The organism is Fictibacillus macauensis ZFHKF-1, assembly GCF_000269865.1.
Taxonomy (GTDB): domain Bacteria; phylum Bacillota; class Bacilli; order Bacillales; family Fictibacillaceae; genus Fictibacillus_C; species Fictibacillus_C macauensis.
The window spans coordinates 114,090-170,940 of record NZ_AKKV01000030.1 but is presented as its reverse complement, the minus strand read 5'-3'; the positions used below and the strand labels follow the sequence as shown (position 1 = coordinate 170,940).

Annotated in this window: 63 protein-coding genes and 1 riboswitch (2 of these 64 only partly in view); of the genes, 42 read left to right on the top strand and 21 right to left on the bottom strand. The window is 39.7% G+C overall.

All coding sequences use genetic code 11. The features are described 5' to 3' along the window. Window positions 1-857, bottom strand: partial view of a methyl-accepting chemotaxis protein gene (locus A374_RS14065; protein WP_007202894.1) — the 5' end (the start) only. It extends 1,195 nt beyond the left edge of the window; the window shows 857 of its 2,052 coding nt (coding positions 1-857); its start codon is at window positions 855-857; its stop codon lies beyond the left edge, outside the window. A 151-nt stretch (window positions 858-1,008) separates the two neighbouring features. On the opposite strand from A374_RS14065, the gene A374_RS14060 reads away from it, so the two are divergent. Together A374_RS14060 and A374_RS14055 are read left to right on the top strand one after the other, a co-directional pair. After that, window positions 1,009-2,193, top strand: a complete 1,185-nt coding sequence (locus A374_RS14060) for an L-lactate MFS transporter (protein ID WP_007202893.1) — start codon at window positions 1,009-1,011, stop codon at window positions 2,191-2,193. Window positions 2,194-2,270: 77 nt separating this feature from the next. Next, window positions 2,271-3,092 (top strand): class I SAM-dependent methyltransferase, encoded by an 822-nt coding sequence (locus A374_RS14055; RefSeq protein WP_007202892.1) that lies wholly within the window; start codon window positions 2,271-2,273, stop codon window positions 3,090-3,092. 55 nt (window positions 3,093-3,147) lie between these two features. Here A374_RS14055 and A374_RS14050 read toward each other — a convergent pair whose 3' ends face one another. After that, window positions 3,148-3,510, bottom strand: a complete 363-nt coding sequence (locus tag A374_RS14050) for a DUF4288 domain-containing protein (protein ID WP_007202891.1) — start codon at window positions 3,508-3,510, stop codon at window positions 3,148-3,150. Between the two features lie 25 nt (window positions 3,511-3,535). Next, a complete protein-coding gene (locus tag A374_RS14045) occupies window positions 3,536-4,528 on the bottom strand; it encodes a Gfo/Idh/MocA family protein (RefSeq protein ID WP_007202890.1) in 993 nt (330 codons plus the stop codon). 187 nt (window positions 4,529-4,715) lie between these two features. On the opposite strand from A374_RS14045, the gene A374_RS14040 reads away from it, so the two are divergent. The 11 genes from A374_RS14040 to A374_RS13990 all read left to right on the top strand — a co-directional run bounded on the left by A374_RS14040 (window position 4,716) and on the right by A374_RS13990 (window position 14,893). Next, on the top strand, window positions 4,716-5,186 hold the full coding sequence (locus tag A374_RS14040) for a DUF6932 family protein (protein WP_007202889.1): 471 nt from the start codon (window positions 4,716-4,718) through the stop codon (window positions 5,184-5,186). Beyond that, a complete protein-coding gene (locus A374_RS14035; protein WP_007202888.1) occupies window positions 5,183-6,241 on the top strand; it encodes a hypothetical protein in 1,059 nt (352 codons plus the stop codon). The genes A374_RS14040 and A374_RS14035 overlap by 4 nt, the downstream gene beginning before the upstream one ends. 81 nt (window positions 6,242-6,322) lie before the next feature. Beyond that, the gene (locus tag A374_RS14030; RefSeq protein WP_007202887.1) at window positions 6,323-6,535 is read left to right on the top strand and encodes a hypothetical protein; all 213 of its coding nucleotides are present in this window, start codon (window positions 6,323-6,325) and stop codon (window positions 6,533-6,535) included. A 106-nt stretch (window positions 6,536-6,641) separates the two neighbouring features. Next, a riboswitch (Lysine riboswitch) is annotated at window positions 6,642-6,833 on the top strand. Between the two features lie 92 nt (window positions 6,834-6,925). Then, window positions 6,926-8,398 (top strand): amino acid permease, encoded by a 1,473-nt coding sequence (locus A374_RS14025; protein WP_007202886.1) that lies wholly within the window; start codon window positions 6,926-6,928, stop codon window positions 8,396-8,398. 161 nt (window positions 8,399-8,559) lie between these two features. Continuing rightward, window positions 8,560-9,243, top strand: a complete 684-nt coding sequence (locus tag A374_RS14020) for a response regulator transcription factor (RefSeq protein ID WP_007202885.1) — start codon at window positions 8,560-8,562, stop codon at window positions 9,241-9,243. Continuing rightward, window positions 9,219-10,643, top strand: coding sequence for a sensor histidine kinase (locus A374_RS14015; RefSeq protein WP_007202884.1), 1,425 nt, complete (start codon window positions 9,219-9,221; stop codon window positions 10,641-10,643). Before A374_RS14020 ends, A374_RS14015 begins: the two co-directional genes overlap by 25 nt. Window positions 10,644-10,728: 85 nt before the next feature. Continuing rightward, on the top strand, window positions 10,729-11,523 hold the full coding sequence (locus A374_RS14010) for a DUF3919 family protein (protein WP_007202883.1): 795 nt from the start codon (window positions 10,729-10,731) through the stop codon (window positions 11,521-11,523). Further along, entirely contained in the window at window positions 11,520-12,527 is a 1,008-nt protein-coding gene (locus A374_RS14005; protein ID WP_007202882.1) for an extracellular solute-binding protein, read from the top strand. Before A374_RS14010 ends, A374_RS14005 begins: the two co-directional genes overlap by 4 nt. 31 nt (window positions 12,528-12,558) lie before the next feature. Continuing rightward, the gene (gene uhpT, locus A374_RS14000) at window positions 12,559-13,965 is read left to right on the top strand and encodes a hexose-6-phosphate:phosphate antiporter UhpT (protein ID WP_007202881.1); all 1,407 of its coding nucleotides are present in this window, start codon (window positions 12,559-12,561) and stop codon (window positions 13,963-13,965) included. 200 nt (window positions 13,966-14,165) lie between these two features. Then, complete coding sequence (locus tag A374_RS13995) at window positions 14,166-14,594, top strand: hypothetical protein (protein ID WP_007202880.1); 429 nt, start codon at window positions 14,166-14,168, stop codon at window positions 14,592-14,594. Next, entirely contained in the window at window positions 14,582-14,893 is a 312-nt protein-coding gene (locus tag A374_RS13990) for a YxcD family protein (RefSeq protein WP_007202879.1), read from the top strand. Before A374_RS13995 ends, A374_RS13990 begins: the two co-directional genes overlap by 13 nt. A 566-nt stretch (window positions 14,894-15,459) precedes the next feature. Here A374_RS13990 and A374_RS13980 read toward each other — a convergent pair. Beyond that, on the bottom strand, window positions 15,460-15,930 hold the full coding sequence (locus tag A374_RS13980) for a PaaI family thioesterase (RefSeq protein WP_007202878.1): 471 nt from the start codon (window positions 15,928-15,930) through the stop codon (window positions 15,460-15,462). Between the two features lie 192 nt (window positions 15,931-16,122). Here A374_RS13980 and A374_RS13975 point away from each other — a divergent pair, with 192 nt between their 5' ends. From A374_RS13975 to A374_RS13955, 5 genes are read left to right on the top strand one after another with little or no spacing between them, the layout of a single operon-like run. Further along, window positions 16,123-16,512, top strand: coding sequence for a GntR family transcriptional regulator (locus tag A374_RS13975; protein ID WP_007202877.1), 390 nt, complete (start codon window positions 16,123-16,125; stop codon window positions 16,510-16,512). A gap of 1 nt (window position 16,513) precedes the next feature. Beyond that, window positions 16,514-17,404 carry an ABC transporter ATP-binding protein gene (locus A374_RS13970; RefSeq protein WP_007202876.1) on the top strand — a complete coding sequence of 297 codons (891 nt, stop codon included), beginning with the start codon at window positions 16,514-16,516 and terminating at the stop codon, window positions 17,402-17,404. Beyond that, complete coding sequence (locus A374_RS13965) at window positions 17,391-18,098, top strand: hypothetical protein (RefSeq protein ID WP_007202875.1); 708 nt, start codon at window positions 17,391-17,393, stop codon at window positions 18,096-18,098. The genes A374_RS13970 and A374_RS13965 overlap by 14 nt, the downstream gene beginning before the upstream one ends. Further along, the gene (locus tag A374_RS13960; protein WP_007202874.1) at window positions 18,095-18,820 is read left to right on the top strand and encodes a hypothetical protein; all 726 of its coding nucleotides are present in this window, start codon (window positions 18,095-18,097) and stop codon (window positions 18,818-18,820) included. Before A374_RS13965 ends, A374_RS13960 begins: the two co-directional genes overlap by 4 nt. Continuing rightward, window positions 18,804-19,433 carry a class I SAM-dependent methyltransferase gene (locus A374_RS13955; protein WP_007202873.1) on the top strand — a complete coding sequence of 210 codons (630 nt, stop codon included), beginning with the start codon at window positions 18,804-18,806 and terminating at the stop codon, window positions 19,431-19,433. Before A374_RS13960 ends, A374_RS13955 begins: the two co-directional genes overlap by 17 nt. Before the next feature lie 47 nt (window positions 19,434-19,480). On the opposite strand, the gene A374_RS13950 is transcribed toward A374_RS13955, so the two are convergent. The 3 genes from A374_RS13950 to A374_RS13940 form a co-directional block, all read right to left on the bottom strand. Continuing rightward, window positions 19,481-20,995 (bottom strand): NCS1 family nucleobase:cation symporter-1, encoded by a 1,515-nt coding sequence (locus tag A374_RS13950; RefSeq protein WP_007202872.1) that lies wholly within the window; start codon window positions 20,993-20,995, stop codon window positions 19,481-19,483. A 336-nt stretch (window positions 20,996-21,331) separates the two neighbouring features. Further along, on the bottom strand, window positions 21,332-22,789 hold the full coding sequence (locus tag A374_RS13945; protein WP_007202871.1) for a sodium:solute symporter family protein: 1,458 nt from the start codon (window positions 22,787-22,789) through the stop codon (window positions 21,332-21,334). Beyond that, window positions 22,790-22,990, bottom strand: coding sequence for a DUF3311 domain-containing protein (locus tag A374_RS13940; protein ID WP_007202870.1), 201 nt, complete (start codon window positions 22,988-22,990; stop codon window positions 22,790-22,792). It abuts the gene before it with no gap. A 255-nt stretch (window positions 22,991-23,245) separates the two neighbouring features. Between A374_RS13940 and deoR the strand changes: the two genes are divergently transcribed. From deoR to A374_RS13910, 6 genes are all read left to right on the top strand, one after another. Next, the gene (gene deoR / locus A374_RS13935; protein WP_040340609.1) at window positions 23,246-24,190 is read left to right on the top strand and encodes a DNA-binding transcriptional repressor DeoR; all 945 of its coding nucleotides are present in this window, start codon (window positions 23,246-23,248) and stop codon (window positions 24,188-24,190) included. A gap of 126 nt (window positions 24,191-24,316) precedes the next feature. Next, window positions 24,317-24,994 (top strand): deoxyribose-phosphate aldolase, encoded by a 678-nt coding sequence (gene deoC, locus A374_RS13930; RefSeq protein WP_007202868.1) that lies wholly within the window; start codon window positions 24,317-24,319, stop codon window positions 24,992-24,994. After that, window positions 24,981-25,421 carry a cytidine deaminase gene (locus tag A374_RS13925; protein WP_420794950.1) on the top strand — a complete coding sequence of 147 codons (441 nt, stop codon included), beginning with the start codon at window positions 24,981-24,983 and terminating at the stop codon, window positions 25,419-25,421. Before deoC ends, A374_RS13925 begins: the two co-directional genes overlap by 14 nt. 36 nt (window positions 25,422-25,457) lie before the next feature. Continuing rightward, window positions 25,458-26,636 carry a NupC/NupG family nucleoside CNT transporter gene (locus A374_RS13920; protein ID WP_007202866.1) on the top strand — a complete coding sequence of 393 codons (1,179 nt, stop codon included), beginning with the start codon at window positions 25,458-25,460 and terminating at the stop codon, window positions 26,634-26,636. Window positions 26,637-26,750: 114 nt separating this feature from the next. Then, complete coding sequence (locus tag A374_RS13915; RefSeq protein WP_007202865.1) at window positions 26,751-27,380, top strand: AmiS/UreI family transporter; 630 nt, start codon at window positions 26,751-26,753, stop codon at window positions 27,378-27,380. Window positions 27,381-27,421: 41 nt separating this feature from the next. After that, window positions 27,422-28,120 (top strand): 23S rRNA pseudouridine(2604) synthase RluF, encoded by a 699-nt coding sequence (locus A374_RS13910; RefSeq protein WP_007202864.1) that lies wholly within the window; start codon window positions 27,422-27,424, stop codon window positions 28,118-28,120. A 126-nt stretch (window positions 28,121-28,246) separates the two neighbouring features. Here the strand turns inward: A374_RS13910 and A374_RS13905 are convergent, their stop codons facing one another. Together A374_RS13905 and A374_RS13900 are read right to left on the bottom strand one after the other, a co-directional pair. Next, window positions 28,247-29,149 carry a tyrosinase family protein gene (locus A374_RS13905; RefSeq protein WP_007202863.1) on the bottom strand — a complete coding sequence of 301 codons (903 nt, stop codon included), beginning with the start codon at window positions 29,147-29,149 and terminating at the stop codon, window positions 28,247-28,249. 137 nt (window positions 29,150-29,286) lie between these two features. Continuing rightward, entirely contained in the window at window positions 29,287-30,288 is a 1,002-nt protein-coding gene (locus tag A374_RS13900; protein WP_007202862.1) for an N-acetylglucosaminidase, read from the bottom strand. A gap of 170 nt (window positions 30,289-30,458) precedes the next feature. Between A374_RS13900 and A374_RS13895 the strand changes: the two genes are divergently transcribed. Further along, window positions 30,459-32,018: a long-chain-fatty-acid--CoA ligase gene (locus tag A374_RS13895; protein WP_007202861.1), complete on the top strand. Its 1,560-nt coding sequence runs from the start codon at window positions 30,459-30,461 to the stop codon at window positions 32,016-32,018. Between the two features lie 25 nt (window positions 32,019-32,043). On the opposite strand, the gene A374_RS13890 is transcribed toward A374_RS13895, so the two are convergent. The 5 genes from A374_RS13890 to A374_RS13870 all read right to left on the bottom strand — a co-directional run bounded on the left by A374_RS13890 (window position 32,044) and on the right by A374_RS13870 (window position 36,008). Continuing rightward, complete coding sequence (locus A374_RS13890) at window positions 32,044-32,526, bottom strand: CBS domain-containing protein (protein ID WP_007202860.1); 483 nt, start codon at window positions 32,524-32,526, stop codon at window positions 32,044-32,046. Between the two features lie 73 nt (window positions 32,527-32,599). Further along, window positions 32,600-33,145, bottom strand: a complete 546-nt coding sequence (locus tag A374_RS13885; protein WP_007202859.1) for a hypothetical protein — start codon at window positions 33,143-33,145, stop codon at window positions 32,600-32,602. A gap of 10 nt (window positions 33,146-33,155) precedes the next feature. Then, window positions 33,156-33,683, bottom strand: a complete 528-nt coding sequence (locus A374_RS13880) for an NAD(P)H-dependent oxidoreductase (RefSeq protein WP_007202858.1) — start codon at window positions 33,681-33,683, stop codon at window positions 33,156-33,158. 31 nt (window positions 33,684-33,714) lie between these two features. After that, window positions 33,715-35,328 (bottom strand): DHA2 family efflux MFS transporter permease subunit, encoded by a 1,614-nt coding sequence (locus A374_RS13875; protein WP_007202857.1) that lies wholly within the window; start codon window positions 35,326-35,328, stop codon window positions 33,715-33,717. Between the two features lie 44 nt (window positions 35,329-35,372). After that, window positions 35,373-36,008 carry a biotin/lipoyl-containing protein gene (locus tag A374_RS13870; protein ID WP_007202856.1) on the bottom strand — a complete coding sequence of 212 codons (636 nt, stop codon included), beginning with the start codon at window positions 36,006-36,008 and terminating at the stop codon, window positions 35,373-35,375. Window positions 36,009-36,239: 231 nt separating this feature from the next. On the opposite strand from A374_RS13870, the gene A374_RS13865 reads away from it, so the two are divergent. The 5 genes from A374_RS13865 to A374_RS13845 all read left to right on the top strand — a co-directional run bounded on the left by A374_RS13865 (window position 36,240) and on the right by A374_RS13845 (window position 40,028). After that, window positions 36,240-36,689 carry a MarR family winged helix-turn-helix transcriptional regulator gene (locus tag A374_RS13865; RefSeq protein WP_007202855.1) on the top strand — a complete coding sequence of 150 codons (450 nt, stop codon included), beginning with the start codon at window positions 36,240-36,242 and terminating at the stop codon, window positions 36,687-36,689. A 37-nt stretch (window positions 36,690-36,726) separates the two neighbouring features. Next, the gene (locus A374_RS13860; RefSeq protein WP_007202854.1) at window positions 36,727-37,146 is read left to right on the top strand and encodes a MarR family winged helix-turn-helix transcriptional regulator; all 420 of its coding nucleotides are present in this window, start codon (window positions 36,727-36,729) and stop codon (window positions 37,144-37,146) included. A gap of 102 nt (window positions 37,147-37,248) precedes the next feature. Continuing rightward, window positions 37,249-37,962: a CDP-diacylglycerol--serine O-phosphatidyltransferase gene (gene pssA / locus A374_RS13855; protein WP_007202853.1), complete on the top strand. Its 714-nt coding sequence runs from the start codon at window positions 37,249-37,251 to the stop codon at window positions 37,960-37,962. Between the two features lie 183 nt (window positions 37,963-38,145). Then, window positions 38,146-39,321: a class I SAM-dependent rRNA methyltransferase gene (locus A374_RS13850; protein ID WP_007202852.1), complete on the top strand. Its 1,176-nt coding sequence runs from the start codon at window positions 38,146-38,148 to the stop codon at window positions 39,319-39,321. 128 nt (window positions 39,322-39,449) lie between these two features. Then, the gene (locus A374_RS13845; protein ID WP_007202851.1) at window positions 39,450-40,028 is read left to right on the top strand and encodes an undecaprenyl-diphosphatase; all 579 of its coding nucleotides are present in this window, start codon (window positions 39,450-39,452) and stop codon (window positions 40,026-40,028) included. 56 nt (window positions 40,029-40,084) lie between these two features. Here A374_RS13845 and crcB (A374_RS13840) read toward each other — a convergent pair whose 3' ends face one another. After that, entirely contained in the window at window positions 40,085-40,447 is a 363-nt protein-coding gene (gene crcB / locus A374_RS13840) for a fluoride efflux transporter CrcB (protein ID WP_007202850.1), read from the bottom strand. Beyond that, the gene (gene crcB / locus A374_RS13835) at window positions 40,444-40,836 is read right to left on the bottom strand and encodes a fluoride efflux transporter CrcB (RefSeq protein ID WP_007202849.1); all 393 of its coding nucleotides are present in this window, start codon (window positions 40,834-40,836) and stop codon (window positions 40,444-40,446) included. Before crcB (A374_RS13835) ends, crcB (A374_RS13840) begins: the two co-directional genes overlap by 4 nt. Before the next feature lie 158 nt (window positions 40,837-40,994). Between crcB (A374_RS13835) and A374_RS13830 the strand changes: the two genes are divergently transcribed. The 4 genes from A374_RS13830 to A374_RS13815 all read left to right on the top strand — a co-directional run bounded on the left by A374_RS13830 (window position 40,995) and on the right by A374_RS13815 (window position 45,425). Continuing rightward, window positions 40,995-43,352: an FdhF/YdeP family oxidoreductase gene (locus A374_RS13830; protein ID WP_007202848.1), complete on the top strand. Its 2,358-nt coding sequence runs from the start codon at window positions 40,995-40,997 to the stop codon at window positions 43,350-43,352. A 14-nt stretch (window positions 43,353-43,366) separates the two neighbouring features. Next, a complete protein-coding gene (fdhD, locus tag A374_RS13825; RefSeq protein WP_007202847.1) occupies window positions 43,367-44,164 on the top strand; it encodes a formate dehydrogenase accessory sulfurtransferase FdhD in 798 nt (265 codons plus the stop codon). Window positions 44,165-44,237: 73 nt separating this feature from the next. Further along, window positions 44,238-45,170: an aldo/keto reductase gene (locus A374_RS13820; RefSeq protein ID WP_007202846.1), complete on the top strand. Its 933-nt coding sequence runs from the start codon at window positions 44,238-44,240 to the stop codon at window positions 45,168-45,170. A gap of 24 nt (window positions 45,171-45,194) precedes the next feature. Then, the gene (locus tag A374_RS13815) at window positions 45,195-45,425 is read left to right on the top strand and encodes an excisionase family DNA-binding protein (RefSeq protein ID WP_007202845.1); all 231 of its coding nucleotides are present in this window, start codon (window positions 45,195-45,197) and stop codon (window positions 45,423-45,425) included. 255 nt (window positions 45,426-45,680) lie between these two features. Here the strand turns inward: A374_RS13815 and A374_RS13810 are convergent, their stop codons facing one another. The 3 genes from A374_RS13810 to cidR form a co-directional block, all read right to left on the bottom strand. After that, window positions 45,681-46,055, bottom strand: coding sequence for a hypothetical protein (locus tag A374_RS13810; protein ID WP_007202844.1), 375 nt, complete (start codon window positions 46,053-46,055; stop codon window positions 45,681-45,683). Beyond that, entirely contained in the window at window positions 46,052-46,588 is a 537-nt protein-coding gene (locus A374_RS13805; protein WP_156793225.1) for an acyl-CoA thioesterase, read from the bottom strand. Before A374_RS13805 ends, A374_RS13810 begins: the two co-directional genes overlap by 4 nt. A gap of 280 nt (window positions 46,589-46,868) precedes the next feature. Further along, window positions 46,869-47,753 (bottom strand): cidABC operon transcriptional activator CidR, encoded by an 885-nt coding sequence (cidR, locus tag A374_RS13800; protein WP_007202842.1) that lies wholly within the window; start codon window positions 47,751-47,753, stop codon window positions 46,869-46,871. A 177-nt stretch (window positions 47,754-47,930) separates the two neighbouring features. Here cidR and A374_RS13795 point away from each other — a divergent pair, with 177 nt between their 5' ends. The 7 genes from A374_RS13795 (at window position 47,931) to A374_RS19580 (ending at window position 53,953) form a co-directional block, all read left to right on the top strand. Beyond that, complete coding sequence (locus tag A374_RS13795) at window positions 47,931-49,277, top strand: FAD-binding oxidoreductase (protein WP_007202841.1); 1,347 nt, start codon at window positions 47,931-47,933, stop codon at window positions 49,275-49,277. A 196-nt stretch (window positions 49,278-49,473) separates the two neighbouring features. After that, complete coding sequence (locus A374_RS13790; RefSeq protein WP_007202840.1) at window positions 49,474-49,953, top strand: DinB family protein; 480 nt, start codon at window positions 49,474-49,476, stop codon at window positions 49,951-49,953. Between the two features lie 22 nt (window positions 49,954-49,975). Continuing rightward, window positions 49,976-51,037, top strand: coding sequence for an SDR family oxidoreductase (locus A374_RS13785; RefSeq protein WP_007202839.1), 1,062 nt, complete (start codon window positions 49,976-49,978; stop codon window positions 51,035-51,037). A gap of 10 nt (window positions 51,038-51,047) precedes the next feature. Beyond that, window positions 51,048-52,583, top strand: a complete 1,536-nt coding sequence (locus A374_RS13780; RefSeq protein ID WP_007202838.1) for an aldehyde dehydrogenase family protein — start codon at window positions 51,048-51,050, stop codon at window positions 52,581-52,583. 17 nt (window positions 52,584-52,600) lie between these two features. Then, window positions 52,601-52,969, top strand: a complete 369-nt coding sequence (locus A374_RS13775) for an SCP2 sterol-binding domain-containing protein (protein WP_007202837.1) — start codon at window positions 52,601-52,603, stop codon at window positions 52,967-52,969. A 5-nt stretch (window positions 52,970-52,974) separates the two neighbouring features. After that, window positions 52,975-53,526: a M15 family metallopeptidase gene (locus tag A374_RS13770; protein ID WP_007202836.1), complete on the top strand. Its 552-nt coding sequence runs from the start codon at window positions 52,975-52,977 to the stop codon at window positions 53,524-53,526. Then, window positions 53,519-53,953: an SRPBCC domain-containing protein gene (locus A374_RS19580; RefSeq protein ID WP_007202835.1), complete on the top strand. Its 435-nt coding sequence runs from the start codon at window positions 53,519-53,521 to the stop codon at window positions 53,951-53,953. Before A374_RS13770 ends, A374_RS19580 begins: the two co-directional genes overlap by 8 nt. Here A374_RS19580 and gpmA read toward each other — a convergent pair. Both gpmA and A374_RS13755 read right to left on the bottom strand, forming a co-directional pair. After that, on the bottom strand, window positions 53,950-54,717 hold the full coding sequence (gpmA, locus tag A374_RS13760; protein WP_007202834.1) for a 2,3-diphosphoglycerate-dependent phosphoglycerate mutase: 768 nt from the start codon (window positions 54,715-54,717) through the stop codon (window positions 53,950-53,952). The two genes, A374_RS19580 and gpmA, sit on opposite strands and share 4 nt — an antisense overlap. Window positions 54,718-54,856: 139 nt before the next feature. Further along, window positions 54,857-55,501 (bottom strand): SDR family oxidoreductase, encoded by a 645-nt coding sequence (locus A374_RS13755; protein WP_007202833.1) that lies wholly within the window; start codon window positions 55,499-55,501, stop codon window positions 54,857-54,859. 161 nt (window positions 55,502-55,662) lie between these two features. Between A374_RS13755 and A374_RS13750 the strand changes: the two genes are divergently transcribed. Then, a protein-coding gene (locus A374_RS13750; protein WP_007202832.1) for a YceG family protein crosses the window boundary here: on the top strand, window positions 55,663-56,851 show its 5' portion. 437 nt of this gene lie beyond the right edge of the window; 1,189 of the gene's 1,626 nt are visible here — the first part of the coding sequence; it begins with the start codon at window positions 55,663-55,665; the stop codon falls past the right edge of the window.

The window sequence follows — 56,851 nt, the reverse complement described above, 5'->3', positions numbered from 1 at the left end:
ATAACCCAGCCGGTATCGCTCATTTTTTTGTAATACACGCGCTTTAATAAGGCTCCTTCAGTGAAAGAGGCAGATCCTTGATTGTGTCGCAACATATCTTTACCAACTTGCAGAAGTGAGGTATTTTCATCGTTAAGAATCGATGTTTTTATGATTTTCGTAGGATTCGTATTTGTTAAGTAGTTTCCATGACGATCCAAGACGAAAGCGCGTCCAGAATACCCAACGTTAATTTTTGAAATGAACCGCTGTAAATAGCGTAAGTCAATATCACTTGTAGTAACACCGAGAAAGCGGTGCTTGTTATTATAGAATGGAACTGAAATAGTGACCATAGGCACGTGCCCAGCTACATCATCGATATAAGGCTTAGTATAAATATAGGCTTGCTTCGTTTGCTTTCCATTTTTATACCAATCAAACTGAGTATAGGCTACTTTTTCATTCATATAGGCGTTAGTGTAATGAATGGCTCCTTGACTTCTAGAAGCATAGAAACCGAAGTTTTTAACGTTGTTCTTATACGCATAAGGCTCAAAAAAGATACCGCTTCCAAATGTCGTTGGGTTGGCTTTTAAGCCGTTGATTATGCGTTGTTTATAATCTTGTTTTGTAAGGATAGTAGCATCATCTTCAATGGTCCTTGCTACTATTTGAGGTAGCTTAGCATGGCCGACGAGCTCTGCTTGCTGTTGATTTAAAATACTATCAAGCTGATGATTCATTTTCTTTTCTACTTCTGAATTAATCAGTGATTTCGAATAAAAATAACTACTAACCGTCACGGCAATGAACAGTAAAAGAATGATGGGGATAAATGTTAAAATAGTTCGCCGTCGAAGGCTTTTAAACTGCATACAATTTGCCTCGCTCTCTCATTCAATAGGATACGTTAAATATCGTCCATTCCTAATATTTGTTAACGATATTTTTATAAAGAGCTGAATGTGAAGTAGAGGAATAGTAAGAAACCATACACCTTAGAAGAACAGAAAAGAGGAGATTCATGTGAAGCGATTACGTGTAATTCTTGGTACGATTATTGTCCAAATGGGTCTTGGTACGATTTATACGTGGAGTTTATTTAATCAGCCGCTTGTCAATGCATACGGCTGGAAGTTGAATGAGGTGGCCTTAACCTTTTCCATTACAAGTTTTGCCCTAGCGATTGCTACGTTGTTTGCCGGAAAGCTGCAAGAAAAATGGGGGATACGGCGCTTAGTGATCACGGCGGGCTTTGTACTCGGGATAGGATTACTTTTAAGCTCACAAGCTTCCTCACTCTGGCTGTTATATGGATTAGCTGGCGTCATCGTTGGTTTTGCAGATGGGACAGCCTATATTACATCATTATCGAATCTAATAAAATGGTTTCCGCGCCGTAAAGGACTGATTTCAGGTATTTCTGTAGGCGCTTACGGAACAGGTAGCCTTATATTTAAATACATTAATAATTACTTCATTCAAGTTGTGGGTGTATCGCATGCTTTTTACTATTGGGGAGGTATTGTCATGTTCCTCGTTATTGGCGGGGCCTTACTGCTCTCTGAGGCAAAAGGTAGTGAGGACTATGATAATCAAGAACAGTCACAAAAAAATTATTCAGTAAAAGAAATGCTACAAACAAAACAAGCATACTTATTATTTATTATCTTTTTTACCGCGTGTATGAGTGGCTTGTACTTAATAGGAATTGTGAAAGATATAGGTGTAAATCTTGCTCACTTAAATTTAGAAACCGCTGCTAATGCAGTAGCTCTTGTTGCAATCTTTAATACAATTGGACGCATTGTGCTAGGGGCGCTATCTGATCAAGTAGGTCGCTTAAAAGTAATCGCAGCGGCATTATTTGTAACAGCAACAGCAGTTACGATAATAAGTACGCTACCTCTAACGAAAGGGATATTCTTTGTTGTGGTAGCAGCAATTGCTTTTTGTTTCGGTGGCAATATTACAATCTTTCCTGCGCTCGTCGCTGACTTTTTTGGTTTAAAAAATCAAAGTAAAAACTATGGAATGATCTATCAAGGGTTTGGCTTAGGAGCATTAGCTGCTTCAAGTGTGGCTGTTCTACTCGGAGGGTTTGCGCCTACCTTTACGCTTATTGCATGCTTGAATGGGGTGTCGTTCATTATTGTATTGTTTATAAAGTCACCGCAAGCACACAATAATTCCCTTCCTCAGTCTCCTTAAATAGCCATTTCTGTTCTTTCCTTTCGGCTTGAAAACCGATACAGTGAAGGAAGCGGATTAGTAAAGGAGAGAATGAGATGAGTTATGTCCTAAGATGGCAAGAGGCAATGGTAGATCATACAGGTAACATGCCAAAGCGAATGATCGATGATGGCGCTGAAGAAGCGTTTTGGAAAACTCATTTACAAAAAAGAAAGCAAACAGAGCCGGATCCTTATGCACATGATGTTTATAGAGGAATTGCAAAATTAGTCCATAAGGAAGATACAGTATTGGAAATCGGTCCAGGTTGGGGGAATTATACGTTTTCCTTAGCGCGTGATGTAGAGCATGTGACTTGTGTGGATAGTGCCGAAGCCATTATACAATCGTTAGAAAAGCGTGCAGAGCAAGAAGGATATTATAACATGTCCTTTCTCCATAAAAAGTGGGAAGAGGCAACGCTGGTTCCACAACACGATGTGGTCTTTGGCTTTAATTGTTACTATCGAATGTTTCAGATTACAGAAGCACTTTTAAAAATGAACCGAACGGCTAAAAGGCTAGCGATTGTTGGCATGAACACAGGGCCAGAGAAACCACACTATATGGAACTCCATCGTCGTGGATTTACTATTTCATTACGTAAACGAGATTACATCGATCTTTTAAATATTTTATTTGAGTTAGGAATTCGAGCCAATTGTACGCTCATTCCGTTACAAAGTACGAAACTATACGGATCTTTCGATGAGGCTTTGAACGACAATGTGACGAAAATCGTTTCTCTTGATCATACGAAATTGGACGAGGTAGCAGACGTTCTCCGTTCACATTTAGTCGAAGAAAATGGAGGCTATCGGTACACCTATCACTTTCATGCTGCTTTATTGCATTGGACTCCGGTCAAAGGAATATAAAAAAGAACGACGTTTAAGCCGTACTTACGCGGCTTAAACGTCGTTCGTATTTTTATTACATAAAGCGTTGTACTAAGGTGTTTGGGCTTTCTTCATGAGAGGTGAGAATCATTCGGGAAAACACTTCTGTTCCAGAAGCAAGCTGATGACTGGACAGCTCATAACAATCTATCATGCGAATGAACTGCCATGAAACACGTTCACCATAACTATTCTGATACGTATGTTCCTTATCTTTTCCTAATGCCTGTGCCATGTGTACTGCTTCTTCACGAGAGCTAGCAAAAAGAATAATATGACTTTCTTCATACGTTTTTGTAAAAGGATCATAGTGTTCGTCCACGTGATGTGGTTCTCCATCATGAACGGCTTCAAATAATAAAGCCGCTGTGTACCAGCTCTTTGTTTCCTTTGCCATGTACAAGCCCCCTTAAAAGAATCGCTTATTGTAAGTGTGAAAGGATGGTATCGCAGAGTGCCATCGTACGCACATTATCTTGACCACTTGCAACAGGCGTTTGTCCTGTCTCACAGCAGTGCATAAAATGTACCATTTCCCCAACAAAGCCACGTAAGTACAAGTCACGATATGCTCCGGACATTGGTGTCATAGAAGGTGTATAAACCGTATCTGCTTCTTTTAATGATTTCCAAGGTAAATCATCGAACGTTTGTGATTTGTGAACCGTAAGACTTGTTACTTCATCTGCGTAGGCAAAGCCGTCATCAAAGGTTACGAGAACGTTTTCACTTTCTCTTGACCAAGCTGTCATGCCGGAGAAATAGAGGCTCCCAACAATGCCGTTTTCACATTTAATAGAAATGCTTTGAGAAATAAATTCGTTATCATTGTTGCGAAATCCTGTTACTTGCGCTGCTTCTCCAAATAAAAAACGAACAAGATCCACAATATGAATGGCTGCAAATTTCATAAATTGCTCTTCGTCTTTACAAAATGGCGTGCTGTTAACAGCAAATCGTGCTGTAAAGGAACGAGCTTTTCCTAATGATTCACCATCAATGAGTTCTTTTAATTGTGTGTAAATAGGCGCAAAACGCTTCATGAAACCAACCATGAGAACAACGCCAGCTTTTTCTGCCGCTTCAGCAAGCATAGCAGCTTCTTTTTCACTCATGCCAAGCGGTTTCTCAACATATACATTCTTGCCAGCTGCAATACAATCAAGAACAAGAGAAGGGTGGTCATCCGGTTGCGCAATGACAACAACACCGTCGCATTCTTCGTTTTCGAGCATGCTTTTATAGTCGTCATAAGGCGTTCCCGTACTTCCGAAGCGCGTTAGTGCACTTTGAGATCGTTCTTTGCTACGTGTAGCAATGGCAACGATTTCAGCACCGGCTTCAACAACAGCAGGGTAAATGTTCGTCGTGGCATGAAAGCCTGCACCAATAAAGCATAATTTTGTTTTTTTCATAAAGCAATCGTCTCCTAGTTTTTACTTAAAAATCTTTATCAAAATAGCATACTACGTTTCGCTTGTCTAATTTAACCTCTATAGGTTGCGCGGTTTTTAAGAAGACTATGTAAGAGCAGAAGACTCTTCATAATAAGAATCATTCTTTCATATTTATAAAGTGATGGGTGAACTACGGAGGTGGAGAATGAAAAAGACGTTAACCTTCAACAAACGAGGAAATTTGACGCCTGGAAAGCATTTTCTAACATGGGATGAACTTATGCGGGCCTTTGGCACGAATGCACATCGAAAAACGTTACTTGCTGGAATGAAGCGGGGACTGCAAATTTTAAAGAAAGCTGGGTGTAAGAGAGTGTATATAGATGGCAGTTTCGTTACACTTAAGAAGGTACCTGGTGATTATGATCTTGTCTGGGATGAACGCCACGTCAATACACATGTATTACAACAACTAGAACCTTTATTTTACGGTAAATTCCGTGATACGACCTTACAGAGAAAAAAATACCTTGGAGAATATTTTCCGGCAATGATGATTGCAATTGATCGGGTAATTGATGGTAAGAATCCTTGTTTTCTAGATATGTTTCAGACGGAAAGATACACTGATTATCCTAAAGGAATTGTATCATTAGATCTACAGGAGCTGCTATGATTACGAATGATCGAGAACGTTCAATGAGCTATAAACGATTGGAAAGCCTATTATGGCAGAAGGAACAATTAAAAACGTATGCGCTTTGTGAGACGGAAAAACAGGAGTATCATGCCATTTACGATGAATTCATCCGACGCATTCAGGAGGAACAAGCGCTCTATGATGAATATCATTCTTCAGCGCAGAAAATTATGATTGAAGCGATTGCGCTTGAGCCGGTTATTTCAGATATTCCGACTTTACTCCAAGCTCTTACAATAGAAAGTATTCAAAATAAACAAGAAGCACTAGACTTTAGAACGTGTAATGAGAGCACATTCCGAAAGAGAGTAGCAGACTCCAAGCTTTCGATTGCACCTACTATCCTACAATTATTCAAAAAGAATCTGCGTAGTGAGCTGGAGATACTGCAAAATCAAGGTGTATCTCTTGCCTTTTATGAGCACAAACTCCCTTTGTATTCTGATGGAGAATATAGTACATTATGCAGTTTGTATTTAATGCATAAGTTTACTTCCTTTTTAACGCCTAAGAGCAATGAACCTGTACCGATGCGTCTTCATAAAGGATACTTGCGATGGATCAGTGAACAAGTAGGAAAAACGGTAGACGTAAAAAGGAACATTGGTAGCATAGTAACTGAGGATGACATACGCCAATCTTCAAATGAGCTATTGAAAATGTGCGTAAAAACCGGCATATATGTAGTGCCTATTGAGGGAGCGGAAAAGTATGTTTTTTCTTATTTTCGAGAAAATGGAAAAATAATGCTTTGCTTGTCTCCAAATTATCCCCTTCACTTTACCTTACTATGTGCGCTTTGGTGTATTAGGCATCACGAGGAGCATTCTGAGCTGATTGTATACAAACATATACCAAGAGAAGCGCTTGTATTTGCCAAGAGCGTCCGTGCTTCAAGTAAACAGAAAGCAATGCTGCATAGAGAACGTTTGCTTACTGCTTTTTTTGAAGTGGCTAATTTAACAGCGTTAACAGAGGACGCGCACTTTTCAATAATGGCTGCTTTATTAGCAGAAGAGAAATTGATTTAAAATTATGAAAAAACACTTGTATATCCCTGCCTTTTTTTGTATGTTTAGTTCATAATATAGTGAAAAAAGGCAGGAATTCGAATGAAAGAATGGACTGAACCTCGCGCTCTTTATGAACGATGTGAGGAGATGAGAAGAGCGGTTTTACATGAGTATCACGTATTGCTAGCTGCATGCCCTCATCTGGATCAGGAAAGTGTTGATACTGTTCATAAGAAGGTGATGAATGAATGGAGGCTGTATGCGGAACTTCTAAAAGAAGCAGAGCATCACTCAAACCATCTAGAGAAATAAAGGGATAACCCAAAAGATGGTATGAAATAAGAGTTGAATATTCATACCGTTCACTTTATAATTGGTACAAGCTTTACAACTACATATACAAAATCCTCATCACATCCGATGAGGTAGAGGTCGCAACTTTTAAGAGTAGAACAGACGAGATGCAGAGAACATCAAAGACTCAGCTTGAAAGGAAAAGTTGCCGAAGTTTGTGTTTTACTCTGAAAGCATAAGCTGGGACTGTATCCGAATAGGAACAGAACTGTCACGCATAGCAGGATACTGGTATGCGAGTTGTGCTATCTTACGGGAGGTTTGATGCGGATTCTATTAGAATAGCTGTCACACTTTTGACGGCTTTTTTAGTACCCGCTCCTTCCTAAACAAAAAGGAGTCTTTTTTATGCAGAAAATCGAAAAAAGTTCAAACAGACATTCCGCCACGTCACAAGAAGCACCAACAGAGCTTAAAAGAGGCTTGAAATCTCGACATTTAACGATGATTTCTTTGGGAGGTACGATTGGAACCGGGTTGTTTTTAGCAAGTGGTGGTTCTATTCATAATGCCGGTCCAGGTGGAGCACTGCTTTCTTACGCTGTCATTGGAATTATGGTCTTTTTCTTAATGACAAGCTTGGCAGAGATGGCATCCTTTATGCCAGTTGCGGGCTCCTTTAGTACGTATGCTACGAAATTCGTCGATCCATCGCTCGGATTTGCGCTTGGTTGGAATTATTGGTATAACTGGGCGATTACAATTGCGGCTGAACTAGCAGCGGTTACATTAATTATGAAATTTTGGTTTCCGAATACACCCTCGTTCATATGGAGCGCTCTTTTCCTAGCTATTATGTTTTTTCTTAACTATTTATCTGTTAAAGGATTTGGAGAAGCGGAATATTGGTTCTCTTTAATAAAAGTAGTCACAGTTATTGTTTTTCTTGTATTAGGAACACTTATGATCATTGGTATTCTTGGTGACCAAGCGCCAGTTGGTTTTAAAAACTTTACAATTGGCGATGCGCCATTTCATGGTGGGTTCTTTGCAACACTTGGCGTGTTTATGGCAGCTGGATTTTCATTTCAGGGAACAGAGCTACTTGGTGTTGCTGCTGGTGAAACGGAAAACCCACGAAAAAACATTCCAATTGCCATTCGCAGTGTATTTTGGCGTATTCTCTTATTTTACATTTTAGCGATTTTTGTTATTAGTTTAATTATTCCATATACAGATAGTCGATTAGCAAGTGATGCTATTACAGTAAGTCCTTTTACGCTCGTTTTTGATCGAGCGGGAATTGCTTTTGCAGCTTCAGTGATGAATGCCATTATTTTAACGGCAGTTCTGTCTGCAGGAAACTCGGGAATGTATGCTTCGACGAGAATGTTATGGAATATGGCGCGAGAAGGGCAAGCGCCGAAGTTTTTAGGTAAGCTCGATCGTCGGGGTGTGCCTGTTGCTGCCTTGATCGTAACAACAGCTGTGGGCGCTTTAGCATTTTTTGCTTCTTTATTTGGAGATGGCAAAGTATACACATGGTTGTTAAATGCATCGGGTATGTCAGGCTTTATTGCTTGGCTAGGTATTGCAATTAGCCATTACCGTTTCCGACGTGCCTATGTAGCACAGGGACGAGACCTACGGCAGTTGCCTTATCGATCAAAATTCTTTCCATTTGGCCCACTGTTTGCTTTTGCGCTATGTGTGTTTGTCGTTCTTGGTCAGAATTACAATGCCTTTTTAGGTGAACACATTGCTTGGGGAGATGTTCTCATTTCCTACATTGGTCTACCGGTGTTTATTCTTGTGTGGTTAATCTATAAGTTTGTAAAGAAAACAAAGGTAGTGCCGTTGCAAAAATGTGATTTCGAATAAGATTAAATCACTTAGGTAACGAGGCAGAAGTGCGAACACCGCATTTCTGCCTCGTTTTTTTATGTTAGTAGAAAAAGATAGTGAACAAATATGAATTTGTAGTTTCGCACATGCTATAGTATAGACGAAGCTTGGTGTATAGGAAGGAAGAGACGTAACGTATGAAAGTATTAGTAATCGACGATGAAGAAAGCATCTCGCATTTAATTCAATTACAATTGGAACTGGAAGGATATGAAGTAAGTACGGCAATGAATGGAAAGCAGGCACTTCAGGAAGTCAAAAAACAACCTGATGCTGTCATTCTTGATCTAATGTTGCCAGATATGTCAGGCTATGAACTTTTACCAAAGCTTCGCGCAGAAAATCCAGATTTACCGGTACTCATGTTAACTGCTAAAAACCAAACAAATGATAAAATTATCGGGTTACAGCTCGGTGCCGATGATTATATGACGAAACCGTTTAATAGTACAGAATTGTTATTGCGCATTCGCAATTTATTAAAACGTTCAAGTGCTGAATTGACAATGAAAAGTAGCGATACACTGGAAGCAGGAGGCATTCGTATTGTTCTTCACGAACGAAAAGTGTGGGTAAACGACGAGGAAGTTATGATGACATTTCGAGAATTTGATCTCTTATGTCTTTTACTCAAGTATCCAAGTCGCGTGTTTACGAGAGATGAGTTATTAGAAGCTGTTTGGGGATTTGAATTTATCGGTCACACACGAGCAGTAGATATTATGATTCAACGCCTTCGAAAAAAGCTGGGTACGTACAGTCAAGGCATTGTTAGCATTTATGGGGTGGGCTATAAGTGGGAAGAGAGCAACGTGAAATGAGTTTAAGGCGAACCATTACGTATAAATTTCTAGTCCTACTCATTCCAGCGCTCTTAGTTGTTTATGGTGGAATGTATATTTTTCTTCAACGAACAATGTATGATAATGCGGTGGAAACATCTCAACGTTTAAGTGTAGAGGCACAGACTTACGCGATGAGTTATTTGCAAAAGAGAGAGGGCGCTCATCGCTTATATGAAAATGCGTCTCTCGTCGCGTCGTATTTAGCAAAACGGTACGATACACGTGTGCAATTATTTAAAAATCAAAAAGAATTACTAACAGATACGGAAAAGGGAACTCTTCCGTACATTGAAGGAGATTTAAAAAAAGCGTTAGCGGGCAAGAAAGCCTATGTATTTAAATCAAATAACCCTTTTCCGACATTGCTATTTTCAAGTCCAATCTATTATAAGGATCAGGTAGTAGGGGTGATCCGATTTGTTACACCATTAAAAGAAGAAAGCGTACTGTTACGCAATTTAACAGCCGCTTTTATTGGTTTATTTATTTTAATTGTCGTTATCGCGATGGTTTGGATTCAGCGTGTTGCTAAAATTATTTGTGAGCCCATTGAACAGTTGCGCGCAATGTCTCACTATATGACGAAAGGAAATTATAATGTATCCATGCCGGTCGTTGGCTATGAAGAAATCAGACAGCTTGCCGTTGATTTTAAAACGATGGCGCGTTCTATTCAGTTTCATATTGAGCAACTTCAAGATGAAAAAACAAAGCAACGTGAATTTGCCAATAAAATTACTCATGAATTGAAAACACCAATCACTGCCATTATGGGATATGTAGAGCTAATTCCTAAGTTATCCAAAGAACAACAACTAGAATGTTTTACGTATGTACAAACAGAGAGTAAGCGGTTATTACAACTCATCCACGAAGTGCTCGCCTCCTCTCGTTATGATCGCAATCATTTTCAAGTCGTGCCTTCCATGATGAATGTTGCTCCATTGCTTAAAGACGCCTTAAATGTGATGAGCTTAAAGTTTCAACAACAACATCTTACAGTGAATATGCATGTTTCCGATGTTTTCGTGCTTGCTGATTATGATAAGACAAAGCAAGTGCTACTAAATGTTCTTGATAATATCGTTAAATACAGTGATGCCCTTCATGTTGATATTACACAGCAGATGGAAGAGAACTATGTAGCTATTCATATAGAAGATGACGGAATAGGGATGGACCCGGTCATCCTGCAACAATGGCATGATCGCGGTAAGAGTAGACGATTACGCTCAGCGTTAGGCAATGGGCTTGGCTTACTGATTTGTGAAGAAATTATGAGTAAACAGGGTGGGAAATTTAGTATTTCTGAAAATAAACAAGGTGGAATGACCGTTTCTTTACGATTTGCTATTCATGTAGCGTCCCTTGCATGAAAGCGCTTTTAAAATGATACATTTATGAAACATTTACTTTGAATTTGTGAAACATTTTTTCTTTACATTTGGAGGTATGAACAACATGAATCATTGGCTGTCACGTGCTAGTGTTCTTTTAATGATCATCCTTGGTTTTAGTATTGGCTTAGCCATCATTCATAATAGTTACTTTAATCATATCGAAACGATTGATGATCGAAAAGAAGTCGTGACCCGAACAGGAGAATCGATACCCACGATGATTACCTTTCATCATCGAGCGTGGGGAACGGTCACGATTCGTGATGAGCTTCACTTGCAAAGGATTGCCGCCTCTTTTAGTCAAATTAGCGAGCGTGGCACGCTGAGGAAAAAAGTGAAGGTAATAAAAGGTGATTTTCATGGGACGATTACGTATTTAAACGGCTCTGTGAAAGCGTTCTCCTTAGGTGACCGTGTTGTTGTAGATCATTATCTCTATAGAGATGATAACGTAATGGCAATTGCGGCATCTTTAAAGGCAGCTTTACTTAGCTTATGTTATACACCAAAGAAAATCGCTTCCTTCGTAAAGCATGCCCAATCGGTAACAGAGCATAAAGAACATATTAGACTGTTACCAAGCAATAAAGTAGATGAGTTAAGTACAGAGATTCACAACGCGACGCTGATCGAGGATTATGATCAAATAACGAGGCTCATGTTGAAATACAAAAAACCACAAGCTATTTATCATATTTCCTTTCATGGTAAAAAGGGACGGAAGCGAACAGATGTGTTAAGTTTGTCGCTCTATCCGGAATTTGTCATTGCTCAATACTTAGGAGATGATAACGGAAATGTGGTGTATTTACGCCGCTCTCTTGATCGTTTGAATGTAAAGGGGGCGCAATTATGAAGCGGATTTTCTTTGTTCTTCTCCTATTTTTAGGAGGGACAGAAGACTTTAATGTTCGGCAACTCCATGAGTTATTAGATATGGAAGTTCCGAACTTAACGAATCATCATGTTGTCGCCTATATTGCAGCTCGTGAAGAAGTTGGAGAATCATTGCTTTCCTCGTTTTGTAAACGGACAGGTTGCACGTATGAATTTGTTCGATTACCAACAGAAGAGTTGGTGCGAAAAGTTCGTGAAGAACGTCATCATCCTAAAGCGGACATTGTCATTGGCGGCCCGTTAGATGCGCATCAACTACTAAAGAAAGAAGAACTATCGATGCCAGTAATGATGAAAGATGAATCCTTTACATCACAGACAAGTAGTAGTGATCCAGATCATTATTGGTACGGATATGAGCTTGAACAGTTGGCAATTGCTGTGAATGAAACCTCGTGGAAAAAAGCGTTCGGTAATGCTCCATTACCGAAAACATGGGAAGACTTACTTGATAAGCGTCTGAAAGGAAAGATTGTCCTACCAAACCCGCATATTTCAGGAACAGGGGTTCAAATTTTGCAAGCGATTGCGAAAGATATGGGCGGCAAAGATGGTGTGAACTATCTGAAACATTTTTTAAATAATGTTGGCTATTGGACTGCAAATGGTTATAGCCCAGCAGAATTTGTGGCAAGTGGTGAGTATTTAGTTGGCATTAATTTTTTAGGCGATCAAAAAATGCTACGTGAACGCCAGTTTCCAATGAAAAGTAATGTCATTAATAAAAACATGTATTCTGTGAATGCCATTTCGAAATTAAGAGATGCCCCACATGGAGCCGTTGGCGATTTGTTTTTAGCCTATTGCTTATCAAAGCCTGCTACAGAAATTTTAGGAAAAGTTTCGTTTGGGATTCCAGTCAGTCATCGCAGTCAACAACAGTTGTTACGCTCAATCAAAAGCGGATCGACACAGCATTATAAGCAAGTATTGCAGGCATACAATCACTATCGTAAGCCCTAAGACTTAGCAACAAGAATAAGGGGGAACAATCATGGGGTTTTTCAGCATTAATCGTATAAAAAATGCAAACATTCCAATTGAAATTCAACGTAAACAATGGTTAAAACAGTTTTTGAAAGCGTTCTTAGTTGTCTTTATTGCCTATATGGCAATGTACTTAATTCGTAATAACTTTAAGGCTGCTCAGCCATTATTGAAAAGCCAACTTGGCTTTTCAACGAGTGATTTAGGTTATATCGGCTTTGGATTCTCAGTCACCTACGGAATTGGGAAAACGCTTCTAGGTTACTTTATTGATGGAAAAAATTCAAAACGTATTATTTCTGTCTTACTTATTTTATCAGCAGTGATGGTATTAGCGATTGGTCTTGCTTTAAGTGCAGGTGGAGCACCAATTGGATTATTATTAGCTCTTTGGGGGTTAAGTGGTTTATTCCAAGCACCGGGAGGACCTTCGTCTTATTCAACAATTACACGGTGGACACCTGAAAAGCAACGTGGTCGTTATTTAGGATTTTGGAACTGGTCACATAACATCGGTGGAGCAGTAGCTGGTGGATTTGCTTTATGGGGCGCCAATTTATTCTTTAACGGTAACGTAGTCGGAATGTTTGTTTTCCCGGCGATCATTGCCTTAATTATCGGGGTTGTAACACTATTTATCGGAAAAGATGATCCAGAAGAACTTGGTTGGAATCGTAGTGAGGAAATTTTCGGTGAGCCGATTGCCGATGAAAATATTGAAACAGAAACAATGAGCAAGTGGAAAATTTTCACAACCTATGTGTTGAAAAATCCTTGGATTTGGTTGCTTTGTATTTCTAACGTATTCGTTTATGTCGTTCGCATTGGTATTGATAACTGGGCACCACTTTATGTATCAGAACATCTTCACTTTAGTGCAGAAAGTGCTGTTAATACGATTTTCTATTTTGAAATTGGCGCACTATTTGGAAGTTTATGTTGGGGCTTACTCTCTGATTTCTTAAAAGGTCGACGTGCACTCGTATCTGTACTGTGCCTCGTTTTAACAGCTGTTGCTGTATTAGGTTATCGTTACGGAACAAGCGAGTTAATGATTTACGTTTCCTTGTTCGCTCTAGGTGCATTAATCTTTGGTCCACAACTATTAATTGGTGTATCGATTGTTGGATTTGCACCGAAGAAAGCAACAACCGTTACAAACGGTATGGCTGGAACATTTGGTTATTTATTCGGAGATTCAATGGCGAAAGTAGGACTTGCGCAAATCGCTGATCCGAAAACACAAGGTTTAACAATTGGTGGTATCACATTACACGGTTGGACAGATACATTTATCGTCTTTAATGCAGCTCTCGTGCTAGGAATTATCTTCCTATCCATCGTAGCTATTGGTGAGGAAAAGAAAATTCGTCGCCTGCGCAAAAAACAAGAGCAAATTCATTCCGCTGTGTAAGCTAAATGAGCGAAGCAAAGTACTTCACATGAGGTGCTTTGCTTTTTTTTGCATTGAAACATGAGGATTCGGTACACTAGTACTAGATCCAATCTACGAAGTTTATAAAAAAATCTGCTATTTTTTGAAACCTTTTGTGAAAGCTTTCGTATAGGAGGGTATAGAGAACAAAAGGAAATTCATTTAGAAAGGAAAATATCATGTTAAAGAAAATTATTGCAGCGTCAATTGTATTTACGTTTTTACTTGGACCGGTTACGAGTATCGTTTTTCATGATACGAACCATGTTGCAAGTGCAAAAGGATATCGTTCGGGTGTTAAAGGCTTTAAGAATGGTGGTAGCAATAATGGACCATCGCAATTTAAGCAACAGCAAAAATCAAACAAAGGCTTCTTTTCGAAACGAAGTAATACGAAATCAAAACGAGGCGGTTTCTTTAGAGGCTTACTTCTAGGTGGGGTTGCCGGCTTTTTATTCGGAGGTTTATTAAGTAGCTTAGGACCTCTTGGCTCCATTCTCGGCTTACTCGTGAATGTTCTGGCGATCGTTGTCATTATTTCCTTAATTATGCGCCTCGTTTCTATGTTTAAAAACCGTAGAAGGACCGATGATCAATGGAGACGATAAGACTGTACGAACAGGATTTGATTAACGCGGTATGTTTGCATATTGCTCAAAAAAAATCCTTAGCACCACAAGATGTCGAAGTAGAGTTAATGTATGACGATGATTATGGATTTTCAGCTGAAGTGCATACGATGGGTCGCAAACAGGTGTTAATTGAAGCAAATTTAATTGAAGCACTGCGTTTTTACCTCGGCACAGAAACCGATATTGATCCAATGTCAGCAGGATTGTCACTATTGCTAGATGATGAGGCTGGTATTGTCGTAGACGTTACGCAAAGACATAGCAGTAGAATGTAACAGAAAAGAGGCAGGGACATAAACATCCCTAACTCAATAAAAATGGCTTGATCATCGGTGTCGGTGATCAAGCCATTTTTTTGTGTCGCTCATTCGTTTATTTTTAGATTGTCTTGTGTACGTAAGCAGCCGGCAAGAAGAGGGCAATCTCTTCGATAATCGTCAAATACAGTGAAGGGAGCAGAAGCCCTAGTTCGCGCGCAGGAGCCCCTGGTTCGCGCGCAGGCAAGGTTGATTCGCGCGCAGAAGCCCCGAGTTCGCGCGCAGACAAGGTTGATTCGCGCGCAGAAGCCCCGAATCACGCACAAACTAGACAAATCACCTCTAACAACGTATGCAAGGGATGAAAACAAGAGCAAATTAAGAGCTAATCTCGTAAATGTGCTCAAAAATGAGAAGAAATCGCGTGCAATCTCTTCAATAATCATCAAAAGAGTGAAGGGCACAAGAGCCCCCGGTTCGCGCGCAGACAAGGTTGATTCGCGCGCAGGTAAGTTCGATTCGCGCGCAAGAGCCACCGTATGCATCACAAAACAGAGGAAGTCTTGTCCCCCAAGTCCTTTTCCTTATTGCTTTTGAAGGAAACTAGCAGGCATAACGGCAGCTGTAACGGTTCCTTTCGCACAAAGTAATTCATTCGCAAATACTTCCGTATGCACAATCCACTTTTTTGGATGCACTTCTTCGATCGTACCAACGGCGCGTAACGGGATCCCGTGAGGCGTTGGTTTCATAAAATCAACATGTAAATTAGCTGTGACAAAGCGAGGAGGCTCGGCGCCATCTCCTGGTTCATGACCGTTTTTGCGATGCAAAGCCAGCGCGGCCGATCCTGTTCCATGACAATCAATTAGAGAAGCGATTAACCCACCATAAACAAATCCTGGTACCGCCATCTCAGCTTCTTTCGGCGTATAAATTGTTTCCGTATGCTCATTTTGCCAATACGTCTTGAATTGATGACCGTGCGTATTTAGACGACCACAGCCATAACACCATGAATAATCTTCAGGATAAAGATCTTGAATTGCAATCATAAAAAGCCTCCTTATTCCGTGCATTCTCTTAGAAACAATTCCACATACATGATGAGAATCCTTTAATCAGTTTCCATGCCTATCTCAACCTAGGCTATTAGACTTTTTAGAAATAATTGACAAGTGATAGTAACATAAGGTACATTACACATATAATGCACTATAGTAGTATAGGGCGAAGGAGTTTTATAAATGATTCTTAATAATGACAGTATCATACCGATTTATTTGCAGCTGGCTGAGTGGTTAGAGAGTCAGATTATTAACAATACCATCGCTGCAGACGAAAAAATGTACTCACAATATCAATTAGCTGAAATGTTTACTGTAAACCCGGCAACTGCTGCTAAAAGTTTAACTATACTCGCCGAGGAAAATGTGCTCTATAAAAAAAGGGGACTTGGTATGTTCGTATCGCCTGAAGGAAAAGAAATCGTTCTGCATAAACGAATAAAAAAGAAGCTTCAACCGCTAGTGGGGGAGTTAGCGAGTGAAGCCGTTCATCTCAACATTGCGGAAGAAGATTTGATTGCGATGATTGTACACATGTATAGAAATGTCAAGGAAACGGAGGAGTTATAACATGCACGCTATAAAGTGCCATTCGCTAAGTAAAAAGTACGGACGTAAACGGGCGTTGGATTCTATTACTTTTAGTAGCAGTGAACCGAAAATAATTGGCATCATTGGAAGAAATGGAGCGGGGAAATCGACACTCTTACAATTAATCGCTGGTTATATTCGTCCGACGAGTGGAGAAGTTACAGTGTTCGCTCAAAACCCATACAACTCACTTTTTGTTTCTGCTAACAGTATGTATGCTAGCGATGAGATGCGCTTTTCTCCGAAGTTTACACTACAAGAAACGTTAGCGAAAATGGCTGCATTTTATGCGAATTGGCAAGCGGAACGAGCTTTGAAGTTAATGACGTATTTTCAATTAGAACAAGAAAGCTATTATCATCATTTGTCAGTCGGTATGAAAAGCATCTTTCGAATGATTGTCGTGCTATGTGCGCGTTGTCCCTTAACAATTTTAGATGAACCAACAACGGGGATGGATGTGGCGGTACGTAAGGATTTCTATCGTTTGCTTCTAAAAGAGTATATCGATGATCCTCGTACAATTTTATTATCAAGTCATCTTCTATCAGAAATAGAAGAACTCGTTGAGGATATTGTTCTTATTCATGAAGGCAAGAAAGTATTGCATCTTCCTATGGAGGAGTTAAGAGAATACGCAATCGGTGTAAGTGGACCGACTGCTCAAATACAGTCTGTGGTAGCGGAACACGATTGGCTTATGAAAAAAGAAATTACACCTGGTGTGACGTATGGTGTAGTAAAGCAAAGTGACATTTCATTAGAAATGTTCCAAGCAAAGGGGCTCGTAGCTGAAAAAGTAGCAGTTGATGATCTTTGTATTTACTTAACAGATGGGGATAGAGGGGGAATAAATCGTGTCTTTTCATGAACCTTCTTTGTGGGGAGTTATTAAACAACAGTGGCTGTATAAGATGCGTGCCTATCGGCAAGTTTTTACGTCGTTTATTTTTATTCAACTATTATTTTTATTATTTGCAACACAGCCTTTTGGAAGTAGCGATACTATGAATATATATTCAGTTCTTACAATGTTAGTCGTGTTGCTTATATGGCAAGGAATAGCGGCTTTTCTCCTTACGACTAAAGGCTATCGATATGATGATGTGACATTTATATGCAATGCAACGACAAGTACCATCGCTAATGCATTGTTTCTTCTTACAACAGCTGTCTTTGCAGCTAGTATGATGTTTTTTGTCAGCCGTGCTCTAGTAGTCATTCTTTTATTTAATGAAGTAGACGCATTGTATGTTCAGGATATAAATATGCAACAAATGATGATTGAGGGTTTTGTGCAAATGCTGTATTTCTTAGTGGTGGGAAGTATAGGATATTTAATTGGTATGCTCGTACAATGGCACAAAAAAGCTGTGTTTTCTATTGTTTTGTTAGTGATTATTGGATATGTACTCATGGGGAATTCCTACATTGCAAATTTCGTTAAGCTGTTTACAGAGGAAACGTCACTCGTTATTTTTACTTTGAAGGCGCTCGTTGTATCATGTGCGTGTTATTCTATTAGTTATTTTATTTCCCGAGAAGTAGAGGTGGATGGTTCATGATTGTTGCGTTGCTATGGATTTTATTTCTTATTCTTATTGTTTTTTATCTTCTTTTTGCTTTCTCAAAAAGATTAAAGGATAAATTAACAGGCAAGAACGGTGCACGCATTCTCATCGGCTATGTTGTCCTTTTACTTTTAATAACGATCAGCTCTTTTGGCATAGACAATGAATCTCTTCAACGAAAACCATTGGCTACGGTTGATGAGATGAAACAACATGAAAAGGAACAACTAGCACTCTATCAAGCATTAGAAAATGGAAATTTCCCCTCGGGACTTGGACATACTTTATTTCTTAAGAAATCATGGATCTTCCCAATTCATGAAAAAAAGATAGTGTTTGCTTTTGATTCTGATCACAATGGAGATCAGGCGCTTACTAATGTGTATGTCGAACGAAAACCAGGAACCGCTGGGAAAATTGAAATACAGTACTATCATGGCCGAAGTTTTCAAGAAGGCTTTGATTATACACATACTATTATGTCGCCAATTGTTCAGCATGATGGTCAGCGTATAATCGTTACTGATCAGAACAAAACAGCTAAGCTTGGAGCACTGAATGAGGTAGTTGCATCAAGATTTTTGCAGAACATGGGTGACACGGAACATGAAGTAGAATTAACAAGCCACGGCATTTCCTTTTTGTATGTAAAAGTGCCTAAAGGTGTGAAGGTATCGGAGGAAAAGGGAGAGGTTTCATTTGTCACGAAGCCATAAACAAGAAATGAAGGATCAAGAGTATGAAATGTTGTTGCACATTGAAACGAGTGAGGTCCAACATGTATATGAAGCAACTTCGCACTATCATCGCTATGAACCTACGTCTTATGGTGGGCTTCATCTTCTCCTTACGCATTATGAGTGGGGGAGGATTCCAGGTCGGCTTGTAGATTTTGGGTGTGGAAAAGGGCGCGTAAGCTTTTATTGGCATTATATGTTGCAACGAGACGCCATTGGCATTGAGCGACAACCTCGGTTCTTTCAAGAGGCGCAACACAATTTGAAACAGTATGAACAGAACTTTCCGGATGCTAAGGGGAAACTAACCTTTATAGAAGACGATGCGACACGCTACCCTATTGATGAGACTGATACGATTTTTTACTTTTTTCATCCGTTCTCACTACCTATTTTCATGAAAGTAATTGAAAACATTTTACAATCGCTTGAAACCTTTCCACGTCGCATTGTACTAATCTTATATTATGCGCACGAGGACTATCATTTTTTTCTACAGCAACAAACGATGTTTCAAGTGGAACAAGTGATTGAGATTCCATCGTTATACGAAAACAATTCGTATGAAGCATTTACAATCTATTCGTTATAAAAAAGAAAAGTTGCCTCCCTTTACTAGTGGAAGCAACTTTTTTTCACTTATTTAGCGATGAATTCAGGAGGTTGTGTATCTGTTCCGGTGGAAAAGTGGGTGATTTTTTCATATTCACCACTGCGCAAAATGCTGTGATCATTGCGCATGAAGTACGTATACGTAAACAGCGCTATGAATAGCCCGAATGTCCAAGCATTATCCCAAAGAAAGCGGGCTCCTGGAATAATCAGTCCGAGCAATGGAATGGCTACACCGATTAATAAGGCGTAAATACCGTTTTTGTTATAGCCAGAGGAATATGAATAACGACCCTTGGGATCATACAATTCTTGTAACGCCATCTGCTTTTTACGGACGAGCCAATAATCTGCAATGGCGATCCCGTCAATTGGACCAAGAAGTGCACCATACGTACCGAGCCAGCCAAAAATGTAGTTGCCGAAGTTTGACATAATATACCATGGTTGCATGAGAATTGCGAAAACCCCGGTAATAAGTGCGCCTAATCCAAAGGTAATGCGTTTTGGATAAAGATTTTCGATGGCGCGAGCGGGTGCAACAATATTGGCTCCAACATTGATGGTCAACGAAGCAATGGCGATGATAATCGTACCTAAGAAAATCACATAAGGTGGGAATTTAGCAAGAAGTTGAACAGGATCCCATAAGGCGGTGCCAAAAATAACGACCGTCGCAGAAGTAACAGCAATCCCGATAAAGGAGAAAATACTCATGGTGAGTGGAAGAGAAAAGCTTTGTGCAATCATTTGCGAGCGTTGATTTTTTGCATAACGACAAAAATCTGGAATGTTTAAGGCGAGTGTTGCCCAAAAGGCAATAACGCCTGTTAAAGCTGGGAAAAATATTTTTAAGAAAGAGCCCGTAGTTGTAAATTTTGATGGTGTTGATAGAATAGGCCCAAAACCACCTGCAGAGGTAAAAGCCCAGATGAGGAGTACGATGGCTGCAATTCCAACAATAGGGGCAGCAAGTAAGCTTAATACTTTAATCGCTTGTGGACCTTTATAGGCAACACCTACATTTAAGGCCCAGAACAGGGCGAAAATGATGGCTGTATGACCTGTTAAGTTAGCCCACGTTGAAAAGGAAGCTGATAGAAGGACATCAATGGCTGTCGTGCCAATCCATGTATTAATACCAAACCAACCAGCAGCTACAATGGCTCGTGCCATTGAGGGAATGTGTGCACCCTTGGAACCGAACCATAACCTGGCGAAGACTGGATAGGGAATACCAAATTTCGTACCTGCATGAGAATTGAGTAAGATAGGTATTAAGACAATGACGTTTCCTAAAAAAATAGTCCCGATTGCTTGCCACCAATTCATGCCAAGTGAGATCATGCCACTAGCCATTGTATAGGCAGGAATACATAAGCACATGCCAATCCAAAGCGTAGCAAAATTCAAGCCACTCCACGTATGTTCTTTCAATGTTGTTGGTCGCAAATCATCGTTCCAAAGCTCACTACTGCGCATTGATTCCGTTGCCTCTGATGTTAAGGTAACAATTCCTTGCTGTTCTACTTGTGATTTCATGTCGCGCTCCCCTTTCGATTAAGAAATGACGAACCGAAACAAGCTTAAATCCCCCCTTTGTTTATGAAATTATTTCCCTTTTCGCCGTTCTTCCATAAAAACCCTGCTTCGTGATAAAAACTTTTATATAACAGGAAAAGGACTTGGGACACAATAGTTCCTCTGTTTTGTAGTGCATGATTCGCTCTCTTTTCGATCTCCTGCGCGCGACCCGAGTACTTCTGCGAAACTTGAACGCAAGACAATCTAAAATCAAAAAATGGCTTCAGCATCAAAAAACGATGATGAAGCCATTTTTAGGAGTTAGGGCTGTTTATGTCCCAGTCTCTTTCTTTATTATTTTTGGAATAAAAACTGCTTAATTGCATTCGTCCCCGCCCGTTTAGAGAAGAAGGGATTTAAAAGAAGAAGAATGACGATATTGGATACAAGGCCCCAAAAGCCTTCATTAATGCCAAATGATTTGCCTGCAAAATACATGGAGAACGTAACAATGACACCGACCACTAAGCCTGCGATGGTCGCTTCACGTGTTTGTTTTTTCCAAAACAAACTAAACACAATCGCCGGGAAAATTTGTACCATGCCAGCCACACCGAGCAATTGTAAAGAAACGAGTGCTGTCGGAAAGAAAATTCCAAACAATAAAGCTAAGCCAATGACAACAAACACCATGCAACGCGTAATCATTGTTAAGCGTGCACCGTTAACAGACGGGTTAATAAGGTCGCGGTAAATGTTATTAGCAAATAAATTAGAAGCACCAACGGCCATAATTGAACACGGAATGAGAGAAGCAAGAGCAATGGTTGCATAAGCCAATCCTTGTGCGACGCCACCATAAGACATATGAATCAGTTCTAATAGCGCAAAGCGAGGGTTTGTACCTTTTGGTAAAACCATATACGCAATAAAGCCTAAGAAAATAACGAGTGTTAAAATAATGTTATATAAGGGCAAAAACATCGCATTTTTACGAATCGCATTTGCACTTTTGGCAGTGAATACCCCAGTAGCGGCATGAGCCCACATGAAAAGTGCAAGCGCAGAAACAATAGCTGATGTAATAAACCAAGGAAAAGCCTTTGGTCCACTGCTAGGAATTGTAAGTAGTTGTGGCGCTTCTTTTGTAATATGAGAAATCATCGGATTCCAGCCGTTAAAGTGAATCATCGGTAACGAAACAATCATGAATAACATAATTGCCCAAACAAGAATATCTTTAATGATTGCTGTATACGTTGGTCCTTTAATGCCGCTGAAAAACGTATAGAGACCAACCAGTAAAAAAGAAACAATGACAATGACTTGTACGTTAATGTAGCCTTTCCCAGCAACTTGTAGCGTATCTTGGAGCCCGCTTAGCTGCAAACAAATATAGGGAATAAGCATTAGAACACCAACAATCGCAATTAATGCAGATAATAACTTTGAGTCAAAGCGACCGCGTGCATAGTCAGCTAAGGTGGTAAATCGATATTCTTTTGCTACGGCCCACAGTTTTGGTAAAAAGAAATAAGATATAAAATAGGCAAGAATAGAGTATGGAATAGCAAAGAATATAAGGCTTCCACTCGTATAAGCTGAACTTGTTAAGCCAAGAAACGTATAGGCAGTATATAAGTCGGCACCGACAAGGAACCAGACGAGGAGTCCTCCGAAGTTTCTACCGCCAACCGACCATTCTTCTACAGAGCTTCGGACTTTTTTATCTCGCCCTGACATAAAGCCAATAACGACAATAATTGCTACAAGTATAAATGTAATGAAAAGAGCGATCAATTGATCATTCATCTAGTCAATACTCCCTTCTGCTTTTTGAAGCGCATAAATTCCCCACGTACATAATGGTGTAAGAAAGATCCACAGTACGAGCCAAAAATGAAAAAACGGCAATCCTACTATAATCGGATGAATGGAATTAACAAAGGGAAGGGCAATTAATTGAGAAATAATAGGTAGTGCAATAAGTATAATGAGCAATACTTTTCTCATCTATTACTTTCCTCCTTTTATGTTTTTGTGCGTTAAAGCATGTCATTTATCATATCAGTAAGAACTGTGACAAACAAGCTATAAACGAAACAAAAGTAGAAAAAATCTTTTGAAATGGCAAGGATGGTTAGAATAGGGAATTAGGGAAGAGACGTGGGTCGCTCATCGATTGTAGTAAGTCTTTTTACATATGTTCAAACGTAGTGAAATTTTGTTAATATAAGAGAAGGAATATGAGAAACGGCGGTGACCCTTTTGGAGGAAGAAAAATTAAAAAAGGTGATTGAGGCAGCAAAACTGTATTATTTGCTCGACTATAACCAAAGTCAGATTGCGGTCAAGCTCGGTGTTTCGAGACCGACCGTTTCAAGGCTTCTCCAACAAGCGAAAAGCGAAGGCATTGTACAAATTAAAATTATGGATCCCTCGAATGGAAGCGAGCAGCTGGAAAAAGAACTTGAGGAAAAGTTTTCATTGAAAAAAGCAATTGTAGCCACTGTTCCACAATATGATCAGCAGTTTATAAAAAAAGAATTAGGTGAAAAAACGGCTCACTATTTATATAAGATTGTAAAAGACGGCGATGTCATTGGCATAACATGGGGAACAACGTTATATAACGTGGCGTGTGAATTGAAACAGAAGTTTGTAAAAAACGTAAAAGTCGTGCAGTTAAAGGGTGGCATTAGTCATTCAGAAACAAATACGTACCATTCGGACATTCTTGACCTATTTGGAAGAGCCTTTCAAACGGTACCCATTCATTTGCCTTTACCGGTTATTGTGGATCATATTGTTGTGAAACAAGCAATGGAAGCTGACCGGCATATTAAACGGATTCTTGATACTGGGAAGGAAGCAAACATTGCGTTGTTTACAATTGGACCTGTTAAAGCGGATTCTCTTTTGTTTCAGCTTGGTTATTTTTCTGATGAAGATATGAAGGAAATTGAGGCGAAAGCAGTAGGCGATATTTGTTCACGATTTATTGATGAAGATGGAAATGTTTTAAATGCCAATCTTAATGATCGCACGCTTGGAATCGATTTAGCAGAACTAAAAAAGAAAGAATTCGCTATTTTAGTAGCAGGAGGTCAACAAAAAATTGACGGTATATATGGGGCGTTAAAAGGTGGATATGCCAATGTCCTTGTGACTGATCAATATACCGCACGATTTCTCATAGATAAAAAACACTAGAATATTTTACAATTGTGCGCTTTCGTGTTTACATTTGTTCAGATGACTGCTATAGTGATATTGTATCATCTGATCATTACATGAAAGCGTTTTTATTATTTCTTATAATGGAAAGGATTGACGGTTATGTCAAACAAAGATCTAGTTAGTATGATTGATCATACCCTTTTGAAACCAGAAGCAACGGCTGAGCAAGTGGAGACGTTAGCGCTGGAGGCAAAAGAATATAAATTTGCATCCGTTTGTGTAAACCCAACGTGGGTTAAAAAAGCGGCTGACATTTTAAAAGATACACCTGAAGTAAAAGTATGCACAGTAATTGGTTTCCCATTAGGTGCATCTACACCAGAAGTGAAAGCATTTGAAACAATCAATGCGATTGAAAATGGTGCAGATGAAGTCGATATGGTTATTAACATTGGTGCATTGAAAAGCAAGCAATTTGATCTTGTAGAGCAAGATATTGCTGCTGTTATCAACGCTGCTAAAGGTAAAGCATTAACGAAAGTGATTATTGAAACATGCCTACTAACAGATGAAGAAAAAGTTAAGGCTTGTGAGCTTTCTGTGAAAGCAGGAGCAGATTATGTAAAAACATCTACTGGATTCTCTACAGGTGGCGCAACGGTTGAAGATGTAGCTCTTATGAGAAAAACAGTTGGACCAGATCTTGGTGTGAAAGCATCCGGTGGCGTACGTAGCCTTGAAGATGCACAAAACGTAGTAAAAGCAGGAGCGACTCGTATTGGAGCAAGCTCAGGTGTTGCTATCGCAAAAGGTCAGACGTCTAATTCCTCTTACTAAAAAATTCAATTTGAATGGAGAATACATGATGGAAACAAAATGGCTCATTGAACAAGCAGTAAAAGCCCGCCAAAAGGCGTATGTTCCCTATTCAAAATTTCAAGTTGGTGCAGCATTGTTAACCGAGAATGATCTTCTTTTTCTCGGTTGCAATGTTGAAAATGCTTCGTATGGCTTAACCAACTGTGCTGAACGCACCGCAATTTTTAAAGCGGTTTCAGAAGGTGAACAGACTATAAAAGCAATGGCAATTGTTGGAGATACAGAAGGACCTATTTCGCCTTGTGGTGCATGTCGCCAAGTCATTGCTGAGTTTTGTAATGAACAAACAAAAATCTATTTGGCTAACCTTAATGGCGATGTACAAGAAACAACGATTAACGAGCTATTGCCTGGTTATTTTTCATCAAAAGATTTACATCAATAAGTTTTTTTTCAAATATAACTTCTGGGAGAATTCATGATGACTTACTTAATTTCAATTATTGGACTTTTGGTTGTATTCGTACTAGCACTGATTGCTAGCAATAATCGCAAAGGCATTAAAGTGAAACCAATTATCCTTATGGTCGTTATTCAAGCCATCTTAGGGTATGTTCTTTTGAATACGAAGGTTGGAGAAACTATTATTCGCTCCATCGCTAATGTCTTTAATAAGCTGCTCGAATATGCTGCTTCAGGTGTTGGCTTTGTATTTGGAGACGTAATAAACAATGGAGGATATTCCTTCTTCTTAAAAGTATTAATGCCAATCGTATTTATTTCTGTACTTATTGGAATTTTACAATACATTAAAGTACTACCATTCTTTATGCGAATTATTGGGTTCCTACTCAGCAAAGTAAACGGTATGGGTAGACTTGAATCATACAATGCGATTGCTTCACTTATGGTTGGGCAGTCTGAAGTATTCATTACTGTGAAAAAGCAATTAGGAAAATTGCCGAAACATCGTTTATACACACTATGTGCTTCAGCTATGTCGACGGTTTCTATGTCAATTGTTGGTGCTTACATGACAATGATTGAACCAAAGTACGTTGTTACAGCGCTCGTGCTTAACTTATTTGGTGGCTTTATTATTGCCTCCATTATTAATCCATATGAAGTAGATCCAAAAGAAGATATTATTGAAGTACAAGCAGGAGAAAAACAATCGTTCTTCGAAATGCTTGGCGAATACATTTTGGATGGTTTTAAAGTAGCAGTAATTGTTGGTGCAATGCTTATTGGTTTCGTAGCGCTTATGGCGTGTATCGATAACGTATTTGATCTTGTGTTCGGCGTAACATTCCAACACATTCTAGGGTATATCTTTGCACCAGTTGCATTCCTTATGGGTGTTCCTTGGAACGAAGCAGTACAAGCAGGTGGCATTATGGCAACGAAGCTTGTGACAAACGAATTTGTTGCCATGCAGGAGCTTACTAAGATTCATACGTTTACACCGAAAACACTTGGAATTATTTCTGTGTTTGTTGTATCCTTTGCGAACTTCTCATCCATCGGGATCATTGCTGGTGCCGTTAAAGGGTTAAACGAAGAAAAAGGAAACACGGTAGCTCGTTTTGGTCTAAAGCTTCTTTACGGAGCAACATTAGTAAGTGTTCTATCTGCTATTATCGTAAGTTTAATTCTGTAATAGCTTCTAATAATGAGGGCATAATCCCTTTCTGCAGGTGCAGGAAGGGATTTGTTTTTTTTACGTTTGGAAAGAATAGTTGTGAGGTGAATAAATCGCTACTAGCGATTCGTTATGGGTGATGTCGGTTTATTTTTATCAGGTGCGGCCTTATTTATAAATAGCTTTGTTCTTCTTGGCAAGGTAGATGGTAAAAGCGCCGGGTACTTTAACTTATTTGTTGGTGTGCTTCAAATTGTTATTCCGTTTTATTTAATTGTGATTTCCGATCAAGAGCATTGGACACTTTTTCAGTTAGCCTCCATTTTTTTGTTTGGCTTAACGTACTTATTTGTAGGTGTAACCAATCTATTCTCATTGAAGGCAAGTGGACTTGGCTATTACTCGCTATGGGTAGCCATCATTGCCCTTCTATATACAATCGTTTCTTACGTGCAATTTCATAGCCTAGTTAGTGCGCTAACTTGGTTAGCTTGGGCGTATTTATGGTTTCTTTTCTTTTTAACAGGTGGCTTAAATAAGAAAATCGATCAGTATGTTGGCAAAGTTGCTTTTGTTCAGTCTTGGATTACATTGACTTTTCCAGCTCTTTTATCGTTAGCAGGGCTATGGAAGCAACCCTTTATTGAACGTATTTGGCTTGGTGTTATGTTAATTGGGTTTGCGTTTTTTATCGTTCTAACAATCCAAGAATGGAAACGTGCACGACGTACAGAGCTTAAAGCAATGTCGGCCGCATCATAAGAGTTCTCCTTCCTAGTGTTAAAGAAGAAAGGGAATGGTGCATGAATATTTTTAAATTTATAAGTGAAAACGGTAATCTGTCACGGCGCGAAGCGAAGCGATTGCTTGAGGATGGGAAGCTTACGTGTAATGGTGAGCGTTGCACATCAAAAACAGAGCTAACTGAGGGCGATGTTCTTCTCATTAATGGTAAGCCGTTAGAGAAAAAGGGAGAGCCTATTTATTTAATGTTTAACAAGCCAATTGGTGTGACAACGACGGCCGCAAAGCATATTGAAGGTAACATCATAGATTATATTGGCTATCCGGAGCGGGTATTTCCAATCGGACGGTTAGACAAAGCCTCTCAAGGATTAATTCTTTTAACGAATGATGGTCAATTTTCTAATAGAATCAGTCATAGCGATTATGAACATGAAAAGGAATACATTGTAACACTTAATAAACCGTTTACTTCTTGGTTTGTTGAACAAATGGCTCAAGGCGTTCAACTTCCGGAAGTGAAAACAAAACCGTGTGTCGTAGAAGCAATTGATTCGGAAACTTTTCGCATCGTTTTAACACAAGGATTAAACAGACAAATACGACGCATGTCACGTGCGCTCGGTTATACCGTCACTTCTCTTAAACGGATTCGTATTATGAGTCTCTCATTAGATACGCTCCCAATCGGAGAGTATAGGGCGATTTCCGAGCAAGAACTTCTTTGTTTAAAAGAGGAGCTTGGCGCACATGATTAGCTAAAAAAATAAGGCAACTTTCCGACCATCTTGGTTGGAAAGTTGCCTTTTTATGGTTAAGAGACACAGAGGGAACCTTCATAAGGGCCTCTATAGGAGAGGGGATTAAAGTCGATAGCGGGGGGTCTATCGGGAAAGGGAAGATGTTTTTTTGGGAGAGTTTGAAATTGAACTAGCTTCGTAAACATAACCTAATGCACGATAATTATTCACATCAGAAGGAGTTTGCGCGTTCCAAGGATACATAGGATCATGATAATTTTGGCCGTATGGTCCATTTTCTTGGGGAAGGTATGGACTTGTTGGGTATAAATCTTGCCACATCGCCCAAATACGATCTACATTTGCGTGGTGAAGAAAAAATACAGGATCATTCGGCGCAATAGGCACAAAGCCCATTTGCCCACCAACCCATAGATGAACAAGATTATGAAGCTGCGGTCCGTCTGGAAAGCCTTCTAGTGTATTACGGAAACTATTTCGGCTATCCATGTTATATGGTGGGCGATCGTAGACGGGAATAGTTAAGGCATTTCTTACCTGAGTTTCGGTTGGTAACCTTAAACCGTCTTGACCAAAATCTCTCCGTAATCCGCCCGCAGGTCGTCCTTCTTCATCAATCGTAATCCAGCGATTGCCGATGAATGGCCCATCTTCTACGAGATTATCATTGCGTGGATTTCCATTTCCACCCATGAAATCAGGTTGCCAGATCGGTGCTTGTGAAGGGTCACGAAGCATGGCGTCTCTAGCCCAATCCCAGTAAGGAAGCATAATGCTTGGATTAACAGACTGTAAATCTCGCTCAAATCGCAACAAAAATTCACGATGCCACGGCAAGAATGCAGGACACATATGTGCTGCTGTTCGGTCGGCGCCTTGTGGTGTCTGAAAGCCACCAGCCGAGGCATGCCAAGCGATATATTTGTTATACTTTCCTTCTGCTTTTAAGGTGAGAACCGCATTTACAAAATCATTTTTTTCACTGGCTGTAAGTGAGTTGACACTTTTTCTCACACGTTCATTCATAGCCAACACATTCCCTGCTTTCTCTATTTTAAGATAGAAGGGTTATATCTTTTTTTCAATACCCTTACGATATAGTAAGCAAGCTATGAAAGAGTGCCACTATAAAGGCCGCAAATGGGTAGCGGATTTTTTATGAATCAACGTTTTTGATAAGCAGGGATCTCAAGTGAAAGGTGATAGCTTGATAACATTTTGTATAGTTGGCTCATATACGTGACTTGTTTAGTTGCCCACCTTACATCAGAAGCATATTGATGAGAAGCATAACGAAGCTTCATCGCTCCTTCTGGATTCCACCGCATTTTATACAACGTATCCTGTCCATTCTTAATATAGTTAGCGCCAATATAAGCCGCTCCGCCACGAATTGCTTGTTCACGCGTAAACCAACCATGTTCGTAAGCATATTTTGCACCACCCTCTAGTGGACGGTGATCTACAGCGCCAATTCCATACATATTAAAAACCGTTTTTCCTTTATAAGAAATGCCGTTTGCAAGAGCAGATGCACCATTCCCTGTCTCCAATAATGCATGTGAGAGTAAATATACCTCGTTCAAGCGATACTTTTTCGCAGCTGAAATAAAGACCTTTGCTGTTCCTTCCAAAATACCTTTTCCTTTTAACAAGGCATTATTTACCTCATTGACTTGCAGATTTGCGCTTTGCGATAGCTTAGCGAACTGCAATGACTGTACAGTATTTGCTAGAAACGTACTCGGATCAAGGTTATAGCGTACGTCCTTAGGATGAGCATAGAACCATTGCTTTGAATGGAGCACGCGAAACCAATGAGAGCCATCTTTTCCTTTTACTTTTGAAAGGAGAGAAAGCTGATCGCCTTTTTTGACAGTGTTAATAGTCCATGATGATGGTGTTGGTGCGTTTTTTATCGTCGTTTCATCTTTAATGACAATGCCAATATGATCATTAACAGGTTGAATCGTATTGCCTCGTACAAACATGGAATAACGATGATCGGTTTGTGGCTGTGTTTTCATTTGCATTTGCACCATCTCATCGAGTGTAAGTGGATAGGTAACAATACGCTTCGTCATGCTCACAGCAGCAAAAGCATGGCTTTGGAAAAAATTCAGTAAAGTGAATAGCAATAGGGAGACTAACAGTATAATTTTCAAAGAACATCCTCCTATAAATCGAGTCTTACGAAGTATATCGACAGAAGATAGGAGAGATTTATTCTTTTTTTGATTGTAAGAGGATTTTATAGAAAGAGACGGGAATACAGTAAGCACATCTAGCGTTTTTCCTTTATAGGTTCATCTAAATGAAAAGGAGCGTGTGTGGGATGTATTTATCAATAGGTCAATTATTTGAACAGAGTGTAAACAAGTTTCCAAGTAAAGAAGCGATTGTAGATTCAGAAAGAGGTAGACGTTATACGTACTCACAATGGAATGAACTTGTAAATCAATCAGTACAAGCCTTCCGAATGTCGGGTGTTAAAAAAGGGGACGTTGTTTCTGTTTTTCTGTTTAATAGCATTGAATTTGCCACGATTTTTTTGGCATGTGCCAAAATGGGTGCTATTTTTAATCCTATTAACTTTCGGTTGAAGTGGAAAGAGGTAGCACACATTGTTTGCGATGCTACACCCGCTCTTTTCATTTATGATGAGTTGTTAGCTGCTGAAGTATCGCAATTGCAAAAAGCAGATCCGAAGCTTCGTTGCTGGATGAGTAGTACAACAAGTCGGGCTGATTCTTTACAAACGTATATACAAAATGCTCCAACAACTGCGTTACCGATTGAAGTGAATGAAGATGAAGCTTACTCGCTTATGTATACGAGTGGGACGACGGGAAAACCAAAAGGTGTTCTTCATCGTCATCGCGATATGATAGAACAAAGTTTAATTTGTATGCAAGCACTTCAACTGCGTCCTCATGATCGTGGCTTAACAGCAGCTCCTATGTTTCATTGTGCGGAACTGCATTGTGCCTTTTTGCCTCGTATTCATTGTGGTGCAACATCAATCATTATGTCACAATTTCAGCCGAAACAGGTACTATCTATTATGGAAAAGGAATGTATATCGGTAATGTTTGCAGCACCTGCAATGTGGAATATGCTCATGCAGGAAGACGTAACACAGTACCGATTGGATGCATTACGACTTGGTTTATACGGTGGAGCCCCGATGGCACCCATTCTTATACGGAAACTCATGGATACGATGGGTATAGCGCTCGTACAAGCCTATGGTATGACAGAAATGGGTCCAGCCATCTCCTTTTTATACGAAGAGGAGCAGGAGCGTAAAGTAGGATCTGCCGGCATCGCTTGCCCAAATCATGAAATTCGCATCGTTAAACCGGTATATAATGAGACTTCAGCAACGATGCAAGAGCTTCCTCCCTTCGAAAAGGGAGAAATTATCGTTCGAGGTACAAGTATGATGAAGGGCTATTTAGGAAAAAAACAAGCAACCGCCCAGGCTTTGCGGTCAGGTTGGTATCATACGGGTGATATCGGTTATAAGGATGAGGACGGGTACTTATATGTATCTGATCGTATTGATGACATGATTATTAGTGGTGGAGAGAATATCTTTCCTCGTGAAGTAGAAGATGTTTTGTTTGAACATGAAGATGTCTTAGATGTGGCCGTGTTTGGAGAGCCTGATGAGGTATGGGGAGAACGGGTAGTAGCAGTCATCGTTCGAAAAAAAGAGAATGTATCGGTAGAGGAGCTAGACTGTTTTTGTCAAGAGAGTGCCCAATTAGCCAATTATAAACGACCTCGTCGGTATATATTCTCACAAGAACTTCCGCGCAATGCTAGTGGGAAAATACAAAAATATGTGTTGCGAGAAAGCGTGCGAGAAATAAAAACAGAACAGCCGTAAGAAGCTGTTCTGTGTGCTTACAAGATTAACGTTGATCGTTTTGCAGCTGTGGTAAAATTGCATTGCGGATTTTCTTTATAATATCGCCACGGCTAATAATACCAACTACATGTTGTTGTTCATCAATAACAGGAAGCTTTTTGAAATGGTGCTTCGCTAACAGGCCAAGCGCATGCTCCATTTCATCCTGTGGAGAAACGGTATATGTTTTAATGCGTTTAGGTAAAAGTTCACGTAATGGTGTGGCACCGGTATGACGAATAACTTCTTCAAATTCAGCTTGTTCTTCATAAAATACAAAGGAGAAAAAGTCATACATATGACGACTTTTCGGCTTCAATGCGCGAAGAATATCGCCATCTGAAATCATGCTAAGTAGTTTGCCTTCATGATCGACGACAGGCATTCCTCCTACATTTTGTCGAGCTAACATCTCCATTACTTCGCTTAACGTTTGATCAAGATGTGCAACATACACATCTGAAATCATAAAATCTTGCACTTTCATAAGATGATCCCCTCTCTGTACCTGTATTGATATAGAAAAAGCCATAGATAGCATTTCTATGGCCTTTTCCTTATTAATCTTGTTTATCTTGTAAAGATTTTAGAGCTTTACGATAATCGTTATCTTTCATCGTAAGTTTCTTTTCTTCTTCCGGTTCACTTGGAGCAGGAATTGGAGATGGAGTTTGCAATTTTTGTAAGGCATTGCGGTATTCATTATCCCCCATTTTCTGTTCCTCGTTTACCGGAGTACTTTGCTTAAGAGCTGTCGTCTCCGTTTCAGGATGCGTAGTCTTTTCTTGAATATCAGCTTGTTCATTTGTAGGCATCGTTACTTTCTTTTGATTCCTGACAGGCTGCTGTTGTTGAACCGGTTTTTTCACTTCAGGTTGTTCTGGAGCACGAGGGCTCTCATGTTGCTGAAGAGGTTGCTGAGCCGGATCAAGATTTTCAGAAGAAGTAGACGGCATAGACGTTGAAGACGCAGACGGCGCTGATGTTTGTTTTTGTTGTTGTTTTTGTTCACTAGCTGCTCCACGAGATGAAACGGCTTTAGAGTTGATAATGATTAAAACGACAATCAAAATAACGGCAATAATAATAGCCAGCACACCAAACATGTCTTCTCACCTACCGATCTGTTAGTTGTCTTGCCACATTGGCAACACGTTCTCCTAATGCGTGACCAAGAGCTTTTCCTTCTGAAGAAATTTCTTCTCCTCCATCAATTGGGAACGTTACACCTACTCCATAATAAGAGCCATATAACGCGTTGGCAGGAATGTTACCTGGTAAGCCAACGATAAGCATTCCTTGGTGAAGCATTGGTGTAATTAGATTTAATAAGGTTGCTTCTAATCCACCATGAGTAGTAGCTGTTGTAGTGAATACAGCACCCACTTTATTAATAAGTTTTCCTTCAGCCCATAAGTAGCCGAGTTTATCAATCCAGCTCTTTAAGCCAGAGCTAATGGTTCCGAAGTGACCTGGACATCCCCAAATAATGGCATCCATTTCAGGAAGAGCGTAGACATCTGCTTCATCTACGCTCCATAAAAATACTTCAGCTCCCGTTTGTTCTTGTGCGCCAGCCGCAATGGCTTCGGCAAGAGCTTTCGTATGGCCGCCTTCGCTGTCATATACAACACAAATTTTCATCATGTAGTCCTCCTATTCAAAATTGGAAAGTTTAGGATACATTTTTTGGTGCAGGCAGCAAGAGCACTTCATCTTTTTGTGACTGTTTTGCTTTCGCTTTATCTTTACGAACATCGCGCAAGAAGAAGCTTAAGATTAAGCCGACGAGTGAAATAAGGGTTGCCCATATAAACGCATCGTTAATGCCGCTAATCGCTGAATCTTGACTCATTCTTCCATAAAGCATTTGTAACGCTTGGTTTTGTGCTTGTGGAAGTGGAATGTGAAGCGTAATGGCCACTTTTTGAACAAAATCATGGAAAGATGCCATGAAGAACGGATCACCTGTATTCATGCTTCCACTCATCACTTCTTTATGGAAATCTGTGCGATTCGTAAAGATTGTTGTAATTAAACTAATTCCGATTGAACCACTGACTTGGCGCAATGTATTTGACATAGACGTACCATGACTGCTTAGTTCTTTCGGCAACTGATTTAAACCAGCTGTCATAATCGGCATCATTAGGAATGACATACCGAACATACGAATCATGTACAGACCGACGATGAACGAATATGGTGTTGTCATCGTAAGTTTTGTAAACATGTACGTTGTTACCGTCGTAATTACCATACCGAAGATAGCAAGTGGTCGTGGTCCCACCTTATCAAATAATGTACCCGAAATAGGAGACATAATTAACATGATAATCGCACCTGGTAAGAGAAGTAACCCTGAATCCAGTGGTGAGTAGCCACGAATTGTTTGTAAGTAAATTGGTAGTAAGAACATACCAGAATACATACTAATCGTTAATACAATATTGATAATACTTGAGAGTGAGAAAATGTTGAACTTGAAAATACGCATATCAAGCAACGGTTTCTCAAGACGAAATTGTCGTATCGTGAAGTACGCTAATAATAGAGCACCAATAATCATCGTTGATAAAACGACGCCATCTGTCCAGCCATCATTTCCTGCTTCACTAAACCCGTAAAGTAAAAGTGACATACCGGCGAGTGATGTTACGACAGAAAGTGTATCAACCGCGACTTTTTTCGGTGGCTGAATGTCTTTTAAGCTAATAAAAGCAAGCACAAGTACAATTACACCTAGTGGTACCATACCTGTGAAAAGTAAGTGCCAGTTATAGTTTTGAACGACCCAACCAGAAAGAGTTGGTCCGACTGCTGGCGCAAACATCATCGCAAGACCGAAAATCCCCATCCCTTTTCCTCGAATTTCTGGAGGGAAAATGAAGAGAATGATGGTCATTACGAGTGGAGCAAGTACGCCCCCGCCAATGGCTTGAATTAATCGGCCAGTAATCATAATTGGGAATCCAGTTGCTACTCCACAAATTAAAGAACCGACTGTAAAGCACAACATGGCAAAAAGAAACAGACGACGAACAGCAAATCGCTCAATTAAAAAAGGTGATAACGGAATGAGTGCACCGTTAACGAGCATGTAGCCTGTTAATAACCATTGTGAAGTACTAGCTTCTACGCCAAACTCAGTGTTTATGCGCGGAATGGCTACGTTCAACAATGTTTGGTTCAAAATGGCAAGAAACAAACCGACCATTAATATAATCAATAGCGGAATGAACCGTTTAATATCATGCGAATTTTGTGGTTGTTCGAGTTCACTTGTCATTTAATTTTCCTCCTTTCCTGGAAAAGTAGTCCTTAAATTTTGCATTAGTCTTTAGAAATTTTAACTTCAGCATTCATACCTGGTTTAACTTTGTCTGAAGGATTTTTAATAGAAATTTTAACTGGTACTGTTTGTGTTACTTTTGTATAGTTACCATCATCACTTGATTTTGGCATAAGTGAGAATAGTGAGTTTGTTGCATAACCGATTTCTTCGATTTTTCCATCTAATGTAGAACCGTCATCTCCATCAACTGTTACGTCAACAGAATCGCCTGATTCAAGATCTTTCAATTCATCTTCTTTAACGTTAGCAATAACGTAAAGTTCTTTCATATCTACAACGTGAGCAATGGTTTGTCCAGCTTGTACCATTTGTCCGTTGTTGACTTGCTTCTTAATAATTGTTCCTGAAGCTGGTGCAGAAATAGATACTTTCTTTTCACCTTCTAGTGTTGCAATTTTATCGCTTTTGGAAACTTCTTTCCCTTCCTCAGCTGATAAACCTGTAATTTTACCTGCTGCTGGAGCGGTAATAGTGTTAAGATCAGCAGAAACTTTTGCGTTGTCAGTTTTGACATAGTCGCTGCTTTGCACGTAGTAGTAAGCTCCTCCTCCAATTAATAAGATAACTACTAATAGTGCGATGATATTGGTCAAAATTAAACGACCTCTACTCATTTGGTTGCCCTCCTTAATTATTAATAAAGTTAACTGTAAGGAACAGATAACTTTTTATAATGATACCTTTGTGAAAGTTTTACTTTTTATGAAAGATACTTTATGATAAAGGTATATTCTAAGTAACAACTTTACCACAAACATTACTAACGTACAATAAAAAACACTTTTAAAGTTGTAGTAGTATAATGTTTCCAGTGAAATGGTTGAAAACTGAAGGAGATGACAGGGATGGATCGTCGTGTACATGAACAAATTGAAAAGCTCGATCAAATTAAAGATACCTTTTTTTATTTAAGACGCGCCTTTATCGAAGATCAAATTAAAGATATTCCATATAACTTAACTCCAACAAAATACGCTGTTTTAAAAACATTGTTTCAACAACAAGATTGTATGGTTGCTGATCTTTCGCAAAAGATGAGTTTAACATCTGGTGCAACGACCACCTTATTAAACCAATTAGAAGGAGAAGAACTCATTCGTCGTGTTCGCGATGAAAAGGATCGCCGTGTTGTTTGGATTCGTTTAACAGAAATCGGAACAGGATTAATTTCTTCTATATTAGAGAAACGAAATTTGTTTTGGGCAGAAATGATTTCGACATTAACAACAGAAGAGCAAGATGAGTACATCCGTCTATTAAAAAAAATTGAAGCTGGAATTAAAGCAAAAGTGTAAAATGCTCTTTCATTTTCAAACACGTAAGGAGAGAAAGATGAGTAAGAGAGAAGTGCTTATACAAACCTTAGTATCGGATTATAAAAACCAAATACGAAAGATTCGGGCATGTTTTCTTCCTATGTTGAAGGAATACATTCCACTAAATGAGTATGCTGCTTTAAATGAATTACATTGTCATGGCGATTTAATGATTTCGGAAATTGCTGATCATCTGCAGGTAACAAATAGCCATATATCGGTAACGAGTGATAAGCTTATTAATCGTGGTTTAGTAATAAGAAAAAACAGTGCAGAGGATCGTCGAATTGTTTATTTATCTATTACCCCAAAAGGCGAAGAATTAGCCGTAAATATGGATAAAGTTTTGCATGAATTTTATGAGGAGAAATTAAGCAAAATGACAATAGGTGAGATTGAAACGTTCATTTCGTTAATTCACAAAATCAATCTTTAGAATAGAAGAGGCTTTCTCATTTTTCTAAAAGAAAACCATTTAGAATTTTAGTGAAATGCTTTACTATAGAAGAGTATAGTCTCTCTATAAAGGACGTGTTCAATGAAAAAGCATATACCAAATCTTCTCACGCTTGGAAATTTGTATTGTGGTTTCTTTTCCATCGGTTATATTATTCATGGCGATAGTAAAAACGCCACCATATTAATTTTTATTGCCATTATGCTTGATGCAATCGACGGTCGTGCAGCTCGTTTACTTGGAGTTGCAAATGAAATGGGCAAGGAATTGGATTCACTTGCAGATGTTGTATCGTTTGGTGTTGCACCTGCTTTCTTAGCTGCTCATACATACTTCTCAGGATTGGATTATATTACAGGAGTTGTTATGGCAGGACTCTTTCCTGTCTTCGGTGCTTATCGGCTTGCTCGATTTAATATGACACCGAAAGAAGAGTCAATGAATCATTTCACAGGCATACCGATTACATTAGCAGGGGCAGTCGTTACCTTTCTTGTGCTATTCGTGAAAGTAATTCCACTTTGGATTTTTATTATTGCTTTTTACGGTTTAGCACTTTTAATGGTTAGTACCATTAAGATTCCAAGCTTTAAAAGCATCCGTATGCCAAAGAACGGTGTAATCGTTACGTTGTTTTTGTTTTATATGTTTTATCTTGTATCAAAAGCGAAATTTGAACGAGTGCCAATCTTCTTTTATGTCGCATTAGCGATTTATATTTTATTTATGATCTTCCGTTTTATTCGCGTGAAAGAACCGAAACTTCCACGGTGGAAACGGGGCAATAAGGATTAGATGTTAAAGGATTCATCATTTGTGTTATCATGATGAATCCTTTTTTATTTGAGGGAAAGCATGAGTACTGAAGTCTTGTAGTTGTGAAGTGATTTTTGGCATTGTGATGCTTTCTTTGAGGTTACGTATTATAATGACAGAATGAGTATGAATAGTATATGAAACGATAGATTGGGTGAATGTATGAGAAAAGAAACCATCGTTACGGTGAAGACAGCCCCTGTTAGCCCACTGCTAACGGCCGATCTTATGATCAATGGCGGTAAAGGATTACAAGAAGGAACGCTTTTGAAACTGATCGATCAGCGTGGGAAGTTTGTAGGGAAAGGGTATGTTGGTCAACAAAATAAAGGAATGGGTTGGCTCTTAACATCTAATGAAAAAGAGACAATTAATGTTTCGTTTTTTCGTGAAAAATTAAAGCAAGCATTGGAACAGCGGACTTCTTTATTTAATGACTCCTTAACAACAGCTTTTCGTGTCTTTAATGGAGAAGGAGACGGAATTGGTGGTCTGACCATTGATTATTTTGATGGCTACTATGTTTTCAATTGGTATAGTGAAGGAATTTATGATTTTAAAGAAGAGGTATTAGAGGCATTTCGTAAAGTCACAACAGCCAAAGGGATTTATGAAAAAAAACGCTTTGCTGAAAAGGGTTCATATATTGAAGATGATGATTTTGTAGAAGGTGAACGCGCGCAGTTTCCGCTCATCGTCCAAGAAAATGGCATGTTTTTTGCAACCTATCTTAATGAAAGTGCCATGGTTGGTATTTTTTTAGATCAGCGTCATGTTCGTAAAGCGATTCGGGACAAGTATGCGGCTAACAAACGCGTGCTAAATACGTTCTCCTATACAGGTGCTTTTTCTGTTGCCGCTGCGCTAGGTGGCGCTAAGAAAACAACAAGTGTTGACTTAGCCAATCGCAGTCGTAGTAAAACGGAAGAACAATTTAGTATTAACGGAATCGATCCTGCTTCACAAGAAATCATTGTTGAAGATGTGTTTCACTATTTCAAATATGCCGTTCGTAAGCAACTTCTTTTTGATCTTGTGATTTTAGATCCACCAAGCTTTGCTCGTTCAAAAAAGCATACGTTTAGTGCTGCAAAAGACTACACAGCGTTACTCACAGAAGCGATTGCCATTACAGAACAAGGTGGCGTCATTGTCGCATCCTCCAACTGTAGTACGTTTTCAATGAAGAAGTTTAAAGGCTTCATTGACCAGGCGTTTAAACGCCAAGGTTTTAAATATCAGGTTTTGGAAGAGCATACGCTTCCTGAAGACTTTAAAACGATCAACAACTATAAAGAGGGCAATTATCTAAAAGTTGTCATCGTAAAAAAAATCTAGTTATTTCATAAAAATGTCATCATTGATTCTTTTTGGTCACTTGTCATGAAAAGAATTGTGCCTTAAAATTAGAGTTTAATCACGTTAAGAGAACACCATTACTTAAAAGAGGTAGGTTTTAAGACGATATGAATGAAACGTTATTAAAGAACATTCATGGCTTAGCCGGTCAATCAGATTTGTTAGATCAACTCATGATTTTTATAACTGATAAAGCCATCTATCTATTTGGGCTCATTTTATTGCTCATGTGGGTGTTTGGCAATGTGAAAACGAAAAAAGTGGCATTATTAGCGGGAATTACCGGTGTTATTGGCATTGTTATTAATGTGGCGATTTCTCATATTTACTTTGAGACTAGACCGTTTGTGACGTTAGGCTATAAGCCGTTAATTGACCATGCGGCAGATGCTTCCTTCCCGAGCGATCATACGACAGGGGCCTTTTCGATTGCCTTGATCTTGTTTGCTTACCGCAAGAAAATCGGGACGTTTGCTATTGTGTTAGCTGTGCTTACTGGTTTTTCTAGAATATATGCAGGTCTACATTATCCATTTGATGTACTAGGAAGTATTGTCGTATCAGTAATCTTGGCATTGATTATTACTAAACTAGACTTTCTGTTTGAAAAGCCTATTCAAAAAATTATCGATCTTTATCTTTCTATTTTCGGAAAACGAAGTGAGCGTAGAAATCAAAACATGTAAACGTGAAAAGCTCCCCAAAAGCAAAAAGGGGGAGCTTTTTTTGTTTACGCTAACGTTTAGGCAAAAGTCGAAGAAAGAGCCATTCCGAGAAATGCACATAGGATGCCTACCGAATAGCTACCTCCAACATATAGTAGCAGTACGCCCCATTTGCGCTGTTGCATCAGCTGAATGCTTTCCAACGTAAATGTTGAAAACGTAGTGAATGCTCCCATAAATCCAGTGCCGACTAGCCATTGCATGTGAAGGTTAGCATGTATACCAACAATCCACCCTAATAAAAAAGAGCCAATACTATTAATGAAGAAAGTGGCCAATGGAAATGTGATGGGCCAAATTCTTTTTATCATTGTTGAAAGGGAAAAGCGCGTAATCGCTCCAAAAAATCCACCAAGCGCAACAAGGATATAGGCACTCATCCTTTTGCACCTACCGTATATTTGCTATAGCAATAATGACCAAAGCGAAAGCCTAGCCAAGAACAAAGCAAGCCACCCCATAAGCTACAAAGAAGATACATAGCAGCCATAAAATAATGGTGAGAGGAAATGAGCTTGACGGTTTCAACACTAAAAGTAGAGAAAGTGGTAAAGGCACCAATTAATCCTGTACCAAGAGCAGTAACAAGAGCCGGTGGCAGCAGATGTACCTTGCTTACATACGTTGTTAGCCAAGCGAGAATAAAGGAACCGGTGAGATTAATGAATAAAGTAGCCGTTGGGAAGAGTAGTGTTGGAAACGCCTGACTACTTACAAATCGCAAAAGCGCTCCGACGATCCCTCCGATTCCAACTAAAAAGTAAATCATTTAGTTCATCCCTTTCTAAGCCTAGTACAGTAGATATTTTTTATCTCTAATGATAGCACAACTTATTCTCTCCAAAAATCATAGGAACGTCTATGGTAGAATAGAAAAAAGAATACGCTTACATTTAGCGGTTCAATTTTTAAAGGAGGATGAGACGGATGGGAGAGACAAAACACGATGGCCCGGCAAAACTTCCGAAATCATGGGCACCCAAACATTGGGTAAGCCCCGTTCCATTTGGCTTAGGAAAAGTAAAGTCTGGGCACATTCGCGATACGATGAAAGTGATTTGGGAAAATCGTGATAATTTAAATTATGCGAGACGTATTATCACGCAAGGTGTATGTGACGGCTGTGCGTTAGGTGTATCGGGCTTGTACGATCAAACGTTAGCAGGACCGCACGTTTGTACAACGAGATTAAATATTCTTCGTCTTAATACGATGCCTGAAATGAAGGAAGAGATGGTTCATGCGGATATTGATGAATTAAGACAGTATTCCAGTGCGGAGCTTCGCAAGCTTGGAAGAATTCCTTATCCGCTCATCCGTCGAAAAGGTGAACGCCGATTTTCTCGCATTCAATGGGATGAAGCAATGGATGTGATTGCTCAGAAGATGAAAGCATTGCATCCTAAACAAACCGCTTTTTTTCTTACATCACGAGGCATTACGAATGAGTCTTATTATGTAGCAGGAAAAGTGGCGCGATTGCTGGGAACGAATAACATCGATAACGCTTCTCGCATTTGTCATTCTCCTTCAAAAACAGCGCTAAAGCGCTCAATAGGATTAGGTGCTTCAACGTGTAATTATAGTGACTGGATCGGTTCAGATGTTATTGTTTTCTGGGGATCAGCAGCTGCTAATAATCAGCCAGTCTCAACTAAATATATGTATGCAGCAAAACGAAAAGGGACGAAAATTATTTGTATTAATCCATATCGAGAGCCGTCTATGGAGAAATATTGGATTCCGTCCATTCCAGAATCGGCTTTATTTGGTACGAAGCTAGCAGATGACTTTTATCAAGTGAATATCGGTGGAGACATTGCTTTTATGCACGGCATTATGAAGCATTGGTTTGAGATGGAGAAAGAAGAACGAGGCAAAGCGATTGATCATGCCTTTGTTGCGCAACATGTAAACAATTATGAGCAACTAAAACGCCATGTGCAGCAGCAAAGATGGGAGCAAATTGAAGCTTCATCTGGTGTAGCAAAAGAGCGTATGTACGAACTTGCTGATCTATTAGCGAAAAGTAAAAGTGGCATTTTCGTCTGGTCATTAGGGTTAACGATGCATACTTTTGCTTCTGATAACATTTCGCAAGTTGCGAATTTAGCACTTTTGCGGGGATTTCTTGGTCGTAAGCATTGTGGCCTTATGCCGATTCGTGGTCATTCAAGCGTACAAGGATCGGGAGAAATGGGGGCTGATCCATTTGTTTTGCCAGGTGGCGATTTTGAACCTGCCTCCATTGAACGAATTGAGAAATTATGGGGTTTTACGTTGCCAAAATGGCAAGGTGACGTGCTTGGCGTATCATTAGAAAATATTATGCTTCCGGACGATCATGAACGAAAAATTAAAATGTACTATGTATCAGGCGGCAATTTTCTTGAAACGATGCCTGACCCTCTATTCATTGAAAAAGCATTGTCTTCATTAGAGTTGCGTGTCCATCAAGATATTATATTTAATACGTCAACCTTAGTTGATGCGAAAGAAACAGTAATTGTTTTACCAGCAAAAACAAGATACGAACAAGAAGGTGGCGGAACGTCTACGTCAACAGAACGTATGGTGTACTACTCGCCGCCTATAGAAGGGAATGCACAAGCTGTAAAAGAAGCGCGTGCTGAATGGAAAATCTATAGAGATCTTGCGAAGCGCGTAAAACCAGATCTAGCTCACTTAGTAGACTTTGCTGACGGGCAAGCGATTCGTGAAGAAATAGCGAAAGCAAACTCGAATTATGAAGGCATTCAGCATTTAAAAGAACGCGGGGATGTGTTTCAGTGGGGAGGGGCGTGGCTGTGTGAAGATGGTCTATGTCCGACGAGTGATGGCAAAGGAAATTTAATAGCTGTTGCTATTCCTGATTTAAAGAAAACGAAAGAAATGTTTTATGTCACCACGCGAAGAGGAAAGCAATTTAATTCAATGGTCTATAACGAGCAAGATCCTTTTAATCAAGCCGATCGGTATGATGTGCTTATGAATGCTCAGGATGCACAGCAACTTTCAATTGCAGAAGGTGAGTTAGTTGTTGTTCATAATGAACATGGCGTCTTTCAAGGGCGTGCGCGCTTTATTGATATCGCAAAGGGCAACTTGGAAGTACATTTTCCAGAAGGTAATTTTTTGTTACCAAAAGGTGTATATGAAAAATATGCTGGAATTCCAAGCTTTAATGTAGGCGTATATATTGAAAAAGCCGAACAATTCAATGCGCGAAAAGATATAAGCTATGTTGAAAAAAGAGTGGAAGATTTAGAAACAGAGATTAGCTAAGAAAGGAGCTAACTATGGGCAACGTGAAAGAAAAGCACGCGGTGATTCGGTTTGAAAACGGAGAATTCCAAGAAAAAGAAGATGAAGTGGCTCTTGAATACGCGCTAACAATCGTGATCAATGGCGATGAATTCGCGACGATGGTTTGTACGCCCAATGATCTTGAGGATCTTGTTGTCGGCTTTCTTGCTTCAGAAGGGGTGATTCGACGTTATCAAGAGATCAAGCAATTGACGATCGATGAAGAGCGAGGCTTTGCATATGTTGAATTGCTTCAAAAAGATCGCATCGTAAAAAATACCGCAAAACGGTGGATTGGCTCCTGTTGCGGTGTGAGCCGAGAATTCTACTTTCAATCAGATGTAAAAACTGCAAAAACCGTTTCATCTCGTAAAGCGCTATTAATAGAGCGCTGCTTGACTTTCATAGATGAGATGCAGCATGCATCAAACGACTTTCATTCAACAGGCGGTTTACACAACGCGGCTTTGTGCTCACATGAGCAAATGCTAGTAATGAGAAGTGATATTGGACGTCATAATGCGCTTGATAAAATTTATGGTCATTGTTTACGTGAAAGCTTGCCATTTCGCGAAAAGGTAATTGCCTTTAGTGGAAGAATATCTTCTGAAGTCTTATTGAAAGTGTCTAAAATGGGGATTGGTATCCTCTTGTCAAAATCGGCACCAACGTCACTTGCCTTAAAGTTAGCGCACGATCTTGGCATTACAGCGGTTGGCTTTATTCGCCAAGCTCGCTGTAATATTTACACACATCCAGAGCGAATTATAACTTTGTCGAGAGAAAATTGAGCGTAAATTTTCCCTTATTTCAGTCTCTTTGCTACGATAAAAGAGAGTATGATGATTTAAAGGAGATGAGGGCATGGCAAAAGAAACGAGACTTGGAAAAACCGATTTAGTTGTTAATCCTATTGGATTAGGAACGAATGCAGTTGGTGGTCACAATTTATATCCTGATCTAGATGAGGAAGCAGGGAAGGAGCTTGTTCGCCGAGCTCTTGAAATTGGGGTAAACTTCTTAGATACAGCATTTATTTATGGTCCAGAACGATCTGAAGAGCTTGTTGGTCAGGTGTTAAAAGAAACAGGCAGTCGTCAACAAGCGGTACTAGCAACAAAAGGTGCACATCGTTTTGTCGGTAGCGATACTGTATTTGATAATTCGCCGGCTTTTTTAAAGCAATCGGTAGAAGATAGCTTAAAGAGATTACAAACAGATTATATTGATTTATACTATATTCACTTCCCAGATGAGGCGACGCCGAAAGATGAAGCGGTAGGCGCCCTAAAAGAATTGAAAGATGCGGGTAAAATTCGTGCCATTGGCGTATCTAATTTTTCAATGGAGCAATTAAAAGAAGCCAATAAAGATGGATATGTTGATGTAGTGCAAGGCGAATACAACTTGCTACAACGTGAAGTAGAAAAAGAGATGCTTCCTTATATGAAAGAGAACGGCATTTCATTTGTTCCGTATTTCCCACTCGCTTCTGGGTTATTGGCAGGTAAGTACGATGCAAACGCGAAGTTTAAAGATCTTCGTAAAGATTTACCGTATTTCCAACCAGCGCAATTTCAACGCAATCTCGAGAAAGTAGAGCAGTTACGAAGTATTGCCACGCAAAAAAATGCCGAGGTTGCACATCTTGTTCTTGCTTGGTACTTAACGCAACCAGCAATTGATGCTATTATTCCTGGAGCAAAGCGAGCAGATCAAGTGAGCAATAATTTGAAAACATTAGATGTACAGTTAACAGCAGAGGAAAAAGACGCGATTGATCGTATTTTTTCATAGAATTTTGACAGAAAAGGTGACCATATGTATCTCACATTAAACGAAACGGCAGAATACCTTGAATTACCACCGGCTTTTATTTTAAAGCTTATTGAAACAAACAAAATCCGTGCCTTTTATGACGGACAAGAATATATGATTAATAAAGACCAGTTTGCTACTCATTTAGAGCAGATGGAAAAGTACAAAAGGCTAGTGGAAGAGTATTTAGATGAGCCGATTCCGGAAGATTGGGATGCAAAAGACGAAGATTAATAATGGCCCCTCGGTAAGATTCGAGGGGCTATTTTTTTTAGAAGATTGTCTAGCGAGGTGAATGAGTGTTGCATGAGGTAGTTATAGTCTGGCCATCGTCGTCTTATGAAAAGTTGTTATAGTGTAAAAGTAACATAGTCAAAGGTTGTGAGAATACAACGTATGGCAAACGTTTGTATGGTTAAGAAGCAACTATGCCTTCAAAAGTTTTGCGACTTACAAGGAAACAGCCATAAGCCCGAGGATGACCAGTGGTTAGTGAATAATACTAGACGTACCAACGAGTGATTCCGGTGTGTACCCAAGTGCAAGCAAACTAAGTTTTGCTGCCCCGGCATGTTGATAGCGGCGTAGAATTTGGTGTAAAGCATCTATTTCTTCATGATCTTGTACAATGCGCAGCTCACGCTTATATAATCTAATAACCGATCCTTGAACGAATTCGGGAGCATACCTTCGTGTGTCTTCATTCATTAGTAAAGCTCCCATGTATTGATATTTAAAGTGCAGAGCACGTGTTAGATGAATAATACTAATCCATTTTTCATATAAATCCGGACACGCTTTTTCTAACAATTCAAGCGCATCTTTTGCTTGTTTTAGTTCTTGGTGACTACCTAATGTAATCATGCGGTAGCACCCCCTTCAGCTTGCCATGGTTTTCTTAGCGAGATGACTTCGGCTAATTCTTTGCTGTGCGTTCGACGGATTTTTCGCATATCAGCACGACCTTTCGCTGTCTCGAATAGAAATCTTTCTTCTTCTGTTTCAGGTTCAACAGCTGGAACGCTCACAGGGCGTTTATCTTCGCCAAGTGCCACAAATGTTAAGAAGGCTGTGGCAGCGATGCGACGATTTCCAGTAAGAATATCTTCGGCAATTACTTTACAGAAAATTTCCATTGAACTAGATCCGGTATAGGAAACAAAGGATTCGATACAAACTGAGTCCGTTTGATGGATCGGATGTAGAAAGTCAATAGAATCTGTAGAAGCAGTTACGCATGTTTTAACTCGTGCATGGCGGCGAGCAGATAAAGAAGCAGCTGCATCGAGCTTTTTCATTAAAACACCACCGAATAACGTATTGTAGTTATTTAAATCACAAGATAGTACTTGATCTGTATTAATAATGCGGCTTTCGCTCGTTTTTTTAGCGTTCAACATAAACATCCTTTCTGGTGAAAGTTTCCTGTGCTCTTTACAGTGATTAAGTCTACTCCACCAGTTTAAGGAAGTAAAATGGCTATTTTTTATCGTTTACATAGATGTTATCTATGTAAATGCTTTCATATATGTCTATCAAGCATAGATAAAAGGTGGGAAAGATGTTAAAAGTAGCTTTTTATAGATTTTAGTCCTAGTTTATACAAACTTTCATAATAGATATTAGAGTAAATTCAGTAGGATGAGCCCGTCCTTTGACGAGCTCATCGGGTATATATTAGTGCTTTTTTAGTTGTTCTTGGGCAAAGCGAAGCCATTCTTTTGCGGCGAAAGATAAATATTGATTTTTATTCCAAATTAAAGCGAGATGCCAGCTAATGGAAGGATTTACGACTTTAACAGAACGAACGTTATCGGTTAAATGTCGGCAAATACTCTCAGGTAGAAGGGAGACACCGAGCTTACAAACGACCATTTCTTCAATAAAAGCCCATTGAGAGCTTTCTGAGGTAATATGTGGGTTAAAGCCAGCTTGGTTACAAGAAGAGATAATACGATCATGAAGAACAAAATCTTTGTTAAATAAAATAAAAGACTCATTGCACAATTCTGATAAAGAAATTTCATCTCGAGAGGCAAGTGGGTGATCGGGATGAATAATTAGACGAAGATCTTCCTCCATAAATGCAAAGTATTGAAATGTGGCATTGTTAGTTGGTAGAACAATTACCCCAAGGTCGAGCTGATGATTGGCTACTTCTTCCTCAATTTTTTTAGACCCTTCTTCCCACAGTTCAAACGTAACATTCGGATAGCGTTCATGAAAACTACCGATCAATTTAGGAAATAGACGCGAGTCGAAGATAGGAGGAAGTCCGATTCGAATATGGCCTTTCTTTAAACCAAGTAGATTATCAAGCTCCATTTCTAAGTTTGCAAACGCCTTGTCTACGAGTTTGGCTTGCTCAAATATTGTACGTCCTGCATCTGTTAATGTTAATCCTTTTCGGGAACGATCAAACAGGGTAACACCAAGCTCTTCCTCAAGGTTTTTTATCATTTTGCTAATAGTTGGCTGTGTAATAAAAAGGGCATCAGCCGCCCTTGTAAAGCTATTGTATTTAGCAACTTCAATAAAGTATTGTAATTGTTTAATATCCATCTGATCACCTGTTTCATAGCATTAGTAGATTTATATGTGTATACATTTATGTTTTGTAGTGTAACACGAAAAATAATGACATAACACAAGCGCCCTCACGAAAGTGTCATCTTGTCCATAAAGTATAGAAGGGAGCAGTAGTGGCTCTACTCAAGATCTAAAAAAAGGATGCATAGAATGAAAACCCTTGATTTAAAAGGATTAACCGGGGAGATTATTACGCGATTTAGTCCTCTTTATACAGCGGCTAGACAGGAGTGGAATCGTGGGGTTCAGCGGTTTCCGCTAATAATTGTGTATTGTGAAAACAATCGAGATGTTAGCAATGCTGTTATTTGGTCGCGCAAACAACAAGTACCCCTGAGAATTCGTTCGGGTGGTCATCATTACGAAGGTTTTTCAATTGGTGATGGGGTACTTGTCATTGATATTAGTCGTATGAATGCGATTTCCTTTAGAGATTCAATGAACATTACAGTACAAGCAGGTGTAAAAAATGAACAGCTTTACGCATATGTTTCATCCCGCGGTTATCCATTTCCAGGAGGAACGTGTCCGACTGTTGGTGTTAGTGGTTATACGCTAGGTGGGGGCTGGGGGCTTTCTTCCCGTAAATTTGGTTTAGGCTGTGATTCTTTAGTAGAGCTAGAGATGGTAGATTACAAAGGAAGAATTCTCGTTGCAAATGAGAAGCAGAATAGTGAGCTCTTTTGGGCTTGCCGCGGAGCGGGAGGTGGGAACTTTGGTGTTGTCGTTTCTTTAACGTACAAGGTTCCTAACAAAGTAAACAAGATTAGCTTGATTCAAATGGAAGGGCCTAACTTAACGCAACGGCTGCAAATGCAGTTTTTTTATACATGGCAACAATGGCTTGCGTCAATGGATTCACGAATGACGATGGTGGGTCGTATTTATAATGCACTAGATGGTGGTTATGGTCTTGGTGGGACTGGCTTTTTTTATGGATCTAAAGAGGAAGCTCTACGTTTAGTCGAGCCTTTATCATTAGGAGGTAACGTTCAAATCCGCGTGGAAGAACTCCCTTTTTATGAAGCGATTCAAAAAGTTGAAGCGGCTTATCCTCCTTATGAACGATTCAAATCCACAGGACGTTTTGTAAATCGAACGTATAGTAAGCGGGAAATTGAAAGTATTATTTCTTTGCTTAGACAACGTGCTCCAGGATCGGTTTACGCTGCGTTATCTCTCTATGCACTTGGGGGTAAAGTAGCTGAAGTAGCACCGGAAGAGACAGCGTTCTTTTATCGAGATGCTCACTATATTATGGGACTACAGTCGGTTTGGGAAGATCAAGAATACAAAAGTGTAAATGTGAAATGGTTGGAGAATCGCTTTCCTTATTTAGACAGGATTACAACAGGATCTTATGTGAACTTTCCGTATAGCGAATTAAGTGACCCAGAGCGCGCGTACTTTGGTGGTAATGTTCCTCGTTTAGAAAAAGTAAAGGCCATGTACGATCCATATGATGTATTTTCTTTTCCACAGTCTCTTTCTTCCTAACAAGATCGAGTAAAGAACATTGTTTGACGAGCTGATTTAAGCCCGCCAGATCGTGTTCTTTTTTCATAGATGACTAGCGTTCATTTTCAAGTGTTTCCCTCTGACTACCGAGAACTCATTTTTTTATAAAGGTGTTCGTATGTTCATCTCGAATGTATTAACATACGCAGAAATAAGTGATGCGGGAGGTAAAACGATGACGATTATTTCAGAATTTAGGGATAGCTGGTTAAAGCATCGTGTGGTGCTTGAGCGTTTAGTGCAAGAAACAGAATCAACACACGTACGATTTAAGCCATGGGAAGGGGCAATGCCACTCGGTGAACTAATCGTTCATATCGGAAGCTCAGGAGATATGTTCTTAAAAACACTGCTTGCTGGAGTTTTTGTTTCGCCAGCTGCACCGCCTGAATTTGAGACGATGAATGACGTTCGTAGCATTCTTCAGTCTTATACAGAGCAAACAAAACAAGATTTTGAGTCTTTGCAGCCTGAACATTTAGAAAAAGAAATTGATCTATTTGGCTATGAGGCCTCGGGTCGACTTTGGCTTGAGAATATGAGGGATCATGAAATTCATCATAAGGGGCAATTGTTTGTGTACGTTCGTATGACGGGACAAGAGAATGTTCCGTTTTTCACACTGCAACCAAAGCGGCGTCAGGAACGATCATAGACTTCGAGGACGGTGAAGACGGATGAGAGCATGTTTAATAACAGGATATCCAGGCTTTCTCGCTTCTCGTTTAGTAGAGGCGATGATGGAACAAAATTTATGGGATCACTATGGTTTACTCGTTCATCCATTGCAACTAGAGACAGCACGAAAAAAAGTGAAACACTTTTCGAATGTAACGCTTTTTGCCAGTGATATTACCGTAGAGGATCTGTATCTTAGTGATCATCATCGTGTGTGGATGCAAGAACATGTTACGCATGTCTTCCACCTCGCTGCTCTTTATGATCTAGCGGTCCCTCTAAAAGCAGCCACAGCTGTTAATGTCATAGGAACAGAACATATAAATCAACTAGTACGTACGCTTCCACGCCTAGAACGCTACGTGTTTTTTAGCACAGCTTACGTATCTGGAGAGCGCACTGGCTTAATATTAGAGGAGGAGCTAGATCGAGGGCAATCCTTTAAAAACCATTATGAAGCGACGAAATTTGCTGCCGAGCAACGTGTTTCTGCGTTAAGCGATGTGCCGTATACGATTATTCGTCCAGGCATTGTTGTTGGTCATTCACAAACGGGAGAAACCGTTAAGTTTGATGGTCCGTACTTTATTATGCGTTTTCTTGATCGCGTACGCTCATTACCGATTCCCTATATAGGTACATCACAAGCGTTTTTTAACGCGGTTCCAGAAGACTATATCATTAAAGCTACCTTATGTCTTGCTCATGCTCCAGAAGCCAGTCAACGGGCATTTCATTTAACAGATCCGAATCCTTACAAAAGCAAAGACTTTTATCTTCTCATTTGCCGAGAATTACTCGGAAAAGAACCAACTTGGACAATGTCTTCTACAATAATGGAACGCGCATTATCCTTTGCAACAATTCGAAAATTATTTAAAGTAGAACGAGAAGCGCTGCACTATTTTGGATGCATGACGACATACGATGCCTCGGGAGCAATTGCTATTTTAGAAAAATATGGCATAACATGTCCTGATTTCAAAGACTATGCACCGAAAATTGTAGCGTACTATAAACATCATCGAAAAGATCGAGATAAAGAGATTTCTGTTACATAGGGGGAACGAGATGGGAACATTAATGGCAATTAATCCAGCAACAGGTAAGGTAATAGATGAAGTGGAGGAGACGTCTCTCGAGATGGTTCCAGAGATGATGGCACAAGCACGAGAAGCTTTTGAAGGATGGAAAACGCTTCCGATTAGAGAGCGTTTGCACTACTTTAAGCGACTGCGTTTACTTTTAGTACAAGAGCTAGATCATTGCGTGGAAATTATTGCTAGCGATGCCGGTAAGCCTAAAGTAGAGGCTATAACAGCTGAATTATTAACAACCGTCGAGTCGCTTCGCCATCTTGAAAAACATGGTGAGGACGTTTTGCGTACGAAAAAAGTAAAAACGCCTCTCGCTTTATTAGGAAAAAAATCGTATATCGTACATGAACCAAAGGGGACCGTACTTATTATTTCTCCGTGGAACTATCCGTTTTCCTTAGCGGTCATTCCTATGCTTAGTGCACTTGTTTCAGGTAATTGTGTAATCTTAAAACCATCCGAAATTACCCCAATGATTGGTAAACTAATTCAATCTTTATTTGCTAAAGCGGGCTTTCCAGATGGAACGGTACAAGTTGCTCATGGATCAGGAGAGCTTGGAGCACGTCTCGTTGCCGCTTCTCCGAACTATATTTTGTTTACGGGCTCTATTAAAACAGGAAAAAAGATTCAAAAAGCTGCTGCTGAGCAATTGATTGGCACGACACTTGAATTAAGTGGAAAAGATCCAATGATTGTTTTTGATGATGCTCATTTAGAGCGTGCGGCAAAGGGGGCGGTGTGGGGAGCGTTAACGAATTCAGGACAAGTGTGTATGTCTGTGGAACGTATTTATGTACAACAATCAGTGTATGCCCCGTTTATTGAGCTTTTAAAAAAAGAATTGAATACGCTTCGTCAAGAGATAAGTGATGACACGGATTTAGGAGTCATGACGTTCGCTCCTCAAGTAGCGATTGTTAAAGAGCATTTGCGTGATGCGATGGAAAAGGGGGCAATCCAAGAAGTCGGTTCTTATGATGAGTCTTGGCATGAAAACGATTCGTTTCGGCTAGAACCAGTGCTTCTAACCAATGTAACAGAGGACATGAAGATCATGTCGGAAGAGACGTTTGGTCCTGTACTTTGCGTAGTGCCGTTTTCGTCAGAAGATGAAGCTGTTCGTTGTGCTAATGATTCTGAATTTGGATTAAATGCAAGTGTGTTTTCAAAAGACATTGAAAAAGCAAAACGGGTAGCTGCACGTTTAGAAACAGGAGCCGTTTGTATTAATGATGTTGTTGTATCTTTTGCTAATCCTCATTTACCTTTTGGTGGAGTGAAAAACAGTGGGTTGGGGAGATACCATGGCAGAGCTGGAATTGAACTATTTACTGAACCAAAAGCTATTTTACTAGATGAGGGCAAGAAGGCGACAGAAGTTAATTGGTATCCGTATGCTGGGAAGTATCCTTATTTTAAGCAATTGATCACTGCCTATTATGGAAAACGAATACAGTGGCCTTCATTTCTAGCGGCCTATCGTAAACTACTAAAAAAATCTCAATAATCCTAGGAGGAACTGCTATGACAAGTGCCATTGAAAACTATACGATTCAAGAAATTAGTAAAAAAACAGCTACACTTATGAATGAACAACCTGGACCAATAAAGGAGTTAGGAATCACGTATCAATTTACCATTATAGATGAGGATTATGCTTTTCAAATGCATTTCGATCACGGAGTAGTAACTGTGCATGAGGAACTTTCCTATGAGCCAGCATGCACGCTTTTTTTATCAGGAAAAAGCTTTAAAAAGTTATTAATTGGGCAATTAAATGGTACCGCAGCCTATATGATGGGGAAATTAAAAGTAAATGGTAGTCTCGTTCATGCCATCAAAATGGAAGGTTTACTTCGCCAGTACGAGCTAGGCCGTTATTTTGAAAAGTAAGAACGATGAGCGGTAAAAAAAGAGGGCTTGTGCTTATTTGTATACTAGGAGCTAGTTTTTTACTCTATTATTTCCTAGAGCAAAAAGAGCAAAAGCGGCAAACACCACTACCTACAGGCTTACATCCTGCGGTTGTTGCTGGGAAAAATAAGCTCATCTCGCAAGCAAAAGCAAAAGGTATTTCCCTTCTTGTTACCGATGGATTTCGGTCATCTGCTAAGCAAAACCAGCTATATGCTAAAGGAAGAAGCGAGAAGGGGAATATTGTTACAACGGCTAGAGGAGGCGAGTCGTACCATAATTACGGTCTAGCCATTGATTTTGCATTGCGAAAAAAAGATGGATCCGTTGTCTGGGATATGCGAATGGATGAAAATAAAAATGGACTGTCCGATTGGATGGAAGTCGTTAAACTTGCAAAACGTCTTGGTTTTTCATGGGGAGGAGATTGGGAATTTAAAGATTACCCTCACTTACAAATGGAATTTGGATTGAGTATTACAGAGCTTCAAAATGGTGAGCGAGTACCTGAAACACAAAGGAGATTACATGATTGAAATTAGAGATGAGCGCATACTTTCCCATTCTCCAAGCGACGTCTGGAACGCATTAATAGCTTTCGAACACTATGGAAGGTGGAATCCGCAAATTCATTCCTTAAAAGGACGGGGCGCTGTTCATGAGACGTTACAAGCAACAGTTGTAGCTCCTTTTTTCAAGTCGCTTACGTTTTCGTTTCGTCCTACTATTACTGTTTGGGAAAGCGAGCAAGCACTAGCCTGGACCGGTGGTGTTAAAGGCGTGCTATTCGGTAGGCATTATTGGAAGCTAAAGCCTTATAAAAATGGAACGAAGCTTGTTCATGGTGAGCAATTCACAGGTTGTTTATCTTATTGCATTCCATCCTCTCTTCAAGTGAAAATGCAACAAGCCTATGAACAAGCTTCAGTATCTTTAGAGCAGTACCTTAACGGAACCTCTTAGCCCATCCAATCACAATTTTCTTGATCATCTAAATCAAGATGGCGTGGGATACAGTGCTCATCCATGGGTCCCTCTTCATTTAGATAATAACGTTTAATCGGATTTAATTGTTCGTCTAACTCATATACAAGAGGGATACCATTTGGAATATTCAACGATGCAATGTTGTCATTTGGTATACAATCAAGGTATTTTACGAGTGCACGTAACGTGTTTCCATGAGCAGAGATCAGGATCCGATCATTGTGCTTTAAGCTAGGAATGAGCGTTTCATGCCAATATACGAGCGTGCGTGCTTCAGTATCTAGTAAGCTTTCTGTAAAAGGGATGAGCTCATGAGCAATCGCTGCATATTTGGGGTCAGATACGTCTCGCTTATGTTGATTATGTGATAATGGAGGAGGAGCAATAGTAGCAGAACGGCGCCATTCATTCACCTGTTCTTCGCCGAATTGTTGTCTTACTTCGTCTTTATTAAGACCTTGAAGTTTACCATAATGACGCTCGTTGAGTCGCCAAGAGTTATAAATAGGGATCCACACTAAATCCATTTCATGTAACATAATCCAAAGCGTGCGAATTGCTCGTTTTAGGACAGATGTGTGAGCAACATCAAATACATATCCATGTTTTTTAAGAATAGCGCCTGCTGTTCGTGCTTCTTGATAACCTCCATCGGATAAATCAACATCGATCCAGCCGGTAAAGCGATTTTCTAAATTATAAAGACTTTCACCATGTCGAATGAGTACAAGTTTTTTCATGAAATCACCTGCTATTGTTTTTTTAGAGTTTGCTCGTTATGTAAAAAATGAACCACCTTATTCTTTTCACAAAAACCGGTGAATTAAACATAGGTAAGAAAAAAAGCTGTTCAACTCTAACGGGTTGAACAGCTTTTTTCTAGAATGTTTTAAGTGCCTCTGCAATTGGTGTGTTACCAGCAGTCAAATCAAAAGCACGCTTAAAGGTTCGTTCTTCATGTAAAACTTCAAGAATCGTGCGAGCGACGTCTTCGCGGGATACAGAACCATGCTGTAAGTTCTCAGCAATAGCAACCTTGCCAGTTCCGTCTTCATTTAGGAGTCCGCCGGGGCGCACAATTGTATAGTTTAAAGCACTTGCTTCTAACATGCGATCGGCATAATGCTTAGCGACATAGTAAGGTAAAAGCTGATCATTCCAATTTTCACGATGATGAGCTTGTAACGCGCTCACCATTACAAAACGAGAAATGTTCGCTTGTTGAGCGGCTTCCATCGTTTTTACCGCACCATCTAAATCAACGAGCAGTGTTTTATCAGAGCCTGTCTGTCCACCAGAACCAGCTGAAAAGATGACGGCATCATGTCCGCTCATGGCATTTGCCAGTTCACCTACAGTTCCTTCTAGGTTCGCAGTAGCTGTACTCACACCATGTTGTTGAAGTGCAGCAGCTTGTTGTTCATCACGCACCATAGCTGTAACCGCATGATCGGGATGGTTGGAAAGAAGTGTTACGATTTTTTGTCCAATTTGTCCGTTTGCGCCTACTAAAAAGATGTTCATCCTTGCTTCACTCCTTCATTTCTAAGTATGAACTAGTATTTCAAAAAGCAATGGCTGCATTCAAGTGATTTGCTCGCAAAAACATAATGGTTTATTGTGCAAAGCGTGAAAATAACCGATATACTAAGGGAAGAAGCTTTTTTGTGGAAAGGAGTGAGGAGATGGGTTATGAGCAAATCAAGCCACAGTTATCTCCATTGAACTCGGAATGGTTTGAACAATTTCAACAAATCACTCGTCCGCTAGCTAGCGGACAGCAAGCAGAACAGACACATGCGTTTTGGACTGTGGCAATTCGTGTGCTAGGTGTGCCTCTTGAAGAGGAAAGCTATTATAATACGCTAATTGATTTTAAAGAAGATCCTACTTATCATGTGCTCAGTGAAGAGCTCGACAAACATATTGAACCTCCTATTTTTCAACAGATTCAAGAAGTGATGAATCTTCATCATCAAGAGCCGAATGGTCTTTCGATTAAACGTCTTATTGCTTTTATGGTAGGAAGACGTCTTCTTCCGCAGCATAGTGACCCTACACTTAATCGCCATCTTCAGCAACAGCTCATTGAAGTGATGGAATTCTTCCAAGAAAAAGAGCAAAGCGGCTTGCTCTCGACTGAATTTAGGCGTGTTGTCATTGATATTATAAAATGGTTAAAAAACCATTGGGAAAAATGGACCGTTAATATGACGGTAGAAGATCCGTTTCCAAAGGTTATATGGTACGGACCATTAAAAATAAGTCATATGTATTTTTTATTATTGCTTATGAAATTAGGGTGTGACGTCTTAATCTTTCATCCTGATCATCAAGATGATTTTGCTCGAATCGATCCAACGAATAGGTTCTCACACAAATACGAGTATGGTAACAAGGTAGCTCTGCAACCTTTTCCTACCACTCGTCAGGAACGGCGAGCGACTGTCGCTTATCGGGCCTCCCAGCAGTTAGAGAAATTATTACACGATCAGGAGTCAGGCTTCTATAAGCCATGGCAATTTCGAGAACATCAGCCGTTACCATTAACGATGAAAATGACGTATGACGATATTTTCATTTATGGAGTTGAAGAGGCGATGGTTCGTCCCGATTTCCAAATTGAAGGACGGACGGTAAAGCTACCTGTTGTCTTTGCCAAAGTGCACGGCGTTTCGCACGATCGTGAAGACTATTGGGATAAGATGCACAGCTTGGAGGAACAACCCCTGACAGTAAGCATTCGACGTTTCCCCTATGCACCAGCTGTAAAAGGCAATTATCGATATCATTATGAACAAGCACTTGGAAATGATGGCACATTATCTGTTCAGAAAATGATGGATAGCCATTGGTGGCAATATGATCATTTAC

Excerpts from the sequence above, each read along its gene's own strand:
- A374_RS14055 (WP_007202892.1), top strand. The coding sequence starts at position 2,271 with ATGAGTTATGTCCTAAGATGGCAAGAGGCAATGGTAGATCATACAGGT.
- A374_RS14050 (WP_007202891.1), bottom strand. The coding sequence starts at position 3,510 with ATGGCAAAGGAAACAAAGAGCTGGTACACAGCGGCTTTATTATTTGAA.
- A374_RS14045 (WP_007202890.1), bottom strand. The coding sequence starts at position 4,528 with ATGAAAAAAACAAAATTATGCTTTATTGGTGCAGGCTTTCATGCCACG.
- A374_RS14040 (WP_007202889.1), top strand. The coding sequence starts at position 4,716 with ATGAAAAAGACGTTAACCTTCAACAAACGAGGAAATTTGACGCCTGGA.
- A374_RS14035 (WP_007202888.1), top strand. The coding sequence starts at position 5,183 with ATGATTACGAATGATCGAGAACGTTCAATGAGCTATAAACGATTGGAA.
- A374_RS14030 (WP_007202887.1), top strand. The coding sequence starts at position 6,323 with ATGAAAGAATGGACTGAACCTCGCGCTCTTTATGAACGATGTGAGGAG.
- A374_RS14025 (WP_007202886.1), top strand. The coding sequence starts at position 6,926 with ATGCAGAAAATCGAAAAAAGTTCAAACAGACATTCCGCCACGTCACAA.
- A374_RS14020 (WP_007202885.1), top strand. The coding sequence starts at position 8,560 with ATGAAAGTATTAGTAATCGACGATGAAGAAAGCATCTCGCATTTAATT.
- A374_RS14010 (WP_007202883.1), top strand. The coding sequence starts at position 10,729 with ATGAATCATTGGCTGTCACGTGCTAGTGTTCTTTTAATGATCATCCTT.
- A374_RS14005 (WP_007202882.1), top strand. The coding sequence starts at position 11,520 with ATGAAGCGGATTTTCTTTGTTCTTCTCCTATTTTTAGGAGGGACAGAA.
- uhpT (WP_007202881.1), top strand. The coding sequence starts at position 12,559 with ATGGGGTTTTTCAGCATTAATCGTATAAAAAATGCAAACATTCCAATT.
- A374_RS13995 (WP_007202880.1), top strand. The coding sequence starts at position 14,166 with ATGTTAAAGAAAATTATTGCAGCGTCAATTGTATTTACGTTTTTACTT.
- A374_RS13990 (WP_007202879.1), top strand. The coding sequence starts at position 14,582 with ATGGAGACGATAAGACTGTACGAACAGGATTTGATTAACGCGGTATGT.
- A374_RS13980 (WP_007202878.1), bottom strand. The coding sequence starts at position 15,930 with ATGATTGCAATTCAAGATCTTTATCCTGAAGATTATTCATGGTGTTAT.
- A374_RS13975 (WP_007202877.1), top strand. The coding sequence starts at position 16,123 with ATGATTCTTAATAATGACAGTATCATACCGATTTATTTGCAGCTGGCT.
- A374_RS13970 (WP_007202876.1), top strand. The coding sequence starts at position 16,514 with ATGCACGCTATAAAGTGCCATTCGCTAAGTAAAAAGTACGGACGTAAA.
- A374_RS13960 (WP_007202874.1), top strand. The coding sequence starts at position 18,095 with ATGATTGTTGCGTTGCTATGGATTTTATTTCTTATTCTTATTGTTTTT.
- A374_RS13950 (WP_007202872.1), bottom strand. The coding sequence starts at position 20,995 with ATGAAATCACAAGTAGAACAGCAAGGAATTGTTACCTTAACATCAGAG.
- A374_RS13945 (WP_007202871.1), bottom strand. The coding sequence starts at position 22,789 with ATGAATGATCAATTGATCGCTCTTTTCATTACATTTATACTTGTAGCA.
- A374_RS13940 (WP_007202870.1), bottom strand. The coding sequence starts at position 22,990 with ATGAGAAAAGTATTGCTCATTATACTTATTGCACTACCTATTATTTCT.
- deoC (WP_007202868.1), top strand. The coding sequence starts at position 24,317 with ATGTCAAACAAAGATCTAGTTAGTATGATTGATCATACCCTTTTGAAA.
- A374_RS13920 (WP_007202866.1), top strand. The coding sequence starts at position 25,458 with ATGACTTACTTAATTTCAATTATTGGACTTTTGGTTGTATTCGTACTA.
- A374_RS13915 (WP_007202865.1), top strand. The coding sequence starts at position 26,751 with ATGGGTGATGTCGGTTTATTTTTATCAGGTGCGGCCTTATTTATAAAT.
- A374_RS13910 (WP_007202864.1), top strand. The coding sequence starts at position 27,422 with ATGAATATTTTTAAATTTATAAGTGAAAACGGTAATCTGTCACGGCGC.
- A374_RS13905 (WP_007202863.1), bottom strand. The coding sequence starts at position 29,149 with ATGAATGAACGTGTGAGAAAAAGTGTCAACTCACTTACAGCCAGTGAA.
- A374_RS13895 (WP_007202861.1), top strand. The coding sequence starts at position 30,459 with ATGTATTTATCAATAGGTCAATTATTTGAACAGAGTGTAAACAAGTTT.
- A374_RS13890 (WP_007202860.1), bottom strand. The coding sequence starts at position 32,526 with ATGAAAGTGCAAGATTTTATGATTTCAGATGTGTATGTTGCACATCTT.
- A374_RS13885 (WP_007202859.1), bottom strand. The coding sequence starts at position 33,145 with ATGTTTGGTGTGCTGGCTATTATTATTGCCGTTATTTTGATTGTCGTT.
- A374_RS13880 (WP_007202858.1), bottom strand. The coding sequence starts at position 33,683 with ATGAAAATTTGTGTTGTATATGACAGCGAAGGCGGCCATACGAAAGCT.
- A374_RS13875 (WP_007202857.1), bottom strand. The coding sequence starts at position 35,328 with ATGACAAGTGAACTCGAACAACCACAAAATTCGCATGATATTAAACGG.
- A374_RS13870 (WP_007202856.1), bottom strand. The coding sequence starts at position 36,008 with ATGAGTAGAGGTCGTTTAATTTTGACCAATATCATCGCACTATTAGTA.
- A374_RS13865 (WP_007202855.1), top strand. The coding sequence starts at position 36,240 with ATGGATCGTCGTGTACATGAACAAATTGAAAAGCTCGATCAAATTAAA.
- A374_RS13860 (WP_007202854.1), top strand. The coding sequence starts at position 36,727 with ATGAGTAAGAGAGAAGTGCTTATACAAACCTTAGTATCGGATTATAAA.
- pssA (WP_007202853.1), top strand. The coding sequence starts at position 37,249 with ATGAAAAAGCATATACCAAATCTTCTCACGCTTGGAAATTTGTATTGT.
- A374_RS13850 (WP_007202852.1), top strand. The coding sequence starts at position 38,146 with ATGAGAAAAGAAACCATCGTTACGGTGAAGACAGCCCCTGTTAGCCCA.
- A374_RS13845 (WP_007202851.1), top strand. The coding sequence starts at position 39,450 with ATGAATGAAACGTTATTAAAGAACATTCATGGCTTAGCCGGTCAATCA.
- crcB (WP_007202850.1), bottom strand. The coding sequence starts at position 40,447 with ATGAGTGCCTATATCCTTGTTGCGCTTGGTGGATTTTTTGGAGCGATT.
- crcB (WP_007202849.1), bottom strand. The coding sequence starts at position 40,836 with ATGATTTACTTTTTAGTTGGAATCGGAGGGATCGTCGGAGCGCTTTTG.
- A374_RS13830 (WP_007202848.1), top strand. The coding sequence starts at position 40,995 with ATGGGAGAGACAAAACACGATGGCCCGGCAAAACTTCCGAAATCATGG.
- fdhD (WP_007202847.1), top strand. The coding sequence starts at position 43,367 with ATGGGCAACGTGAAAGAAAAGCACGCGGTGATTCGGTTTGAAAACGGA.
- A374_RS13820 (WP_007202846.1), top strand. The coding sequence starts at position 44,238 with ATGGCAAAAGAAACGAGACTTGGAAAAACCGATTTAGTTGTTAATCCT.
- A374_RS13815 (WP_007202845.1), top strand. The coding sequence starts at position 45,195 with ATGTATCTCACATTAAACGAAACGGCAGAATACCTTGAATTACCACCG.
- A374_RS13810 (WP_007202844.1), bottom strand. The coding sequence starts at position 46,055 with ATGATTACATTAGGTAGTCACCAAGAACTAAAACAAGCAAAAGATGCG.
- cidR (WP_007202842.1), bottom strand. The coding sequence starts at position 47,753 with ATGGATATTAAACAATTACAATACTTTATTGAAGTTGCTAAATACAAT.
- A374_RS13795 (WP_007202841.1), top strand. The coding sequence starts at position 47,931 with ATGAAAACCCTTGATTTAAAAGGATTAACCGGGGAGATTATTACGCGA.
- A374_RS13790 (WP_007202840.1), top strand. The coding sequence starts at position 49,474 with ATGACGATTATTTCAGAATTTAGGGATAGCTGGTTAAAGCATCGTGTG.
- A374_RS13785 (WP_007202839.1), top strand. The coding sequence starts at position 49,976 with ATGAGAGCATGTTTAATAACAGGATATCCAGGCTTTCTCGCTTCTCGT.
- A374_RS13780 (WP_007202838.1), top strand. The coding sequence starts at position 51,048 with ATGGGAACATTAATGGCAATTAATCCAGCAACAGGTAAGGTAATAGAT.
- A374_RS13775 (WP_007202837.1), top strand. The coding sequence starts at position 52,601 with ATGACAAGTGCCATTGAAAACTATACGATTCAAGAAATTAGTAAAAAA.
- A374_RS13770 (WP_007202836.1), top strand. The coding sequence starts at position 52,975 with ATGAGCGGTAAAAAAAGAGGGCTTGTGCTTATTTGTATACTAGGAGCT.
- A374_RS19580 (WP_007202835.1), top strand. The coding sequence starts at position 53,519 with ATGATTGAAATTAGAGATGAGCGCATACTTTCCCATTCTCCAAGCGAC.
- gpmA (WP_007202834.1), bottom strand. The coding sequence starts at position 54,717 with ATGAAAAAACTTGTACTCATTCGACATGGTGAAAGTCTTTATAATTTA.
- A374_RS13755 (WP_007202833.1), bottom strand. The coding sequence starts at position 55,501 with ATGAACATCTTTTTAGTAGGCGCAAACGGACAAATTGGACAAAAAATC.